Source organism: Neobacillus drentensis NBRC 102427, assembly GCF_001591445.1.
In the GTDB taxonomy this organism is placed as follows: Bacteria; Bacillota; Bacilli; order Bacillales; family Cytobacillaceae; genus Neobacillus; species Neobacillus drentensis.
Genome location: NZ_BCUX01000040.1, coordinates 1 through 45,392, shown reverse-complemented (window position 1 = coordinate 45,392; position 45,392 = coordinate 1). Strand labels below are relative to the sequence as shown.

General features: G+C 34.5%; 29 protein-coding genes. 27 read left to right on the top strand and 2 right to left on the bottom strand.

The window, feature by feature from the left end; genetic code table 11:
• The 5 genes from BDR01S_RS17930 to BDR01S_RS17910 form a co-directional block, all read left to right on the top strand.
• The coding region (locus tag BDR01S_RS17930) for a DnaB-like helicase C-terminal domain-containing protein (protein WP_218007884.1) at positions 1-224 on the top strand (224 nt) is incomplete at its 5' end.
• 242 nt (positions 225-466) lie between these two features.
• Positions 467-712: a hypothetical protein gene (locus tag BDR01S_RS26305; protein ID WP_235846604.1), complete on the top strand. Its 246-nt coding sequence runs from the start codon at positions 467-469 to the stop codon at positions 710-712.
• A 30-nt stretch (positions 713-742) separates the two neighbouring features.
• Complete coding sequence (locus tag BDR01S_RS17920; RefSeq protein WP_218007883.1) at positions 743-1,006, top strand: hypothetical protein; 264 nt, start codon at positions 743-745, stop codon at positions 1,004-1,006.
• A 289-nt stretch (positions 1,007-1,295) separates the two neighbouring features.
• Positions 1,296-1,610, top strand: coding sequence for a nucleotide pyrophosphohydrolase (locus tag BDR01S_RS17915; protein ID WP_066255662.1), 315 nt, complete (start codon positions 1,296-1,298; stop codon positions 1,608-1,610).
• A gap of 89 nt (positions 1,611-1,699) precedes the next feature.
• Positions 1,700-3,454, top strand: coding sequence for a DUF2075 domain-containing protein (locus BDR01S_RS17910; protein ID WP_235846603.1), 1,755 nt, complete (start codon positions 1,700-1,702; stop codon positions 3,452-3,454).
• A 224-nt stretch (positions 3,455-3,678) separates the two neighbouring features.
• Here the strand turns inward: BDR01S_RS17910 and BDR01S_RS17905 are convergent, their stop codons facing one another.
• The gene (locus BDR01S_RS17905; RefSeq protein WP_066255657.1) at positions 3,679-4,254 is read right to left on the bottom strand and encodes a cysteine dioxygenase; all 576 of its coding nucleotides are present in this window, start codon (positions 4,252-4,254) and stop codon (positions 3,679-3,681) included.
• A 12-nt stretch (positions 4,255-4,266) separates the two neighbouring features.
• Positions 4,267-5,193, bottom strand: a complete 927-nt coding sequence (locus BDR01S_RS17900) for a DMT family transporter (protein WP_066255654.1) — start codon at positions 5,191-5,193, stop codon at positions 4,267-4,269.
• A gap of 354 nt (positions 5,194-5,547) precedes the next feature.
• Here BDR01S_RS17900 and BDR01S_RS17895 point away from each other — a divergent pair, with 354 nt between their 5' ends.
• From BDR01S_RS17895 to BDR01S_RS17805, 22 genes are all read left to right on the top strand, one after another.
• Positions 5,548-6,036 carry a DUF1643 domain-containing protein gene (locus tag BDR01S_RS17895; RefSeq protein ID WP_066255651.1) on the top strand — a complete coding sequence of 163 codons (489 nt, stop codon included), beginning with the start codon at positions 5,548-5,550 and terminating at the stop codon, positions 6,034-6,036.
• 35 nt (positions 6,037-6,071) lie between these two features.
• Positions 6,072-6,683: a hypothetical protein gene (locus BDR01S_RS17890; protein WP_066255649.1), complete on the top strand. Its 612-nt coding sequence runs from the start codon at positions 6,072-6,074 to the stop codon at positions 6,681-6,683.
• 102 nt (positions 6,684-6,785) lie between these two features.
• Positions 6,786-6,935, top strand: coding sequence for a hypothetical protein (locus BDR01S_RS25460; protein WP_157413001.1), 150 nt, complete (start codon positions 6,786-6,788; stop codon positions 6,933-6,935).
• A gap of 79 nt (positions 6,936-7,014) precedes the next feature.
• A complete protein-coding gene (locus BDR01S_RS17885) occupies positions 7,015-7,812 on the top strand; it encodes an MPN domain-containing protein (RefSeq protein WP_066255646.1) in 798 nt (265 codons plus the stop codon).
• Between the two features lie 524 nt (positions 7,813-8,336).
• The gene (locus tag BDR01S_RS17880; RefSeq protein ID WP_066255643.1) at positions 8,337-10,166 is read left to right on the top strand and encodes an LA2681 family HEPN domain-containing protein; all 1,830 of its coding nucleotides are present in this window, start codon (positions 8,337-8,339) and stop codon (positions 10,164-10,166) included.
• Between the two features lie 195 nt (positions 10,167-10,361).
• A complete protein-coding gene (locus BDR01S_RS17875; RefSeq protein WP_066255640.1) occupies positions 10,362-12,326 on the top strand; it encodes an McrB family protein in 1,965 nt (654 codons plus the stop codon).
• 5 nt (positions 12,327-12,331) lie between these two features.
• Positions 12,332-15,175: a nuclease domain-containing protein gene (locus BDR01S_RS17870; RefSeq protein ID WP_066255637.1), complete on the top strand. Its 2,844-nt coding sequence runs from the start codon at positions 12,332-12,334 to the stop codon at positions 15,173-15,175.
• Positions 15,176-15,204: 29 nt separating this feature from the next.
• On the top strand, positions 15,205-17,241 hold the full coding sequence (locus BDR01S_RS17865) for a hypothetical protein (RefSeq protein WP_066255635.1): 2,037 nt from the start codon (positions 15,205-15,207) through the stop codon (positions 17,239-17,241).
• Between the two features lie 579 nt (positions 17,242-17,820).
• Positions 17,821-22,572: a P-loop domain-containing protein gene (locus BDR01S_RS17860; RefSeq protein ID WP_066255630.1), complete on the top strand. Its 4,752-nt coding sequence runs from the start codon at positions 17,821-17,823 to the stop codon at positions 22,570-22,572.
• A gap of 833 nt (positions 22,573-23,405) precedes the next feature.
• Complete coding sequence (locus tag BDR01S_RS17855) at positions 23,406-24,911, top strand: hypothetical protein (RefSeq protein ID WP_066255626.1); 1,506 nt, start codon at positions 23,406-23,408, stop codon at positions 24,909-24,911.
• 3 nt (positions 24,912-24,914) lie between these two features.
• Positions 24,915-25,304, top strand: a complete 390-nt coding sequence (locus BDR01S_RS17850) for a hypothetical protein (RefSeq protein WP_066255623.1) — start codon at positions 24,915-24,917, stop codon at positions 25,302-25,304.
• A 509-nt stretch (positions 25,305-25,813) separates the two neighbouring features.
• A complete protein-coding gene (locus tag BDR01S_RS25855; RefSeq protein WP_066255621.1) occupies positions 25,814-26,062 on the top strand; it encodes a hypothetical protein in 249 nt (82 codons plus the stop codon).
• Positions 26,063-26,167: 105 nt separating this feature from the next.
• Positions 26,168-29,275: a CorA family divalent cation transporter gene (locus BDR01S_RS17840; protein ID WP_066255619.1), complete on the top strand. Its 3,108-nt coding sequence runs from the start codon at positions 26,168-26,170 to the stop codon at positions 29,273-29,275.
• Between the two features lie 480 nt (positions 29,276-29,755).
• A complete protein-coding gene (locus BDR01S_RS17835; protein ID WP_066255616.1) occupies positions 29,756-33,505 on the top strand; it encodes a P-loop domain-containing protein in 3,750 nt (1,249 codons plus the stop codon).
• Between the two features lie 972 nt (positions 33,506-34,477).
• A complete protein-coding gene (locus tag BDR01S_RS17830) occupies positions 34,478-35,038 on the top strand; it encodes a DUF4011 domain-containing protein (RefSeq protein ID WP_066255611.1) in 561 nt (186 codons plus the stop codon).
• Positions 35,039-35,177: 139 nt separating this feature from the next.
• Positions 35,178-37,067: an AAA domain-containing protein gene (locus tag BDR01S_RS17825; RefSeq protein WP_218007882.1), complete on the top strand. Its 1,890-nt coding sequence runs from the start codon at positions 35,178-35,180 to the stop codon at positions 37,065-37,067.
• Positions 37,068-37,094: 27 nt separating this feature from the next.
• A complete protein-coding gene (locus BDR01S_RS26085; protein ID WP_218007881.1) occupies positions 37,095-37,778 on the top strand; it encodes a DUF2726 domain-containing protein in 684 nt (227 codons plus the stop codon).
• 346 nt (positions 37,779-38,124) lie between these two features.
• Complete coding sequence (locus BDR01S_RS17820; RefSeq protein ID WP_066255607.1) at positions 38,125-40,440, top strand: HelD family protein; 2,316 nt, start codon at positions 38,125-38,127, stop codon at positions 40,438-40,440.
• Positions 40,441-40,884: 444 nt separating this feature from the next.
• Positions 40,885-41,091, top strand: a complete 207-nt coding sequence (locus tag BDR01S_RS24995) for a 4-hydroxyphenylacetate 3-hydroxylase C-terminal domain-containing protein (RefSeq protein WP_082797482.1) — start codon at positions 40,885-40,887, stop codon at positions 41,089-41,091.
• A gap of 301 nt (positions 41,092-41,392) precedes the next feature.
• Entirely contained in the window at positions 41,393-42,538 is a 1,146-nt protein-coding gene (locus BDR01S_RS17815; RefSeq protein WP_066255604.1) for a DUF4145 domain-containing protein, read from the top strand.
• Positions 42,539-42,764: 226 nt separating this feature from the next.
• On the top strand, positions 42,765-44,612 hold the full coding sequence (locus tag BDR01S_RS17810) for a DUF262 domain-containing protein (protein ID WP_066255600.1): 1,848 nt from the start codon (positions 42,765-42,767) through the stop codon (positions 44,610-44,612).
• A gap of 181 nt (positions 44,613-44,793) precedes the next feature.
• Complete coding sequence (locus BDR01S_RS17805) at positions 44,794-45,075, top strand: hypothetical protein (protein ID WP_066255597.1); 282 nt, start codon at positions 44,794-44,796, stop codon at positions 45,073-45,075.
• The last annotated feature ends 317 nt before the right edge of the window (positions 45,076-45,392 follow it).

The following is a 45,392-nucleotide window of genomic DNA, read 5'->3' as shown; positions in this document are numbered from 1 at the left end:
CCAGAGCCGATAAAAAGCCAATGATGTCGGATATCCGTGAATCGGGCAGCGTGGAACAGGATGCCGATGTCATTCTGTTCCTGTATCGTGAAGCGTATTATAACAAGGAAACTCAGAATAAATCTCTTGAAATCATTGTCTCGAAAAACCGAAATGGTCCAGTTGGTTCAGCGCTTGTGAATTACAACGAACATACAGGAAGGATTGAGGACCAAAAGGAATAGCCATTGTAACCATTGCCTATGAGAAAGTGCCATCGAACATCACTTAAATGGAGGTGTTAGGACATGCTTGTTAATGATCTTTATTTAGAGTCTATCCAGTTAGCAGAATCCTCATTGGCCCACTGCATCTACCATTTGCTACCGAAAAGAAAATTTCATTAGAGGACGACGTTTCACAAATTAACTTCCAACAAATCGACAACCAGAAAGTAAAGGAATTGGTTCATAAAAATGTGCTAGGTATGACGAAAGTGGGCATCTACTCCCTGAAGATGACAAAGAAGGATTTTGTCTTTATCTATGCAGCCGGCAAGAATGAGGCAATCCAGTTCTATCTAAAAACATTTAATCAATCCCCATTGAACTGTCATGAATATTCATTAGATTACCAGCTTTCTAGAGGGTATAGTGCCATTTCGTTTCGCGAAATGAGAAAGGAATTCGAGATTATTCCTGCCATAGCGGGGTATTTTAGGAGGGAAAAATGAAAGGGAGACATCTGCCTTTCTGTATTGGGTGTGGGGATTACCTATCAAATGAAGAATTTAGTGAGAAGTGCCACAGATATCATTTTTGTAAAGTTTGTAATAGGAAAGGTAGGAAGGTATCCTCTGAGTAAACCTCCGAATATGATGGAGAGAATGAAAATTTCTTCTTATTCGAATATCAGAAATCCCGTTATATTTATCAGTGATGAATTTGATTCGGATATTTTTGTTTATCAAGAAAATATGGATCAAAAATTAAAAGTATCAGAAACACTACAAAAAATGAACTATTAATGGAAGTTTTATATAAAAAATACTACGAAACATTGGAAAACGGTCATGTTCTTGACAGTGAAGAAGTGATGGAAGAGGAGAATTTAGAAATATCAAATTTGTGAGCAAATTGACTTAATGAAAAGTTAAGTAACTAAGAACAACTATTAGTACCTGTTCTTTCGCTTGATGACTTAATTTGATTTAATTAAAATGTTTATTTTTCTCTGTAGTGTTAAAATAAGGTATTAATATTAAATATTTTAAAAAAGTAATGATCCCCTTACTTGCAACATAGGAGAGAGTGAAAATGAAAGAATTAACCCAAAAAATTTTAACCTTCCGTGATGAACGAGACTGGAAAAAGTACCACAACGAAAAAGATCTGGCCATTTCAATTTCCCTTGAGTCTAATGAATTACTTGAGAATTTCCAGTGGCGAACTAGTGAAGAAGCAATCGCTGAATCAAGACAGAATATAAAAGAAGAAATGGCTGATATTCTAATATATCTTGTGCAACTTGCAGATAAGATGGAGATTAATTTTGAAGAGGAAGTCTCACACAAGCTGATTAAAAACGCTATTAAATACCCAGTGAACAAAAGTGAGGAAAAAGTTAAATGATTATTTATAATGAGACCTCTTCAAATTTTTTAAACCATATTTACGAAAATAAAATTGGGTATGTTCTCCAGAAAAACGTTCTTTCCAAAATGAACAAAGTAGTTTCTGGAAGTGAATTGAGGTCTTGGGAGAACTCACTTCCGCAAATGGCTAAGGTTTTAAGGGATGCGGATTTAAAAGAAGATACACATGTCCTATTAGAATATAAGCTGCCCTCATCCGAAAAGAGGATCGACTTTCTCGTTACTGGCCAAGATGAACAGGGTACTAAGAATGCTGTCATTATAGAGTTGAAACAATGGCAGAAAGCAAAGATTTCCGAGGGAGATGGCATTGTTCGGACCTTTTTAGGAGGAAGGGAACGGGAAACTGTTCATCCAGCCTATCAAGCATCTTCTTATAAAAGATATTTACAGAACTTTAACGAGTCCTTATATAGTGACTCAACATCCATTCAACTTCACTCTTGTGCTTATTTACATAATTATATTATGGCTAGTATCGGGGAGCCGCTGCTAGATAAGCGTTACAGCAGTTATCTGCAGGAATCTCCTGTGTACTTCCAATTCAATGATCGGGACTTGGCAAGGAATATCCGGAAATTGGTTTCAAAAGGGAATGGGAAGGAAATTGCTGACACCATTGAAAATGGTAAAATTAGACCTTCTAAAAAATTGGTTGAAACAGTCGGCTCATTAATTGAAGGCAATGAAGAGTTTGTGTTACTAGATGAACAAAAGGTTGCATATGAAAAAGTAATGAGTAAGTATAACGATTTCAAGGCACAGACGGACCAAAAGCATGTCATTATTATAAAAGGTGGCCCAGGTACCGGGAAATCGGTAATTGGATTAAATTTAATGAGCTATATGCTTAAATCGAGAGCTTATGTAGAGTATATAACTCCGAATCAGGCATTTAGGGAAGTACTCCGAAAAAAGTTAATTGGTTCTTCAAGTCATGTGGAAGTAAGAGATTTATTTAAAGGGTCGGCTTCTTACGTACATGCACCTGAAAATTACTTTGATGTACTAATATGTGACGAAGCTCATCGACTAAAAGAGCAAGGACATATGAAAAAGAAAATTGAAGGTGAAAATCAAGTAACGCAAATTATTAGATCTTCACGAATAAGCGTGTTTTTTATTGATGATTTCCAGAAAATCTCTAAAAAAGATATAGGAAGTGTGAAAGAAGTAGAGAAGGAAGCGGCTAGATTTGGAGCAGATATACATACTGTCGAACTTGAATCCCAATACCGATGCTCAGGTTCTGGAAATTATATTACATGGCTAGATAGTATCCTGAACGATGATAAAGAGATTTTAAAGCTGAAAGGGGAATTTGACTTTAAACTGGTTTCGAGTCCTCAAGAATTGAAAGAGGAAATTGTGAATAAACGTGGTGGCAGATTGTTAGCCGGCTACGCATGGGAATGGAACAAAGCTATTGTGGATGGAAAACTTGCTGATGATGTTTTCATCGAGGAGCATAACTTTGCATTGCCATGGAATGACCCCAATAGAATTGACTGGGCCATTCATCCGGAATGTGCAAATCAAATAGGATGTATTCATACAGTCCAAGGTTTGGAAATGGATTATGTCGGTGTGATTATTGGAAAAGATCTGGGCTATGACGAAGAAACTGAGCAGATCATTGTAAGAAGAGATGAGTTTAAGGACAAAGGTGCAAAACCTGCTAAACCGAAAAAAGGACAGGTGGATCCATTAGTAGAACTTGTTAGGAACACGTACAAAACATTAATGACCAGGGGGATGAAGGGGTGTTATGTTTATTGTTGTGATAAGGGGTTGGAAAGATATATCAGAGCTCAATTGTAGATAAATAAAGAATGGTACGGTGTTGCATCACTCAATCTTCAAAACTGCTTGAGACCTGCGTGCCAGGTCTGGTGGGTTCTATTTCCACGCAGTCCTGCCAAATTTTCCTTTGTTATAAATACAAACTTACCAGCACGGTGGATTTTTCACCGTGCTTTTTTGGTGTGAAATAATATATTTCGGGTTGAGACAGGCACCGAATTTTAAGAACTTTTCTTTGGTGATCATTCTTCAGGAGCAGCATTTTTCATAAGTTGTATCTCTTTTACCTTCTGGGATTGCTCTTTTGGCCACCATGCACCACAATCGTCTGATACGACACAGGCTGCACATTTTTGAAAGTCGTAAACAATCATCCCGGTAATGGGAGGGGAATAAAGGTGGAGAGTTACCATATCTGTATGGTTAGAAGCTTTCATCATTTTATGGACCGCCTTTTTCGGTGCATAATAAAATTTACCTTTATGGTGGTATTCATGAAATAATTCTGCAGGTAAGCCATTTCCTCTTATCTCGTACACCGTATTAAGGGAAGTTCCAGAGAGAACTTGAATCCAGCCGTGGGAATTACCATGATCATGTGGAGCACACTCCAACTGGGACCAATTCATCACGAGCAACTCGACTTCTTTGTTTTTATAAAGAAGTTTTCGATTATACGGCAATCCCTTTAACGGCTCTGGAAGGTGAGCAAGATCATCAAGTGTTATACCAAGTTGTAGTAGAGCATCTTTCAACTCGGCTTTTGACGGACTTATTAAGGAATCTAAGACAGTCTTCACCTTACTTGTCAAAGTCATAAAGCTCTCCTCCTATAGTCGCATATTCTTTAAATAGCTGACCAACATAGGCACAGGCTGGCCGTTAACAATAATCACTCCAATTATAATTATGAGTCCCCCGGTAGCACTTATGAGAAAAACTTTTTCGTGTAAAAGCAATACCGCAGCAATTAATGTTGTGATTGGCTCCAAATAAAGAAACATTGAGACCTTTGAAGCCTCTAAAACTTGAAGTGCTTTCCCCCAAAACCAATAAGCCATTCCCGAAACAAAAACACCAAGAAACACCAAATGTGCCCATTCTGTATAGCTCAAAAGGGAAAGGGATTCCCAGGCTCTATTTCTGATGATAAATGGTGTGGTAAGAATTAAACCTATTAAACTCATATAATACGTTATCAAAAGAGGAGAATAAGGAATCTTTAAGCTTTTTAAGAGCACCGAATAAACTGCCCAGTTCAATGTGCTCAAAAGCATTAGGAGGAAGCCTATATTAATAGCAAACTGAAAGGATTGTCCACTTCTTGTCGTTGTGACAATTAGAGCACCTGTGATTGCCAGCAACATTCCTACGGCCTTAATTATACTTAATCTTTCATCCAAAAAGAAAATGGATAGGATTACGGTAAAGATGGGAGAAAACGAGATGAGCCATCCCGCTGCGGAAGCATTAATCGTTAATAATGCTGTCGCTTGGAGTACCTGATGAACAAAAACCCCTAGAATACCTAGTACCATTAAATGTGGGACGTATTTTATGGAAATAAGCAGCCGATTTCGCTGAATTAGTAACAGCAACAGCAAAAATATGGTCCCAATTCCAAAGCGAAGAACGAGTAATGAAAAGGGGTCAAGCTTAACTAGCACAGCCTTCGTCGATACAAATGAAACTCCCCAAAAACTAATCGACATCGTCGCATAAAATGCAGCAGTTAACTTGGATCTATAATCAGTCATAGGCTGAACAATCCTCTCAGCAATAGGTAATTATTTAATCATATGCTTGTCTTGCTTGAAGATGATTGTTCCTTAAGGGGCTAAAGGGTGTTCTTGCCACTTCCTCAAACGGGAGGTATCGTAACTGGAGCAGCTCATCAATTGGTATTTCAAACACATTACAGTAGATCTTTAGTTTGGGATTAATCATAGGGTTAATGAATTAGAGGAAAAAGTGGACTTATAGAATGAAAAAGAATTTTAGGGTCAGTCCCAAGGTGCGTTAAGGCTTTACTTCACCGGGGGACTGACCCCATCTCTTCAAAGAGTAATTAAATGAAACTTATATAAAGCCTTTATGTGGGGGAGAGTTTGATGATTAAAGAGGCCATTTTTGATGAACAGAGAGAATATCGTTATTCAATAAAAAGAGCATGGGATAAAAATAAAAAGAGAGTGGTATTTATTTGCTTAAACCCAAGTACAGCCGATGAATACGAAGACGACCAAACATTAAGTCGTTGTATTGATTTCTCAAAAAGATGGGAAAATGGCTCATTTGGCTCACTTGAAGTAGTAAATTTTTTCGCAATAAGGACAACAGACCCGCAAGTGATGATAGCTGCCAAGAATCCTGTGGGAAAAGACAATGACGAGTATAATCTGAATGCTGTAAAAAATGCTGACTTAATCATTGCTGCTTGGGGAAAGCATGGTTCATTCAGACGAAGGGTTCGTGAAGTTCTAACCTTGATTAAGAATTTATTGAGGGAGATTCATTGTTTAGAAGTTTTGAAATGTAAACAACCGAAACATCCCAGCCGTGCAAAAAAAGCTTTAGAACCGACTTCATATATTTATTAGTAAACAATGAGGTTTTCTTGATAGGAGGTAATATCATGGTAGATATCGAAAGAATATTGTCTTTGCTTTCGGAGAAAAGACCTGTTTTTCGGTCTGAGAGGGATTTCCAAGAGGCTTTACATAATATATTAAGGGCAGAGGGTCTAAGACCAGAAAAAAACAAGACTATCAACGGAATACGTGTTGACCTTTGGATTGAACAGGACGGAAAAGAAATTGTAATACAATTGCGCCACAAGACTAAAAAACTTTCTGTTGAGGTAAATGGTGAGAAATATGATCTTAAAAATCATGGTGCACAGGACATAAATCGGTATGATTTTTTAAAGGATGTTAAATCGATAGAGAGATTATGTTTAGAAAATCCTTATAGAATGGGATATGCTATTCTATTAACCAATGACCATTTGTATTGGCAGCAACCTGTAAAAAGCAGATCAGTAGACGAGGATTTTCTTCTTTTTGAGGGAAATTGCCTTTCAGGGGAATGCGGCTGGAAAGAAGAAGCAGGGTATGGAACCACAAACGGGCGGGAAAATCCTGTTTATTTGAAAAGTGTACATAAGATGAAATGGAAAACTTACTCAACTTTCCCTGCCAGCAATTCTGAGTTCCGATATTTATGTGTGGATATGTTAGGAAATTAATAATACCATTTAAGTACCAAATCAACAGATTACCTAATACATATAAGCGACTTATAAGGAATTGGTTTGACAGATAAATTGGCCGTTGCAAATAAATGGTCTTTGAGTAGCCCTGAATATCCGACGCTAGAGAGAATGGTTATAATAAGAAATTTGACAGGCGGAGAAGCCGTTGCCAAAGGAGGAGTTGCCCAATGTCTTGCAAGTACGGATCGATGCTCAGACCAAGGACTCTTATTTGGCCAAACATAATCAATATAAAACCTTGTGTGTTTAAGTATTTGTAAATTGATAGAGTGTGAAAATATTAAGATATAAAGGAGAAATGATGATGGCTCAGCAAAAGAACTACTTGGAATTGGTTCAAAACACCTTTTCTACTATTATTTTAGATGCAATTCAATATTTTCCGGAGAATGTCAAAAAGGTACATTCCGAAACAAGTGGGCTGTTATTTGGTTTAGATAAAGGGGAATATGCAGAATGTGATTATATATTTCCAGTTGGAAGTGTGGCAAAGAGAACAAAAAATTCGGTCCAAACCAATCCAAAAGTGGAAGCAGCCTTAAAAGCCTCCAGACAATTATTTTCAACATCCAATTTTATTGGAACTTATCACAGTCACCCATATGAAGAGTATTTCTCAGATTGGGCATGTCCGAGTAATGGTGACATTTTATATTCATTAACGAACAAGTACCCATTTGAAATCATCATCGCCATAACCAGAGATGGAAAAGAAAACAAACCGCTAACGATCAACATTTATGAAAATGAAGGACTAGAATTTTTTAATAATGAATTATACGATTCCCACAGCGGACCTAAAACGAAAAAACTTGGGTACAAGACCTCTTATATTGTGGGAGAGTTTCAAAAATATAAATTTGAAATCAGGGCTTACCAATTTACAGGAAACTCTTTGAAGGATATAGATCTAGAATCGTCAGAAGTAGCATTATTTTCATTATTAAATGAAGAAAATATTAATCTAGCCAATTTATCAGAAGAGGATACGTACAGTCTACGGAAAATGGAATTCAACTTGCGGACGGAACAGGATCATCCTAAAAGTGATGAGAATATAAAATACCATCTAAATAAATTGAATAGATTTCAGACAAATTAGTTTCCAGTTCGACCCTCACTCGGAATTTTTTGAAGAAAACGAGTTAAATTTTATTACGATAAAACACACACAAATATTGATATATCAATGTCTGTGAGTGTTTTTTATTTTAGGGAAAACTGATGAAAAAGGTTTTTGACTAGCAATATTAAAAAATAATCCATACATATTTGGTGATAATGTCTAAAAAAGTCTTTTAAATGCGTTCATTGTTTTTATTCCTATTTTTATTGTACGGTGGATGCTTCGTTTTTTGTCGGTCTAAAACCCTCAGAATGCTTTTTGGCATAACCCCAAGTTTTGTTAAGGGTTTTTGTATTATTTTTAAAGTCGAAATCCTTCATTGTTAGTCCTACTATACTCGCGCATTTTTGCCATTTACTCGCAGGGTCTTAAAAAATGGGACCAACAAAATAGTGGTTTTATAATCTTAACCACTATTCTTGTTATTTTACTGAAAATAGTGTTAATAATGATTATAAAGAATATAGACAATAGAATGATTTTTCTTTAGGAGTGATAAAATGAAGGGAAGAAACCGGGTACCAAAAATAAGCCCTCTAACTGAGGAACAGCGTTGGGACAATATTTGTGAAATTGCAGCAAACTTAAGTAACTACAATGGATATCAACTTAATACGTTTTTTGATAAGTTACAGTCATTTTTAAAAAACTATCCTTATAATGAAGATTATTATAAAGAATCCATACGGTTTATGAAGAAAGTAAAAAATAAATTCATCTCTCATAGCCGTTATGCTTATGACAAAGCACAGCTGGCATTTAAAGAATATAAGTTTCTTGATCCACAGCTACAAGAGGACCGAATCAAATACAAGGAATCCTTCTATACTATATTACTTGAAACCCGAAAATTAATAGGATACTTAAAGAGTGAAGAAGCAAGAGAAGATATCTTATTTGACCTTAATCGACATGAACAGAGTGCTGAGTTGCCATTCTTAATAGAACCAACAAATAGAAGGTCATCGCGCCGTGTATCATCGATTAGGGTAGGGATTAATGTTAATGATATTGAGGATTCTGAGGAAGACGATAAGGATTTAGTGTCGGTCCTTATTGAATATGAAATTGAAAGCTTAATACCAAAGTTAAGAGATTTATATGCTCTTGATGCAAGAATCTGGGACACGATCCGAGCCGATAAGGAAGAATATTACGAATGGATGGATGATCCAGAAGTGGACATTCAATATAAAGCCGGCTATGTTAAAAGCTTGATGCACTGGCTACCGTTTCTGAAATTACAACATGATCGAAAACCATATCATATACTTCTAGAGTGGATGGCAGGTGTATTGGCGGATTCCAAGGATATTGCTGAACGGTATTTAGTAGGGTCTAATCATTTATCCTTTGAGCAAGAATATGGTTCGATTAGGGAAGAGGCACTAGTAGGAAAGTATATTCCTGAACAATTATGGATTTATTTAGATGCTGAAGCAGAATTAATGAGCAAAATGTATGACCGTCAGGGCAATCATTTATTCCAACCATTAATTGAAGCCATTAAGGAAGAAGGGCTTGAAGATCAGCTGTTAAATTCTTATACATCACCACCGCCGGTTTCTCTTGCAGAAATAGAAGACGGTCCTTACCCTTCAGAGGAAGAAACGTATGAGGAGTGGTGTTCTAAAAAGGAAATATACCTTTCCCTTGTGCCGTCATTTCATTCTCTTTATCCTAGCAGTGACCATATTGACGTATCATTCTTATCTGGGGAGCGAAATGAATATTTTAGCTTCTTATATAAATTAATGAAGCATGAATTTATGATTATCAGACAGTTCTTTTTCGAGTCCTCTAAAGGCTTCGAAACGAGTCCAGATGATAAGAAGGGTCTTTTTGTGGAAAGAATGAAACAATGCTACCTGCAGTCCTATGGGCTTTTTGACCGAGTGGCCACGTTTATTAAAGAATACTATGAATTGGAAGTTACGCGGAATGATGAAATTACCTATAAAAAGATATGGTATGAACAACATGGAATCGGTTATGAAAACATTAGAGAGCCGATTAAACAATCAATGAAAAATAATCCGTTCCTACAGACTCTTTATAGTTTGTCACGAGATCTTTTTTATGAAAAAGATAATTGGAAAAAAGTGGTGGAGGGTGAATCGAATTTTGATTTTATTCGTAATAAAATTGCACACTCCTTCATTCATATCAAGGTACATGAAAATGAGCCGTCCTCCCCGAATGGCAAGGTCGTTTCGATTACGATTAAAGAATTGATTGATAAAACAGAAGCCTTACTGATTCGGGTCAGGGACGTGTTGGTTTACTTAGTCTTATTTTTACTGGCGGAAGAGAAAGAGGCAGCGAACTAATGATAGAGTCCCCATCCTTTTAGGTGGGGACTTTCTTAATCGTAATAATAACAAAAGTAGGAGAAAAGAGATGCGGAGAATTTCATATTATTGCATAATAAAAGAAGTTACATTTTACGAAAAAATAAGACCGCCGTTAATTAAGCTAGGTATTAGTTTATCTAAAATAATATATAGGAAATTTGGAGGTACAACATGGTAGAACAACTACAAAATACATCAATGGACCTACTAGAATATTTGGATGAGTCTTATGAAGAGAGAATTAAATTTTGGGAGCAGTTTGTAGGAAATAATGACCTGCGCTTATTCGGCAAAGTCCACTCTATAAAAGAAAACAATTGTGAGATTATTAATCCTATGGTTATAGACAATAACAAGCATCTGATTCCATTGAAGTTTCCGTTTGGGTTAGATTACAAAACGATACTTGGAACTCTCCCTGTAACCAAAGAATTAATGGATAAAAAGATTGTCCAGGGGGATTACGTCTTTTTTAATCTTGACCTATACGGTGGGAAAAAGGAAACTGAACCACACTTAATTAAAATAAAAAGAGACACAGTTACGAAAGCAGAATTGTTTGACGGTTATCTTGATGCTTTACTGGATGCTTATCCCGGAGAACAACCCAAACTCAATGATTTTGCTGTTGATACTAAAAAGAAAATTGTATATTTAACAGAAAACAATAAACCCTTTTTTAACAAACTAATAGAATATGATATTGAGAAAAAACGGAAGGAATTAGCATATACAGAGGATTTAATAACTGTAAATCAAGGTAAAATCTCAGATTTAAAAGTAGACTATGAAAGGAAAGAAGAAGATCTAAAGCAGCAATTACAGTCAGAACAGCAAATAATAAAAGCAACATTACAGAAAGAAATTGAAGAGCTGGAAGAGGTAAAAAATAAGTTAGAGACTTTTAAGTTATTTACGGCAAAAGGTAAATCCCAACCCATGATTTCACAAGAACAGCCAAAAAGAAAGTTTGATCATCCATTAGAAATGCTCGAGCATGTAAAGAATTATTTGTTAACCGATGATGAAAAGCCATTGTATTATGATGCCCATACATTACTGCAATTTTATACAGGATTACGAACCGACCAGCTTGTTGTGTTAGCGGGGAGCCCAGGCACAGGTAAAACTAGTTTAGTTGAAGGGTTCGCAAAGGCAGTGAATGCCGAACTGCGTATTATCCCAGTTCAGCCGAATTGGATGGATAAAAGCGACCTGTTAGGTTTCTTGAATCCAATCGAAAAGACTTACGTATCAACTCCTTTCCTAGATGCGATTTTAGAAGCAAAAAACAATCCATCGAAACTCTATCTTATCTGCTTGGATGAGATGAACCTGGCTCATATTGAGTACTATTTCGCAGAATTCTTAAGTAAACTACAGACAGACCGGAAGATTCAGCTTTACAGTGAAAATTTTAAATTCGAAATAGAAGAAGAATTAAGTGAACGTTATTTTTATTTTCAAGAGAAAGTAGCCGATATGTCATTAGACGCTTATTTAGCCTCACAAGGGCAAAATGACATAAATAACTATTTTCAAATGAAAAAACAACTTTATTTTATCCAAACTTATCAACCCTTACTTGAAATCCCTGAGAATATTCGTTTCATTGGTACGATCAATAAAGATGAAACAACTAAGGACTTAAGTCCAAAGGTTGTAGACCGGAGCTTCTTAATGAAGATTGACCCTGTTAACGAAATCGAAATGGAAGAGGCACGTAAAAGTGTTCTTATACTAAATATCCCTCGCGAACAAGTTGAGATTTCGGTTGAGGATTTTCATGTTGAAAACGGTGAGAAGAGTGAAAGAGAAAAAAAGAAATTTCATACAATGAAAGAGCAGCTGCGTCGGTATAACTTGCACTTAACCAACCGGTTTGACCGTGCTGTTAACCAAATGATTGGTATAGGGCTGCTTGAGCCTAATGATTTACTTGATATTGTGGGTGCAAGTTTAATTTTGCCAAAAATTAATACAGACAGCTATGATACCGATTTGGACCAACTCATGTCCATACTGCAATCCTTTTTTAATGATGGAACAAAACGTTCCTATTCAGTATTAAACGAAATGAAAATCTATGATTCTGGCAGCAGCAATAAATTGTCAGCCTTAACCTATTGGAGGTAAGGCAAATGAAAGTCAAAGCTTTGATGGCCAAATTTATTCTTGATGAGGAACAAGTTCAGATTCAAAATGGAAAATTTGTATATAAAGACGTGATTTTTCTTGAAAATCCCGAACAATACCCAGAATTGGTAGTAGGAATTGAAAATCGCCATAAAACATTTGTCGCGCAGAGCCATTTCCGAGGAAAGGAAAGAGGAAGTTACTTTTATGTCCTTGTGTTTCAATTAACAGACCTTGAAGTTGATGAGGACTCTCGTGATTTTCAAATCAAGTATTCTCCAAAGAAAGAAGAGTTGGAGAAAGAGTTATATTATGATGAAAAACGGCAAATTTTCTTCGATCAACCGAAGTTGAAGAAGGGCAGAGATAAAAAATGGTTATATTCCAATAGTTTAGATAAGGCTGTTTTTGGTTCAGTGAATGCCGGTGTGTTTTACTTTAATGTTTACAAAAAAAGGTCAACAGCGCCGGTAACTCCTAATTTCTATAAAGCATGTATCCTGCCATCTTCTCTTTCTTTTGAAAAATATCAGGAAATGCTTAATGATATTCTCAATATCAGAAGAGAGCTGGTCATGGAACAAAACTCTTCTAAACAGTCGATACAGCTCATGTGGAAGCATACATTAGAGGATATAGAAAAAGCCGTTGAACTGATAAAGAGCCCATTACAAAGGATTAATCAACTTCCAAAAACGAAAATTGAAGAGACTCTTATGAAGGTACCGATTCGCAATATTAAAAAGTTCAATTCGAAAACGGTAATGAACCTTTTGCTAAATGAAGGAAATGTAAAATCAATTTCTTCACAGCCAACGGAATCTACCGATATCTATGAAAACCAAATGATTTATTTTGCGTTATCAGAACTAAAAAGGTATCTGGAAGATTCAGAGACGTATATTTTTAAGGAAAGCCTCAATAAGAAATTAGAAATTGATGACCAAGTGGAGCAATTAGTTGAGCAGTATGGGGTCAATAACTTAACAGACTTAGAGGAATTGATTGCTGATTCTAGCACGAATCCTTTTTTTAAAGTGAATTATTGTCGAAATATGTTTAAGAAGCTTCGTCAGCGAAACAGCGAGGACGAAACAATTGAAGTGATTTTTCAAGTTGCCAAGTACAGTAAGAATTTCACACCTAAGATGAGTTTTATCCATAATCAATTAATGACAACGATTAATGGTTCACAGTTTGATATTGTGAATCGTGTTTTTCCGCTTGACTTTATGTTTCATAATCAGAAATTAGAATATCGTATTATGGAGGAAAATCGAAGAGTTGTTCACATTAAAGGGCGAAAAGTAGACCTAAAACTTATTACAGCAGATTATCGGCAGCATGTTTTTCTTTTATACAAGTTATTTGAACTTAATAACCAAAGTGTAATGAACATCCATGCAGTTGTGAAGAAAAACTCCATCCAAGATGATGACCCCCTAAGGGGAAATCAGGCTAAAAACCGGAATGGTGAGTATTATCCAGATACCTACGAATATCCGATCAGCATTGTAGAATTGAAGAGTATTAATGGTTTGGAAGTACCGAAAGCGATTACTCAATCAGAACTTGAGTCTTGGTTTAATCAATATGGAGTCTGGGAATTCAAAGAAGAAATTCGTAAGCAGATTAACAGTTTAAACACAAAGCAGATTCAAACTAATAACCAAGTAGAAGAAATTAAAGCCTGCAATGAAAAGGTAAGAAAACTAATAGATAAATTAGATGGATATTTACAACTTCCTGTTCTAGGTGGTGTGACAAAGAAAAAAAATCGTTGGAAGCTCACTCAAATTTTTACAAATGATAAGAATTATTCCGTGGTATGGAAAAGCTTAAGAGAACTCAATAAGAAATATGAATTCACTTCCGATTTTAAGGAAACTGATTTTATCGTAAAAAAGACAGACGAATTATATGAATATTGGATTTTGATTCAAATCTTAAAGATCTTCCATGATACTGGCTGGAAAACAACAACTGGACGTTCTTTTAAAGACGTAATTGACCAATTTCTAGATGGTAGAAGGATGGAAAAAGCAAAGGCAGGGAACTTAGAAGGTTTCCGTATTAAAATGGAGCATAACGGAAAGAAACAGACGAATCACCTATACAAGGATGGATTCGTCGATATTGAGAAACTTGAAGTAATCATTCATTTTAATGAATACATTGCTGGGAAAAAACCCGATTATGCCTTTGAGTTGACTGTATTTGCAGGAGAAGGGTATCATCAAAGACGGATCACCAAATGGTTTTACCTGGATGCCAAATATCGAAATTATCAGGAACAAAGTTCACATTATGGATGGTTTCACGATATTAACACTGTGGCCATTGATCATTATTTAAATTATTTCCATGCCCATGATCATCCATCACATGCATCTTTTCTCATCCACCCGGATGTCGACAATCGCTACCAGTTTTTTGGCGGCTATTTAAATCATACGATGGCACAAAACTTTCATAGAGTTGATCAGCTTTTTGATCGCAATCCACGGCAAAGCTTTGGTTCAATATCCTGTATTCCGGGACAAATTAGAAATCTGAAAGCATATGTAAAAATGATGATTGAATATCATTTTGTTGAACAAAAGACTCCGTTTATATGTTGGGAGTGCGGCAGTACCGACACTGACATTCAGCATAGAGTGATTCCTGGGAGTCAAAACATTAAATTCCATATTTCATGTCATAGCTGTGGTGAGTTTTGGGTACGAACGCATTGTGATAGAAATGGCCATAAACTGGTTAAACACCTTCGTGACAACTATCATAAAGAAGAATTTGAACATTATCCGTGGTACGTAAAGTGCCCGGTTTGTGATTTTCCAGATTCGTAGATTCATATAAAATTTTTGGAGGAAAGAACATGCGTCTCGAACTTTGGCTGGATGAAAGCGGTGATTTCGTCAGCGATCACAAAACCTATCTGAACCCCTCTCTAGTAGGGGGCGTATTGATTGAAAAAGGAAAAATAACCGAAGAAAGCGCCAGACAGATTATTGGAAAAGAGTACATCCATTTTAATGAGGAAAGCGGCAATGAAAATCTAGCAATGCTTGAAGAAGTTCGAAGGAAAAATGGGGAATTTGTTATTTTTCAAAATAAAGAGCGGGTTAAGATCATTGACAGTGATACTACTTATTTAAATGTCCTCGCAGAAGGCATCATTCAGCTTTTACTACGCTTGTCGGCGATTTATGGTGATTTTCAGCTTGATATAATAGTAGCTACAAGAAAGAATATTGTAAAAGGATACGGAATTCTAGTGAAAGAAGAATATGAAAACAGATTAAGAGAGAGAATTATTGTCGGACTAGCGCGGAAATTCCTAACACGTAAAAACAAATGGAATTATCATATTCATTTTGATGATGCCAGAACCAGTTCAAGGTTGATGCTGTCAGACGGGGTTTGTAATACCTTCTTAACCAAAACCTCATCTAAATTCGATAACAATCAAAAAAAGCGAATTGATGAACTGTATAATCAATTATACATTTTCTCTTTTTTCGAGAATTCCGTGAAGAACGAAATGGAACGCTGGTTGGCAGAAGGCAATATAAGTGACGTTATTTTTGAATGTTATCTTGATTCAAATAAGGACTTTAAGGAAACCTATCTTCCGATTGCCATTAAGCACCTATGTGACTTAGACGAGTATGGACAGAAAATCCAATTGCGGTTCATCTCGGCTAAAGTCGATACGTTTATAAAAATTGACCGAAACTATGAGTTTATTCGACCTGTGTTAATTGACATGCAGGAAGAACTCCTGCCGTTGTTAAGTGAAAGTGGGATAAATATACCAGAGTTTAATCTTGATATCATTCTCTATCTTTACTCCTTGTACACTCATGAAGGCAGTATGAAAGCAAAGGATCAGGACGCCCTTTTTATGAAGCAGCTTGCATATGTAAAAGATGTGATGACTAAATTTGAGTATTTTAATCTATACAAAATTCGCAGGGCGGTTAACCAAAAAAACTTAATGGAAATTACCGGGTCTATTCAAGATTCTACCAAGGCGATTACCATCCTTGAGGAAATGATGCAGCTCCTTGAAATTGTTGATGAAGAATCGCCAAGTGCCTTAGAAGCATCACAAATGTTTGAGATGCTAGGAAAAGCATATGGGACAAGAGGACAAGGATATTCAATGCTGATTCATGAGGACCCAGCAAATTTGGAGAAGGCAATCTATGACTTTGATCATGCATTAAATCATTTTACACTCGATATTGATAAGGAAAGGCAATTTCTTTACAAAAGTCAGGCCTACTGTGAGGGGGACAAATTTCACCAAGCCATCCATTTCCTTTATCAGGCATGCAAACTAACACCAGAAACAGATGGGTTTCGCTGCCTATTGGCAACATTGAAAGAGGACGAAGTGTATAAGGTGATTTTTAAATATCATTCGTATTTTAAAATCATGGCTGCTGCTAAATGGAATGGTGCAGACGCATTAGCAGACCAAATGTATGAATCGTTAATCAAGGAAAATATAACGGTTGAAGCCTTGCAAGCGAGCTATCGTTTCACTCATCCGTTGCAATTTATCTTTTGGAATATGGCTACTTATCTCTACTGTAAAGGGAAGGACAAACAAGCTGTTAAATATATAAATACGGCGATTGAAATATGCGATTCTCACCTAAGCGGGGTAACCATGAAAGTCATCCAGCTCGGTATGTATGCAGAAAAATTGCTTATGGCACATAAAAAAGGTAATAAACTGCAAGCCGAGCAAATTAAACAAGAACTAGGTCAACGGATTGATGCCTTAAAAAAAGTTCCTAATGCTGAAATCATTTTTGATTACTTACTGGGGATTCAAATCGTGGATTTGGCTGATGAACAGAAGATAATTCAGTTAATTAAGCTGACTCGGTGTATTAACTAATGGTTTATAAAAACACTTCAGAATGACAGAGATTATCCTATTAATATGAGACAATAGAAAAAATACCAAAGCTACCTGTTCCCTATTAAATTGGGACAGGTAGTTTAATTTTGTCTGAAATGAAAACTTCAGAAAGAGAAACAATATGTATTTTTTAAATATTCAACGGAAGAATGGCATAAAAATTCATAGTCTTTTACATAATATCCTCAAGTTAATATGAATAAAAGGCTTCTATATTATCTAGTATTCAGAGACAAATGGTCTTTATTGTTTAATTGGATCATTTTGTCAAATCAAGTAAAATGAGTTACACAGTGAGTTTACAGACTATGTGCACTGGTTTAACTTAACTGCTAACACACCCATGGTACCTTAGATTATTTAAGTCAATACAAACTTTCGCACTTTAAGAAAAATATCTAGGTTAGTGTTAAAATCCAAAGAGTGTTGTCAAATAGGTAGTTAAATAAAAATGGTAGTATGATTTCAATAGATTTATACTTTATAATTAGTACTATAATACTAGGAAACAGGAGAATATTCCTCATGGTTTCCTTGAAAGTAGGAGGCAGCATTATGGAACCCATACATACCCAACATCCCCAAATCCAAAGAATGATTAACGAGTATAAAAGCGAATTAAATAGCCAATTTCGTAAAATTCATCGATTGATAGATTTATTTGAAGTGGTCGTCAAAACCTATGCTGTTTCGTTGATGGGATATTATTTTAAAGAACGTGAGGTTAGTGATGCGGTTAAGGCCATTATCGCAAGGTCCATTGAGCGTCCTGCTCTTGGCCATTGGCAATTATTTAGCAGAACCATATTTTATGATTTGATTTTCCCTCGTACCCTAACACAACCCAAATACACGCAATTATACAAACTGGTTAAAGATATTGAGAGACTTTATCAATATGATTCACAATATAGACAATATCATTTAATGTACGAAAAATTATTTAATGATAACTTTGGTTTGGTTAAAGGTGCTGTGAAGTTACGAGATGTGTTAATTGAAAATGAAAAGGACTATTTAATGGAGATATTTTATCCTCATTTTTATGGTGATTTTCATTCTTTTAATATAGCAATCGACCAACCTGAAAAAGATTATTTATCAATGATTAAACTGAGAAATAAATATGCACATGGGGCTGTACCATCAGAAGAAGATTGTAAAGCAGATATTGAAAAATATTGGCCAGTGTTATGTGGAATGTTAAATTCTCCATTTTTTCAACAAACAGCAATTGTTGTATTCGAAAAAGGCAAATGTTTGTCACATATAGATGGCCAAGAATGTAGAGTGGCCCCGTATAAAAAAGAACTATCAAATGACCGCCCTTATTTAATTGATTCGTACGGGGAATATATCGATTTGTTTCCATTGCTGTTTTATTCAGACAAAATTAAAGATCAATCCTCTTTATTATTCTTTAATGATTTACAACTAAAGAAGCGTAATTCCATCATATCGCAATTGCATTATCCAACAGCTTCCCAAGTAAAAGATGACCAATCCTATGCAGATTTTGAGCGCATTATTAATATTGCGAATTGGAAGAAGACTGCAAGCCCTTGGATGGATAAGTTTATCTATTTGATTGATTATTTATTAGCAGATTTTGTTGGACGTAAAGATGAGTTAAAAAAAATGACAGATTTTCTGAATAGGGAAAGCGGATTTTATATCATGCAAGGAGAACCGGGTTCAGGAAAATCTGCTCTTGCTACACGCTTTGCTGAGCAATTAAAAGGTCAGCACCAACATGTTTGCATTGAATATTATTTTAAAAGAGGGAATGAATATAATCATATTCAGCATTTTTACAAGCAATTGAAGTCGGCACTCGAACCATACAGCCAGGTGACATTTGATTACCATCAACCGCTGGAAGAACAGCATACAAGTGTGCTGCTGCTGATAAAAGAAGCGAGTGAAAAGTTAGCAAAGAAGCAAATAAAACTTGTGTTCATTATTGATGGGCTTGATGAAGTAAGTTTATCCAATTATTTATTACTGCCATACCAAGAACTACATAATCTATTTGTTTATTATTCATCTAGAACGACCAAAGACGTTATCAATTTTGTACGGCACATTGAAGGTCATAAACTTGAGCGCCCGTTGGAAGGGCTCCAAGAGGATGATATTCGCGCGCTGTTATGGAAAATGGTTAGTAAATATGAACTTGATAATGATTTTTATGTAAAACAAATTAAAGAAACAGCAAAAGGGAATGCATTATATGTAAATCTGCTTGCTAAGGCAATTGCCAATGGGGAAGTTCCTCAAAATGATATTAAGAAGTTGCCGCAGCGTATTGAAGATTTTTATAATAAGATGTGGAATCGCCTGGCTAAGACGCAACAACCGAAAAACTTTTTGATGTTTATCGCAACAAGTGGGCGAGCTTTAACAGAACGAGAATTAAAAGAGTTACTTCAAGATGATGTTCAAGAAACAGCGGATGAAATATTAGAAGTTCTGACAATCAATAATGGTTCCTATTATTTATTTCACGAGAGTTTCCGAGAATTTTTAGTTGATACCCCCAAATTAAAAGAACTTGTCATTCAAGCGCATGTTCGGCTGCTGAAATACTGTGAAAACTTTGAGTCAATCGTATTAAACTATGAAACGAAATCGCATTATCCATTACAGTATTATAGCTATCATTTAGCAGAATTATATAAAGTTGCTGAATATCGAGCAGATATGCGTCGGCAATTCATCCAACTTGTTCAAAATCAAGCATATTTGAATGCGCAACTAGAACATACGCAGACGCTGGAATATACCATCCAATTATTCAGTTTAGCTATAGAACGGTGCGACGACATCACATTGGTAAAATCATTAGTAACACAAATGAAAAAAATGTTAGCGAATATTGACGAGATTGTATTGGAATTATTGCAAGATCAACCAATTTCAGATGAGGACTCCAAAAGGTTATTTGCTTATATTCCACTTCTTACACCTGAAAAACAACAGGTTGTCTACATGTATATCCTGTATTTATTTGTTTATGAAAAACAATATGATTTGGTCCTTCGAGTCGTTGAGCAGTTATCTAGACCAACTGCAGTTGTTGATTTGACAGATTATCTCTCTAATATTCAGTTGTTTCGCTTAGAAAAAGAAACAAATTTGAATTTAGTCGAATTAAAACAGCGAACAAATTGCCTGGACTACGAGGAATTGCTTCTTAGTATTAATTTTGAAAGTTTGAGTGAAGTCATTTTAGTCGAGCGATATTTCCATGATATAGAGCATGAAAAAGTAACGTTACCGGTTCGGATTGATTGGATTTTAACTTGTATTGAGTATGGTTATGTTGATTTAGCTGAAAAAGATTTACTAAACGTCGAATCAATCATTTTAGAGCATGCTGAATATGAAAAACTACTATGTGATGTCATTTATGCACATTATGTACTTGGACATAACGAACAAGTAAACTTCTTACTTGCAAATAATATTGATACAATCGTCCGAAATCGGGTTGGTCAAATGCGTTACCCATGGCCGAAGCCTTTATATGAGAAATGTGTCATGCTGATTGAAGATGAGGATAGTAAACGAATAATGGAAAAACTTTTCGAACGGCGAATAAAATTAAGGGAAGGTCGTTCATTTGATGGATTCTTCTATTCAGAGGAAGACACCACAGAGGATGTTGAATATAGTGAGCGAAAGTATGATCGTGAGTATCATCAAGAAAAGGGTTGGTATACGGTAAGACGACTTATTGAAGAAGAATCTCCAAGTACATCGTTTAACTATATCTCTGAATGGTTGCCACAGATTCGTAGAAAGCCACGCAATGATTTTGCATACGTCATTCGTCTGTTCTTTTCTCAAATGTATATAGAACAAGGTTTGCAGCTTCTAGAAGAGGAGTTAGTTCATCTCTTGGAGGAACAAAGAGTTGCTTCTATGACAGTGAGATATAACAAGGAAACGAAACTGGATTATTATTTACACACACGCAACAGCATGCAGGTTAACACACTTATTGGTGAGCCAAAATGTCTTCCACACTTTTTTACGGTGGATTATATACGCTATTTAGATAATCAACAGTTATCTATCGAGCCTTGGTTAAAATTACTCCAAGAAAAAAACATATTAAGCACTTTGTATGGGTTTGGTGTAAAGGATCCATTAAAGAGAGTTAAATTTACATTAAGAAACCATATCGAGGATCTCATCGTTTATTTTGCTTCTACAGACCGTATAGAAATAGCATTTCAATTACTATCGGCTATTACGTATAGACGTTATGATGATTTTCTGCCATATCCAGGTTGGTTACAGAGTCCTTTATTTGTATATGAGTTAAAGAACCATGCTTTAACAATGGGGTATGAAGACTATTTAAAATCCTCTGAGAATGAGAATGAAGTCGTCTTAGGGTGTAGCTATTTAGCTATCCTTACAAAAAATGAGGAGCTGTTACAACCTATTTTTGCTTTAGTCCATTCTTATGAACGATTAGTTGAGAACAGGAAAATCAGCAGTAGATATTCACTTCAGAAACTGCATAGACTGAACCAATGTTACAATGCGCTCGCTGGTTACTTTATTCATGAGAATCAGTGGGATAATGTAGAGTTCACCTTGACTTCTATTAATCAACTTAATCAGCAGGCTTGCAAACAAATAAATCCAATAGATGTACAGGAATGGCAACAACAATATGTAGAAGTTGAATGGAAGCAAAAAAAGTGGATGGTTCATCTGGAGTTATTATATATGCACAGATTCTTGCCGCTTGTATCTTCTAAAGAGGAACAAAGTATTGTGCAAAATCAAGGCATCATCGACCACCACTTCAAAAGCATGTTAGCTTATTACAAGAAAAAGCAAGATAAAGCAATGATCAAAGTGCTATTACAGACGGCCATGCAGTCGATTAATGAAGAGGTCTCTTATAGTTTAATAGTGATGAACAGAAATACAGAAATCACACAATTGATGAAAGAGATTGTTCAATTGGAAGATTTCCCGCTCATAGAGGAATTGTTTCAAAAACTTAAAAACGAACGCCTTAGAGAACAATGTTTACAAGTTATTGCCAGCCACCATTTCAAAGCAAGTAGATTTAAAGATGCAGGTCCACAATTAGGATTATTGTTGAAGTCACTTCCGCTATCCTATAAGGAAAAAACGTATTATGCACAGCAATTAATTACCGTCTTATTTAAATATAGAAAATCTGGGAAAAGAATAATTTATACTTGCGTGCCTTACTTGCTGCGAAATATCGAATCCTTAAAATTGGTTAGTAAAGTATTAGATGAAGTTGAATTATAAATGTGGTCATGCAGAGGACTGACTTTGATGGTAAGGAGAGAAGACTCTAAGCCCAGGTGAATCCACTAGGAGAAATCTAGATCAATGGTGGCGTAATCTACACACAGTATATTAAGGAAGGGAACGTAGGCTTATGAGCTTTTGTTTATTATGGAAAAAAAGCTTTGAACCCAAATTTTCTTTTTAACGCTGAACTTCCATCGACAAGATTATTTCTAGATAACAGGTAAAAGTCTATTTGTTGCACTTTTAATCGAACGATTAAAGGGCATTTCAACGGTAAGCGTAAATTAGCCCTCCCCTTTTAAGAGGTCGGGGCTTAAAGTATTATTTAGGAAACTTGTTAAAGGTAACGCAGTTAACAGGGAAACGACGGTGACCAAGGAAGTAACTTATCTAACTAAATGTGTTTAATAAGTAGAGACTAAAGCTGAAAAATGGGGAGTTGCCAATGGATATACCAAGGAAAAAGTTTGGATACGGCAATGAATCTTTGTACAAGAAGCAAAGGAAATATTCTTAAAAGAGTAATATAAAGAATCTTATGTAATGCCTTTATGTGGGGGAAAGTATAATGATAATTTTCTTAATCTAGATATCAATAATGGTGATATTTTTTTATCTAATTATGGATAATTTTTATTATACTATTAAATATTGTCAGTATAGAAATGAAACAAATTAAATTATATAGCGGGGTTTTTATGAGTAAGAAAAAAAGCAAGCGTAAGCCAAAATTTGTAGGGCAATTAAAGAGTAGAAAAACAATACATTAAGAGTATGAAAATGAACCTTTAAAACAAATTTTTGATAGTTATGTTGGAATTTCCCCATTGGTAAAAGATTTAACATTTAACGAACGCATTGAATTGTATCTCGACTTATATTTAATTGACAATTCAGCTCCAGTGCCAAAAGGAAATCAGCAACCACCAAATTATTATATGTTTAGTCGTGCTATTGTACAGGATTTTCCTAAAGACTTAACTGAAGATAAGTTGATAAAGAAAAATTTTGTGTTATTTATTAAGATGCTTACTTATAAGAAGGAAATGAATGAAGCGTTACCTAAAGAAATAACAAATAAGAAATTTCTATCAAGCTTTCATAAGTATAAATTACTATTAGGATATTTTATACATTACTCGCAATACATCCTAAAATATCGTACTAATAAAGATGAGATCACAACACAACCAGTGCCGGAAGGTTTAAGGGACCAAATATTTTATTACCTTAAACGGAAAGAAGAGTATGATGCATTCAAATCTCTAGGTAAAATGCAAGCTTCTAGTTCCACAGATGAAATACTATTTCTAGAAGGATATGCATATTATGAAGTAAAAGAATATGATAGATCATTAACATGTTTCCAGGAAATAAACCCTAAAAGTAGATACAACGAAAAGGTAAAACAAATAGAACTTGAGATATTTGCTTTCAAAGGTGATTCAAAGCAGATGATGGATCAACTTGAATTAATATCTAATAATTCAATTAGAATATCTAAGACTTATTATAAATACCTAATGCAAAAGCTGATTCTTTCAATTGATGCAGTAGTAGAAATTGACCAAAAAATGTTAAGGTATGAGGATTATCAATGTATAGATATAGAAGATCGGACCCAAGATCATGAGCAATTTTTAATTAGTTCTTGTTATTTAATTGCAGATTACATTGAACGAGATAAGGAAAAAAGTATTCAATTATCTGCAGCGGCGCAATTTAAATATGATCAGCAAACGATTTCTCAAGAATTATATGAAGAAGTAGATGACCGTCTAAAAATCGCCATAGAAAACTACACGGACTTCTCATCAAAAGAGATACAATCTGAGGGATATGAACTGCCCTTACTTAAATATTTGTGGCAGCCATCTATTTCGTTAACACCCGCACTAATTTTAGAGGGATTTCGCTTGTGCTATCGCCTCAATCCTGAACTCTATGTGGATTTGGTTGTTGCTTTTATGAATTTAATCGTGGTACAGCCAAGAATCATTCAATATGAAATCATCTTACTTGCTTATACAGAATGTCCTGAATCAAATATTACCTTAAAAAAAGGTTTGGAAATGTTTTTAAATACATTTCCAGAATTTAAAGAAAAGAAATTAGAGATTCAAAAGAAAATGGATCACATTCAATGGCTGTCGTTTTTATCCCCGATGGGTAAACAAGCATGGCGTTCAAGTGAGAATTTGTATCTATACATGACAACACTTAATCATAAGTGGCATGATGCGGGTATGCTCTGCTTAGGCTACTTTAGAATAATTGAGCTAGAATTCAATGAAAAGCTTATTAAGCCAACTGTACAAAAATTAGAGTTTTAAAAATTGAACAAGGAAATTGAAAAATTAGAAAAGGAGAAGATAAAAAAGATTTGGAAATCTACGGTAAACAATTTATTATCCGTTAAGAATGGTGTAAAAAGCGGTGTAGAATTAGGGACACTTGGTTTCATGTTTGGCAAATTAGCTAGTTCGAGATTTGAAGGGGATGATTTTCAAATCAAGACTACGTTGTTTGAAGCGATGAAACCCTTCATTAATGAAAAAGGACTAGTTGCACTTGAGACAGGGGAGTTTTCAAATGTAACAAATACTGAGTTATTAAAAAAATATCGTAATCCCCCAGCACATGGACAATTTGTCACTTTAAAAAGAGCAAAAGAATCAAGGGAGTTTGTCATGAATGTATGTAAAAATTTGAGTGAATGGTTTTAGAAGTGCTCATAAAATAATGTTTGTCATTCTTTTTTAAGATTACAATTTTATATCATAACATTTAGGGACCATTCCAAAGTCAATTTTCAATTTACTTTGGAATGGTCCCATATTTGGAAAAGGAAATAGGTTAAGAAGGAGTAATTGAATATAAACGTTTTATTTATAAAATGGATAAAGTTTTAAATAGACAGGAGTGCAAATGGATATGGAAAAGAACTATATTACTTGCAACAGGGCTCTTTCTCATTTTCCTAGAATAATCTCTTTTGTTTTAATAATATTATTTCCTAAGAGATTAAACTAATAAACTACTATATTACGAATTAAAATGTTAAGAATTCACAGTTATACTATTGAATTAAGATAATCTGGATACACAAAGACAACTTGTTATTATCCCCATCATTGACTGGAAAGAAAAAAAGAGATTCTATTTGATTATCAATTTTACGATCCTGGCTCAGTGGTAAAGGTAGAGGATAATCCAAATGAATTGGTCCTAACGCATGAAGAAAACGATTTTTATGATTATTATGAAAGATTTTCGGGATTATTTTCTACATGCTCACGATAAAGAGTTATCACCAATGCCAGTTAATTTTAGAGTTAGAACTATGAGGGCACTTAATAGATACTTTTATACAAAAGGTTACTTAAATACACCAATCCATGAAAACTTTAAACCAGTTAAAGCACCTGAAGATACATTGGAATCATTTACGCAACTGAAACAAAGAACCTTTAACGGTGATTGATACGCTGAATATAGCTTGAAAAAACTATCATTCCTTTCTACATATCACTATTGATATAATAAATAGTATTCTATGAATTCAAATTATCTTTAAAGGAGTGAGAATGTGGAACAAAAGGTCCAAGATATAGCAACTGTACTCCCATCATTGACGTATCGCATTGAACCATTTACATATACGACACCTTACGAACAACTGGATCAGATCGAAGAGTGGCCGGGGTTCGAAGTGCACCAAGGGTTAGAGAAGGATTATTTTCATCCAAATGCCAATGATGTATTTTTTTCAAAAGAAGAAAACTACCGAACAATAGCCAAAGTATTTCGTGCTAAAAGTCCGCTATCAATTCGTATGATGCATGAATATTTCAGAGAACCTGATACCATAGCTGAAAAAGACAAGGAAAAACCAATCCGACAGACGATAGAATTGGATACGGATATAAATCTTAATAAAGTGAAAATGGCGTTAGAACTTAAATATAAGGTAGGCAATGAAAAAAAAGAAGCTTTGCTGACATTTCAAATAGCAGGGCTTGATGTAATTTTAACAAAGTATCAAGTAGGGTACCTAGTGTATCATTTTGAAAAGGTTGAATTAGAGGCGATTCCCGAACGGATTATCACCTATGGTACATATAATCCGGATGTGAAAATGGAGGAGAAAAAACAGAATCAAAACCAAAATAGATCCATCCCGTTTGATTTAACAGACTATGAATTTGCGATGTATTATATGCGCAAAATGAGTCAATCAAAACTGACAGGTCCCGTTCATGTTCGCATGATTCTTCCACAGGATCAAACGCTTTATACAAATAAAGTAAAGTCTTTACCGAAAGACCAAAAAGCAGCGATTCAAAAACCACCAATCAAACCGTTATCATTTAAATGGCTGGAATTTACACAAAGTATGATTCGTAGATTGCCTATCGAAGCGGTTTTTATGCAAGAAAAAGAAAAGCATAATGAGGATAAGATTGGTAATCAACGTGTGCAGCTCCTAACATATGCTACTGTTGAAACGAGTACAGATCAAGTTGATGATATTGTCGAGAACACATTGTACCGTGTAGCGAATGGCTATAATGCTAAATACCGAACCATTGTGAGACCAGGGGATATTTTGCACACTTTTGAGGATACGTGGTGGAGTGGAATGATTCGTGGAATGGCGGGTTTTAATGTCTTTAAACCATCATTGCAATCCAATCGTAATTTTTTAACAGGTGATTTTGGTACCAAAATAAAAATCAATTACTATTACTTATATATGCTTGTTTTAACACAAGTGGATGCTCTTCGTTATGTTACGGATAAGAAACTTGAATTATTGGCCGAAGCAAATCATGCCTATTATGGTGAAAATCTCGAAGGTTTACAAAATGAAATAATCCGTATGAAGGAAGAAAATCGGAATATTGAAAAGTATATTCCAAAATTGATTGAGGCACCGATTGCCCAAATTTTGCATTATAACTTAATTTATAAATCATTGTTTGAAAAAAATGATATTACGTTTCAACAAAACTATCTAAAAGAAGTTTCAGCAGATGTTGATGCAAAGCTACGAGACTGTGAAAAAAAGTTTGAGAAACAAACCGATGAATTAGAACCAAATGTTACAATTCAATCCATGAGTTTGTACCGAATTGAACCATTTTACTATAAATGTTTATTTAATGAACTTGACCTATTTGATGGTACAAAATATCACTCCGGACTTAATAAATATGAGGTTTATCCCCATATCAAGAAAATGCTTTTTACTGATCATGAAGCAACGAATGTTCATGCAAAGGCGTACCAAATAACAGATTTCCAAGCCTTCGGACTATCGCATTTTCAGCAACCACAGAAGAAATTGCTGAAAGCTCAAGGTTATGAAGCAGAATTATTATTTACGATCAAAGCCATCGATCTAGTCTTGACGAAAATGAATGTTGGCTTCCTAGTGTATCATTTTGAAAATGTGTCCTTAGTAGAAAGTGGTGAAATTCAGCCAATAACACCGGAAGTATATGAATGGTTAACGTATTACGTTAGTAAAATAGACGAAGACAAACTAGAGGTACGTAACTCAAGAGAAAATGTTGGGACAACGTTTGAAGGAAATGTTACATGGCCAGTACATGATAACATACTAGGTCATCTAAAAAAGAATGGAACACCACCTGTTCTGAAACTTGTTGATCAACCGGTGTTGTCACGCTGTTATATATTCACGACTACAGAAGCAACCATGGATAATCAATTTCCTTGCCAAAAACAGAAAGCAACGTATCAACTTAAAGAAATGATCTATCATATTACGCATGATTTAGAAAAAGAGAATCGAGTAGCATTTAATGAGGATGGGGTTAAAGAGCTGTTTCAACAAGTGTATTGGTGTGTTTCAGAAAAAGGATGTGCGAATGTATCTTTATTGATAAACAGTAAAGAAAATGAAAGCTATTACTTTATGTATATGTTTATCTTAATGGAAACGGAGGCATTGCGTTATCAATTGATGGTCGTTAATCGTGAAATTGAAAATGCTGCTGAAGTGCTGTCATCGGATTCACTAGATCAAGAGAAGTTACGCGTTTATATCGATTTACGCAATAATATCATCGTATCCCAACTACAAGGCATTCATGAAACGATTTCATTAAACCCGTATTTTAATAAATTGTACAACTACATTCTGCAAGAAAAGGGGCTACTTCAATTACAAACGGAGCTAAACAAAAAGTTACAAACCTTTTATGAGATTATTCATACAGCAGAACAAAAATTGGTGTTGAAAAAAGCAGAGGATCAACGTAAAGAAACAGAAGGCCAAAACCGCATTATTCAAACGGTAACTTATTTATTATTACCGGCTACATTAACGACTGGTTTCTTAGGGATGAACATCCCTTTTATTGCGGATAGTAATAACTTCCTTTTTGCTTATGCATTAGGTATGGTGATTATAATCACGGCCTCTTTATCACTTAAAGAAAACCGTAAAAAGGAAAACAAAACAGGCAAAGCGTATTTCTCCGTCCAAGCATGGATTATCTTTTTTACTCTTCTTGTGCTAGGATGCATTGGCTTCTGGCATTACAACGTAGCTAAAAATAATACAAAACAAGTAGATGTAACCTCCGAAAAGTGTACGGTACAATTACTGACAAAAGATGACTCTTCACCTGTGGAATATATAATAGTTTGTGAGAAGGAAGAGTAAGGATAGTAAGTTTTTATTATTATTCGATCGCTAAATCAATTTCAAAACTATCAATTAATAAGGGTAGGAAAAATTCAGATCATTAGGCAACCGTTCAATTTTTACATGAGGAGAATAATCAAGGGTATAAATCGAAAAAAATACCATGGTGTGTTCCAGCTACAGCAAGGCAAACTATTTTTAATCCACCTCAACTGGAGAGCAAATTTGTGTTAGTCCATTCATTGAATGTATTTTTATGGAAATGAATTACCAATGTTTACTTGTTCGAAAGTAGTAAGAGAGATGCGGACGAAAGTCAAATGCTTAATAAGTTGATTTTATAGGAACTAGAAAAGAAAAAATACCTGGCAACGTACTACTCTCACAGAAACAATGTTCCAAACTACTACCATCGGCGCTGAGAAACTTAAATTCCGTGTAGTCTGATGGAGAAAATGGACATATGGAGGGGATAGGAAAAGGAGGTTTACGCTTTTTATGATTAAACAATTAAATAAATTTCAAATAGTGCTTGATGTACTTACGGAAAAAGTGACGCAAGAGGAAGTTTACCTTCAATATAGTATTACGAAAGCAGAGTTTGATTTGTGGGAGCAGCAGTTTTTACATGCTGCCAAAGAAGCACTGTATGACAGCAGAGAAGTATGTCAAAGGATGGCATTAGATGAGTCATTATGGTTCACAGACGGATTTGATACGAGCATGTTTCCTGATATCTATGCCCATGAATATAGCCGAATCCATAAACTGCTTTCAGCCAAAGAGCCATATGGTGCTTTATTACAAATAAAAGATTTTTATGAAGTTCTTTTGAAATTTCCAATCTTATCAACCGTTAGTTTCTGGGTATCTCAACAACCATTTGATCAATTAACACAATCATACAAAGAAGTAATTTTTAAAATAGTCAAGGAAAAACTAACTCTCGGCAAGTGGCTAGAGATAGCGAGAACGATTATTAATATTCAACAAAAAGAAAAAGTACTGCTTTTCCCGGAGAAACATCTCCACACCATTTTACAAGCCGTCTATAAACTCTACGATGACCATAAAATAGTTAATTGGCGAAATAAATATATTGGACATGGTTCACTCGGAACCTTTGAGGATGAAACGTTCCAACAAAATTTGGAAAACCAGCTTAGGAATATTAGAGATCACCTTAGCGAAATTACCATTACCACTCTATATAATCAAGTAAAGGTTTTTCAAGAAGAAAAGGATTGGATGATTCAAATAAAGGATACTCGTTTTTATATTGATCCATTTATGTACATAGATAATGAAGATGTCTTACTTTTTGAAGGGTATGATGCTGCGAGCAGTTTCGTAGAATATTTAAATTATAAGCGTGGAAAGAAAACAAAGAAACATCAGGAGAAGATTGATAGTATTGTTCATTATTTTTTGGAAACGAAGAAGCTGCAATCCTCTTCCTTACAAGAGCTGGACTCAGACTATAAAGAAGATATACAGAATTTTGAAGAGCGAATTTCCTATCTGGACTTTTTGGAACCCTCATATTTAACTTCTTGGATTACAACAATCACGAAAGAAAAACCCAACGGCTACCTGTATTTAGTTATGGAAGAGGGAATGGGAAAAACAACGCTGGTTCAGGCAATAGATGAATTGAAATTAAACAAATGGGATTCTCCCAAGCTGATTCGTCGTGCCGTTTACTTCAATAACTATAAGGAGAGCCAATTACAAACCTTAAAAGAAGATATGATTTCAAGTTTACGAACGGTCGTAGTGAGCAAGAAGGAAACAAAAACATTGAACACCTACCTTTCCTTTGATCCAAAGGACCAGCTCGACCCACAACAGTTTTACAACGTATTAACAGCCTATTTTAAACTATTAAAATCAGAAATTGGGAAGGAAAAGCTGATTTTTACTTTAGATGGGCTTGATGAATTAACGAGTGTGAACCGGGAACGGTTACTTCAGACCCTTTTAGAGATGCCGCCTCTTCCTGAGGGATTATATGTATTATTAACAGCAAAATATCAATATGGGGAAACAATTAAGTTGCCTGAGGAATTGAAGGCTGCACCAAGAACTGTAAGGCAAGATGACCTGTTCAATATCAAACTATTAGTGAATTATGCTAAAGATAAGCTTAAGTATAAGGATGAGGCCGCACAGCAATTTGTTACTAACCTCGATGATAAACGGATGTTAATCATTCAGCCCTACTCTATGTTAAGGAAACAAATGCCTGATGCAAGAGTAGAGGCGATGGAAGATGTGATGTCTTACTATATGCGATATTTACGTCAGCTTTACGGGCAGAAATATTTTGGACAAATATCCCAAGTTGCAGCATTATTAGCATTTTCGCCAAAACCACTGACGCTTGAAGAAATAAGTTATTTACTTAACGGCATAAACCCGGGTTTTGAATTGCTTGGACAATTAAATGATTTAAGGTATTGGTTAAAGGTTCGGAAAAAGCAGTCTGTAAACACCTATAGTTTGGTGAATACATCGATACGTGACACATTACAGAAACAGGACTTTTATCAAGATGAATTGCGTACATTAGCTTCAAACTGGCTTCAGTTAATTGAACAAGATTACTCAAAAATAGACTCACTTCCTTCTTATGTGGGTCTGTTGTTTGAATACTTATCCCAAATGAAATTTTTAAAGTTACCGAAAAACTATAAGGAAACGTTACCTCTTGTCGCAAGATATTACTATGAGACAGCTGACTCATTTGAAAGGTTAGAGCAGGCAATTACTTTATTAAAAATTGAACGTGACCGATTAAAAAGTAGAGAAGCGGCTTATCTGGTATCAGAAGCTTATATGAAAATGTTAGACGATGACCAAGCACTACTGGAAATGGATTTTCTCTTTCCCTTGCTTATTGGACAAGAGAGAACAGCGTTGTTTTTTAAATCCTTACAGCTTCAATGGCTTTTACTTAAAAAAACCGATAACGGCGACGAAGTATTAATAAAGGGCAATAATCAATTGTACGCCTATTTAAAAACCAATAAAAAGAATGCACTTTCATTGCTTCGTCATTCTATTTACCCAAAGAAAAAGTTACCATTGAAAAGTTTCATTGAAGCAATTGAAAACAATCATTCACACTTGGTGTTTTATTATGAATATGCTCTGTTACATATTAGAGTATTTGCTAAAAACAGGAAAGGTCATGATGTTATTTTATGGGGAACAGAGTTAACGAGTGCAATCCGACAAAAGGTTGGCCTTACCCTATATGATCGAATTTTTTTATGCTATTTGGATGGTCTATTACTTTACGGTTATACCATGCTCTTAACGGAGGAGACAAAAATTCTTAATTGCATAGAATTTGAATATCCGACTTCTTTCTTTGTCGATAAAGTGTTTAGTTTAGGTAGCAGTTTTATCGACACGTATTACGAATATTTTGCTAGTTTACAACGTGTTGTCGCAGGGATAGAAAGTTTAAAAAAAGAATTTCCATTACTAAATGAGCAAGCATTTATTATCATGCCTGAATTTCATTTGGGCCTGTTTAAATTTGAGGAAATATCCAAATTAACTATGTATCATCGAATGGAAGCAGAACGATTTTTTAGGGGAATGATGAGAACCACCTATTCTTCCCAAGCACTCATTCAATTACAAACTGAACTTGACCAAATTGAGGAAAGCCGGTTACTTAATAAAGAAAATGCTATTGCTATTCTTAAGGAGAACCTACCCACACATTCGCATCGTCAAAGGATGAGTGAATATATCGAATTACTGATAGAACTTCCGTTATCTGAAGAGAAGTATATTCTTGCTAACGAATTGCTAACAATGTATAACTTAATTCTTTATGAAAGGTTGGAAACAATTCCTGTACAATTGTCCAAAGAAGTACATTATTTGTATGCTGTCATAGGAACGACATCACTACAGCCTTTAGTAAAAGGGTCATTTTTATTTGAATATGGTCGTATGATCTACTATGAGATCTTCAAGGTACAGAGAGAGCCGTCGATTATTGCACCTGCGCTAAAGAATGTACTAGATGTATTTTATCAAGGTTATTCCGTTTTAAAAGAATCAATTATCAATGGCAAAGGTATGCAGAGGGTGTATATTGACAAACTGCTTCCTTATATTTATCGAATTACATTGGAGATAAAATATAGCGGCGTCATCGAACATGAATTTATTAAATTAGTTGAGAAAAATGAAGTATTATTTTTGAGAAAGAATCCTGCAGTGTAATCTCTGTGGCGAATCGAGGGGAGAAAAATTTCCAGGCACCATCCAAAAAAGTTGGATGGTGCTTATTTAAATAAATATTATACTAAAGCGTAAATGGATTTCTATTTTTTAAGTGTCAAATGCTATTTTAAGTCCATAATGTTAATAAATGGAAAAGTAGCGGTATAATAGCAATAGTTTTTGAGTGTAAAATATCTATTGAATAGATGATTAATTGCTATAAAAGATAGTAAGGTTAGCTGAGTGAGTGATTACATATAAAAAATACTCCATCGTGTTATAAAAAAGCAGATTCTCTATAAAAGGATTTGCAGATATTGTCGGTAACTATAGGTAAGCTCTAAATATTAAATAGTAGATTGGTCACATTTTGGTAACATACCACAAATCATAGATTAAAATTAAAGATTACTTAATTGTAATAAGATGCTCGAAATACCCTTTAAATCAAGTACTCTCAACAACATAAGTTTTCAAAGAATAACAAAAAATAATACCTTCTCTCAAACTTCAAAACTGCTTGAGACCTGCATGCCATTTCTGGTGGGTTCGTTGTCATGCATACCTTGAAAGGGTAGAGGTACACTTCAGTTTCTTAAGTTTATTATTAAGTTGTTGTAGCAAAAAATAATCCTAATAAATCTTATATATTTAAATTATTTACTACAGTCGAATGCCAGGACATATCCTTTTTGGGGTGTTCTGGCATTTTTATTTTATTGGACTATTTTGTCAACCTTGTGAAATAGTAGAATGGGTACGAAACAAGCACCCTTGAAAATGTCCTAACACTGCCGGAATTTAGCAAACTTGATGTCAGTTAGGATCGAATCTTTATAATAGTTAAAAGATATCTCAATGTATTTCCAATTTATTGATATAATATTTTCTTTTCGAAACAAGAATAACCATCATATTTAACATGTATAATGGGTATTAATGTATATTTGGACAATGGAAAGAGGTCCTGTAATGAAAGACAAGTTAATACATATGAGGGACAAGCTCAATGACATTAGTCGGCGGAATCGTTCGATTCGATTAATGAAGCTTTATAATAAGTGGAGCTTTGATTTAACTGATCTGGATAACCTCTCTAGGTTATCTAAAGAAAAGGCAAGTACCGCTATAGTAGAACAAATCATTAATCAAACCAAGAATGAAGTCATCTTACTAAAGCCAACGATTAATAATGAACTTTCAATGAGCCTTTCAAGAAAACTCACAGATTTATACCGGAATATTAAGGGAATTGAAGAGGAAACAGGAATCCATGATTTCTATCTTGGTTTTCCATTTTTGTCCGGAAAATTGTCGGATGGGACGTTCTTTCAAGCTCCACTATTCTTATATCCGGTAAGACTAGAAAAAAACAATGTGAATGCTCAAAAATGGGTGATTAAACTAGATGAAGGTGGCCCTCAAATCAATCGGACCTTGTTTTTAGCATTTAGTAGAAGTGCCTGTCACCGCCCGAGTTTAGTAGATTTTTGTCGAAATAAAAAAGTGCAGTCACCATTCAATTGTTGGTGACTGCGCTTTTTTTAATCAGGAATAATTTATAAATAAAATTGCTAATCCCCTTGCAGATATAATTATGGTATTATTTAGTAATAAATTAATTTTTTAAAATAATATTATTAAGAATTAGGTTTAGAGGTGACACCTACCGTTGAATGGAGATATAAATCTTATTCTTATCAAAAGCGAGGATAAAACTGAAGAAATAGATTTCTGTAAAAAAGAAAATGGCAAATGGTTAATTAGGTTTCAAAATAACAGTAAAGTCTATAAGTATAATTATGAAAACGTAATTTGGCATAGAGATCCCAAAATCATCGACCATGAAACAAGTATGATTTATGAAAATAATCTACCAATAACAGGCATGATTAAAATACTTGATTTTGGCGACTATATTAAATTGATCTTTAAAACTGGATATAAAAAATTGTACGAGCGGTCGAGAATTATCATTGAAGAAACCTCCTTAACCAATAATACGGCACACTGTACCTTTGAATATCTTAAAACAATAGCCAATCATGCGAGTATAAAACTTGAAGGTGAAAATGACATTAGCTTTTTAAGAAAGCAGTACAATAATCTAACTATGATTAGTCCTCGAAGTGTAATGTCTGCTTATTTGGAAGGAAAACCATTAAATGAACAAGACAGACAAGCACAAGCAATTTTCCCGTTTGGGTTTAACCTTAGCCAAAAATCTGCAACAGAAAAAGCATTAATGAACCAGCTTAGTGTAATTGAGGGTCCACCAGGAACCGGTAAAACTCAAACCATTTTAAATATCATAGCAAATGCGGTTGTTAATGGTAAAACAGTTGCGGTAGTTTCTAATAATAACTCCGCAACGGCCAATGTCCTTGAAAAATTACAGAAATATGAGATGCTTAGATTCCAAAATAGACAAGCTATATTAAAGCAAGAGTTATCTAAGTTTCAAACGGAACAGAAATATTTTAATACATACTATACCGAATCCAACTTCAAACCACTTAAAATACGTTCTTTTCTTCGATTTAGTGCTGATCGGATTTTAACCATACTCCATGAATATAAGCACAATGTTAAAGATGGAAAAGTTCCATTAAAAAGCAAATTATATAATCTATTTGTTTATGGATTATATAACTTTAATCTCTATAAACATGAGCCCGATGCCGTTATTTCCTTTTTGCAAAAGATCTATTATGAAACAAAAATAAAAGAGATTACGTCTCAAATTGAAGAATATGAGAAAAAGCTGGATCACTTCGATTTTGATAATGCCATGAAAGAATACAGCAAAAATTCTATGGACTTGCTAAAGGCCAAATTGGCTGATAAATATGGTGCAGGTGGAAAAAGGACTATTTTTACTGGGGATGCTCTTTGGAAGAATTTCGATACTTTTATCAAGGAGTATCCTGTGATCTTAAGTACTACTCATTCCTTACGACAAAGTGCAAAAACAAATTATTTGTTTGATTTCGTTATTATTGATGAGGCTTCACAGGTTGATTTGGTTACAGGTGCTCTCGCTCTATCCTGTGCGAAAAATGCTGTCATTGTTGGGGATGTTAAACAACTTCCCAATGTTGTGATTTCTGAAGTTGCAAAAACAACGGGGCGAATATTTGAATCATTTAAGTTAGTAGACGCCTATAATTATTCGAACCAAAATATCTTGTCATCTATACTAAACTTATATAAAACTATTCCTAAAACACTTTTGAAAGAGCATTATCGCTGCCATCCCAAGATTATCGACTTCTGTAATCAAAAGTTTTATAATAACGAACTTATTGTCCTAACAGATGATCAAGATGAAGAGAAACCTCTAATCCTATATAAGACGGTCAAAGGGAACCATGCAAGGGGAAAGTTTAATCAACGGCAGATTGACGTTATATTTAATGAAATCCTACCAGGACAAGAAATAAATGATAGTGAACAAACGGTTGGAATTATTTCACCCTTTCGACTACAGGCGAATGAACTTCAGAGAACAATAGGGGACAGAAATATAGAGGCTGATACAGTACATAAATACCAGGGGTGAGAAAGAGATGTTATTATTCTCACAACTGTGGCAAATCAAATTGCAGTCAATGATTTTGCTGATAATCCAAATCTTATCAATGTAGCTGTTTCTCGTGCTGTAAAAAAATTAATTGTGGTGGTTTCAGAGGGAAGTGAGGACTGGAAAGGGACAAATATTGGAGATTTAGCAAGATATATTCAATATAATAATTTTGAAATCATTGAAAGCCAAATCTACTCTGTCTTTGATCTCCTATATAACAGTTATTCTGATAAATTATTAGAAGTGATGAAAAGAAGTAAAAAGGTGTCAGAGTACAAATCCGAAAATTTAATGAATACGGTGATTGAAAAGGTATTAAGTTTACCAGAATTCCAAAGCCTGGACTGGGTCCTGCATCAGCCTTTACGGATGCTGATTAAAGATCCGGTCAAACTGACGGACGATGAGCGGAAGTACGCCTTGAATATATTAACCCATACCGATTTTGTTATTTTTAACAAGCTGGATAAAATGCCAGTTTTGGTTGTTGAGGTGGATGGTCATGCCTACCATGCAAATAACCCGGTGCAGCTGAAGAATGACAAAATGAAGGATGAGATTTTGCGTAAGTACTGCATTCCAATCATAAGAATGAAAACCACAGAGAGTGGAGAAGAAGATAGACTACGACAAAAGCTCGCGGATACTTTAAAACTGGATACTAACATTTCAGAGGTAATTTTATGAAAATCTAAGGGGGGCTATTTCGCTGAGATGGAATAATAATATTTTATGAAGGGGTGCAAGCAAGAAGATGAAAATTTACCAGTATTTGTTTCTTGAACCTATTAAAAATCGGTAGTGTTAATAAGACTAAACAGAACCAAAAATTTATACACAACTCTTAATCAGTGATTTGCCATTAGGTAATAAAGACCCTCTTACAAGTAAAAGGTTTACAAAATATTAAGTTACTGTAATAAAATACCAAATCAAATCTGAAATAATATTTATTTCTCAAGTGTCAAGACTTCCAATAAACTGTTAAAATAGTAATATAATATAAATAGATTTTTTAAGGGAGTCATTCAAATTGAAATCTGAGGATTTAAAGAATGAACAAATAGTACTTGAAAATACAATAAACAAGATTAAAGACCAAACCTATTATGTATGGGAATTACTCGAAAAGAAAAAGGGTAATTTTAATAAAGGAATTAATGATACTGGTGATGATGTTGCATATCGTAGAGGAATGCTCGATAAGGAATTGCTTAGAAAGGCCGAAAAAGAACCCTTCTTTGGTAGTTTTGATATTAATTCCGAGGAAGAAGGAAATGAAACGTTTTATATCGGGAAACAAGGGGTAAGGGATCAAAATGAAAATGTAATTGTGGTGGATTGGCGCATGCCGATTGCCTCAGTATTCTATAACTTTACCCCCAGTCAACCAAGACAATCCTATATGGTACATGATGAAAGAGCACGAAGGAATTTAAGTTATTCAGTCGATGTTCTAAAAAAGAAAGAATTCACTATCAAAGATAAAAAAATAATTAAAATTATTCAACAAGTTTCGGATGAATTAAATGATAAGCTAAATGTGACGATAACAGAAAATGGGGAAGAGTTAACCATTACAGATGATTTCTTAAGGGAAATAATAGAGCATAGTGAAACGACAGGCTACTTAAAAGAGATCATTGCATCTATTCAAAAAGAGCAAGATATAGCAATTCGCCAACCGATTGATCGAAATGTAATTATACAAGGAGTCGCAGGTTCGGGAAAGTCATCAATTGCATTACACCGTTTGTCTTACCTACTTTATAATAATAAAAATATAAAACCATCAGAAGTATTAATTCTTGGTCCATCAAATTTATTTATCAGCTCAGTTAAGGAATTATTACCAAATCTAAATTTAGAAGGAATTAAACAGTCAACTGTTCAACAGCTACTCTATCACTATATAAAATCTGCATTACAAGAGAAGATTGATTTATCATACAATCAATATTTCGAAAAAGTATTATTTTCAAAAAATCAGGATCAAACCCGTCAAATCATAGAGTTTAAAGGTTCAGAGTCTTTTACAGTATTGCTTGATATATTCGTTAGCGAATTAAAGGACCAGTACGAAAATAAAATTCAGCCAATTACAATCCTTACCGAGCATTTATCAAAAGAGGCATTACTAGAAATCTATAATGGCTATAAATATTTACCATTCTCCAATAAAGTTGAACGGTTTCGCCAACACGTTGAAAATCACTTCCGTCGAATCACGGAAGGGAAGGTAAAAGAAATTAAAGAACATTATGATTTTGTTGTTCAAACATATTTGAAAAATGGCGGATTAAATCAAAGTGACTATGATAATTTGGTAAAAAAAATGCAAGGGATTATGGACTATAAAACAAAAAAAGTTCGAAATGAGTTTATAACGGAGATCACTACTTGGAAAAATAGTATGAAGGAACCCGATTTACTTTCTATTTATAAACAAGTATTGTCCTTTGAGGTATTAAGCGCCTTTGAACATGAACTGGGCCCAGATATTCCTAAATTATTTAAGAACTTTAAAATACAAAACCTAACGTATTTTGACTTAGCCCCATTATTTTATATATATTTACTATTATTTGATAAGCCAGAGCAATTTTCACATATTGTCATTGATGAGGGTCAGGATTTAAGTTATGTTCATTATGCAGCTTTAAAGAAAATAACAAAAACGATGACCATTCTCGGGGACAAAGATCAATCAATATTTATGAATTTTGGACAATATGATTGGACTAAACTTAGCAAATCATTGTTTCATTCCAAACAAGAAATGATTTTAACATTGGATACAAGCTATCGCTCAACAACAGAAATAATAGATGTAGCCAATAAAGTATTAATTAACCAGAATGGGATTCTTCATACCCCCATTATCCCTCTTAACCGGAGCGGTGAGAAAGTAAGCTTTGATATGGTGCAATCAGGAAAGGACTTATTGGAAAGTATTGTCCAAACATTGAAGGTTTGGAGGAAAAAATATAAAAGAATTGCCATTATTCATAAGGACGAACAAAGAGCCAAGAAATTAGCTCAATATCTTAGCCAAGAGTATTACCGCGATATCGTTTATATGAGTCCTGAAGATGACATGGTCAATAAATCTATAACTGTATTAACATCTTATTATTCAAAGGGTATGGAATTTGATGCGGTTATTCTTTGTAATATTAATAAAGAAAGCTTCCCAAAAGATGATTTACATGCAAGGATATTATATGTACTTTTAACTAGAGCTCAACAAGAGGTAAAAGTCTTTTACCAAGACACTCCTTCAGCTTTATTAGAAGGTTTAATCGAGGAAGTCCCTAAGAGAACTTCTGTTTTTGATGATATTTTGTAGGTTTCTGCTAAATTAACGATTTGTATAGTATATGTCGACCAGTTTATTAATGGTCGGCATTTTTTTTAATACAACAATCATACTTCCTCAAAAACCACTTGTTGATTAAATTGTAGAAGGGAACATTTTAAGTGCAGTCGCCATTGTAGTATGTACGAGTCCCTAGAATAAAACAAGACTGGAATAATGTTGCTAGCAAAGCATCTACTTAATAATAATATTCTTATTGTATTATCTGGCTGTTCGGCGCACTCATTAGCTAAATTTGGCTTAATGAATCTGGATGTGAGAGTGCATTACGGTCCAGAATAAAGAGCTGTTCGTGAAACAGTTGATCAGGAAACAATCTACAATCACTCCCACCTACACGGCATATTGGAATTTGCGTGGATAACTCAAGAATTGATGAGCTTTTGATAGCTTTAGCAAGAAGAATGATGATGTATTTTAATAAAAGGGGGTTTTTATTATCCAGATTATAAACCACTTAATGCAATCAGAAATTCCGGTAATAGATGGTATTCGAGAGTAAGAGAAATCTTACAGTTGATTTTAGCTGGCGGGCTAATGTATCAGCCTGCATCTATGAATATTTTGGAAAGTCCTATTGAAGGAATAATTTTGGTGCCTGTCACCTCTCGATATATGTAAAAATTTGTTGAAAAGTACTTATGTAATATCTTGGGGAGTTAATGATATAAATGATTTCATGATAAAGATATTTTCTAAAAAACGTCTTTATTAATGAAATAATTGATTCCTAAATATTAACAATCAAATAAGTTGAGGAAAGTCCAAGATTAACTTTTTATATGGGTTACTCTGGGGCTTTTATTGCATCTGAAATTAAATTTGTATCAATATATTGTATGATTAACCTGAAACGAAATCTTCAATCGTATGGTAAAATAATACTATACTTAGATAAATACATAACCGGGGGAACGATCAAATGGAGAAATCATCCTATTTTTATCAATTTCTTGAACCGATGTCAAAAGAGCTAGCCTTAGTTGCAAATGAACTTGAAAATAGTATTTTCACTAGCCCGCGGACAATGCTCACACATGCAAGAATATTTGTAGAAAATATTTTAAAACAGGTCATTCGAGCAGAAAAATTGCCTGATGAGCAATGGTCAAATATAAAAGATCGAATCGATTTACTAAATGTAAACGGTTATATAAAACCTGAAATTCGAGATGCACTTCATCATATTCGACAAATCGGTAACCAAGCAGCACACGATACTCGGACGTTTCGTTTCTCAGAAGCGTTATTATCTTGGGAATCTATTTATAAAATTGTTAAATGGTATGTAGAGGTATACGGACCCTTAGATTTTACGGTTCCTAGTTATCAAGACCCATCACCACAGGTGAAACAAACGTTTGACATAGTTGAAATACAAGAGCGGCTCAAATCGTTGGAAAAACTTCTTACTTCAAAAACTGAAAAACAGAAAGATAAGCAAGGAGAAGAGGATTCAGGAAAGTCTACTGAAGGTCTTTCACCTAAACCAGAACTGCCGGGGTTTACACCGATTCGAACACTTATCTATAAAGGAAAAGAACTTGAAGTTCCATACTTCTTACGTGATGCATTTCTATTGCCTCAACGATTTGCCATTTCTGAGACCTTTCTCATTAGACTTGGGGCTGAGCAGCAAGCGCGAATTATGAGTGAATTACCAAACAATCTAGAAGGATTGCATAAACAGGTAAAACGATATAATGAAAAAAATGATGATACTTTCTTTCAAGAACTAACAGTATTTATTGAGGAAGAGAAATTACGCAGACAACTTTCACTTGAACGGACTGGGGAACTATTCTACTTCTATAAAGCTGATTACATTATCGTCACGGAAGAATTATCACAAATACCTCTTACTGCAGATGAGTTCACAGGAATACCAAGCCTTTTGAGGCAACTAAATGAAGATCAAATTGAAACCGTAGGACAGCTGCCTAAGGAGCTTGTAATTTTGGCCAAATATTCAAATGTAGGAATTGGGACTGTGCAGAAGTTATTTGATCAATTAAAGGAAAAACAACAAAGGAGTATTGTTCATGAGCCTGTAACATCGGAATTATAATGAACATGATATATTAATGAACTCCATCAAAACACCCGAAAATGCCGCTTTCTACTTTTTTAACGACACATAATTCTGAGTTTAGATATTTTGGTATTGATGTGTAAAAGTTGGGGGTATTTAAGGGAACGGCACATTAGTATAATTCATCTTAATGTTGAATGATAATGCTTTAAAACCAGTTGTTTCTAGTATTTAAACGCCCAATTTAGAGGAGGATAACACTGTGGATGTAACACCTGACAAACAAAATATTAATACAGTTTTTTCAAATACAACTTACTATATAGATTTCTACCAACGACAGTACAAATGGACTTCTGATCCTGTCAATAGATTACTGGAGGACATTTTTTACAAATTTAACACTGAGTATGAAAAGTTCAAGGATAACGAAATGAACATCAATCAGTTGATTGACCATTACTCTTGGTATTACCTAAATACATATGTTACCAATAAAGTAGATGGGAAGATTTATATCGTAGATGGTCAGCAAAGACTGACAACAATCACATTAATCTTAATGAAGTTAATGCATCAAGCAAAAGCATTTCAATCAGGGTTAGGTAATTGGATTTCTCAAAAGATTGTCGGTTTTACAGGATATGATGAAGAATTTTGGATGATGCACGAGCAACATCTTAAAACAATGAAAGAACTATTTGATGGAAATGAAATTGATCAAATAGATCAATCTAGTGGGATCACCGCTGAAAATATGGTGGGAAATTACAAAGTCATTTCTGACTATCTGAATCGGGAATTAGGTGATACGCACAAATTTGAAAGTTTCACTTTCTACTTTCTAAGAAGACTTGTGCTCATTAATTTAAATGTGGAACAAACTGATGTTCCAATGGTTTTTGAGGTAATTAATGACCGAGGAGTGAAATTAAAACCCTATGAAATATTGAAAGGTAAGTTACTAGGTCAAATTAATAAAATGGAGTTAGACTATCTTAACCTTAATGAAATTTGGGAATCACAAGTCAATTCCATAAACGACTTTTATGATGATGAAATTGATGAGTTCTTTGTTTATCTCATGCGTGCTAAATTTGCTGCTAATGTTGGTGACGGTCGGAAATTCGATAAGAAGAACTATCACAGAACAATGTTTGAAAAAGAGGTTAATAGTAAATGGATGCTCGATCATAATGAAAAGGCCGTAAAGAAATTCCTTTTAAATGAATTTACATATTTTACATCTATATACAGTAAAATGCTAGATTTCTATAATAGTGAAAATGTTGATTATATAGAGGTTTACTACAATTCTTTAACTGAAATGGATAGTCAATTTTTATTGACACTATCCGTTTGTAAATTAAATGACCCTTTAGAAAATGTAAAAATTAAAAAGATTGCTTATGAAGTCGACCGTTTTTACACTCTTCTTCAGATTCAGAGAAGCTATGACAGTAACGCTTTCAATGAATCTATTTACAAAATAAGTAACCAAATCAGGGAAATTGATGATTTTGTGGAAATCCGTAGAGTTTTCGATAAAGAATTATTAAGTTTATTAACTGAAAACCGTGGTGTTAATACTGTTTCAGTTATAAATTACAATCTTTTCAAGGATACAGGTATTGAATTAAACAAACGCTTTAAACGTTACTTCTTTGCCAGAGTTGAAAAATTCATATCGGAGAATACAAATCTGAACATGAAGCATTCCTTAAATGACCTTGTGAATCATACTGGTCCAGTAAATGGCTTTCATATCGAGCATATCCTTTCTATGAACAAGGATAATTTAAGCAAATTTGGAAACGACGAGGAGTTATTTGAGAGAGAACGGAACCGTCTTGGAGGTCTATTGCTACTTAAAGGAAAGGACAATATTTCAAGTAGTAATGAAAGCTATAAGAAGAAACTAGCAACTTACGCTAACACCTTGTACTGGAACGAAACATTGAGGCAAGATACGTATAAATCCAAACTTGATTTCACAAAAATGATAAATATGTATAAATTGAATTTCAAACCTATCGATGACTTTGGGCCTGATGAATTGGAAGAGCGGCACCAATTGCTTTATGACATCGTAAATATTATTTGGGAATAAAATACCTAAAAAAGAACGGTTCACTTGTTTTTTCTAAGATTAGTTCTGACTACAAGAACCGCTATCTCCATGGTTTACAAATGATAGTGTTGTTTTATTGACAAACCGATACACGAAGATTCGGGGGATTAACAGTTATATATAGTTTTACAAATTACAGTAATAAAGGGGAGTGGGACACGTGATATCCAGAGTTAAGGAGTTCAAAGATAAAGAGCTCGAATATGAAGAATGGTGTGAAAAACATCAAAACGGTTATGTGTTTAATAGAGCGGGAGGTAAAACGGGCAACGTTCTTCATACAGTCGGTTGTTGGCATTTAAACGTTCCTTCTCGTAAAGGCACTTACACTACACGTTATCCAAAATACTGTTCGGAAAATCTAGCCGATCTATTATCTGTAGTTGATGGTTTAAGTAAACCAAATAGTTGGCGGGAATGTTCAATTTGCTTTAATAAATAGATAGACTGCATTGTGTGCTTGCCCGATTTTAACCAAGTCAGTTTCATTAAAATGGAAAATGTAGTAGCCAGTGGTTTAGAGCAATCCATGCAAAAACGGCATAGGGATTTTTATGGTGGGTTAGTGTTCAAACCTATGTTTTCCGATACATAAACAAACTGGGAAGTCTTTTGCTTAAATCAGATAAGAATATATGGACGAAATTGCAAGGGATTATAGTTAACTATTAAGAATAACTCAAGAATTAATGGACAGTCTCCATAGTACTAAAGCTTTTACTCCAGGGGTATTTTAGGGTCAGTCCCACTGGCCTTGCG

Excerpts from the sequence above, each read along its gene's own strand:
- BDR01S_RS26305 (WP_235846604.1), top strand. The coding sequence starts at position 467 with ATGACGAAAGTGGGCATCTACTCCCTGAAGATGACAAAGAAGGATTTT.
- BDR01S_RS17915 (WP_066255662.1), top strand. The coding sequence starts at position 1,296 with ATGAAAGAATTAACCCAAAAAATTTTAACCTTCCGTGATGAACGAGAC.
- BDR01S_RS17910 (WP_235846603.1), top strand. The coding sequence starts at position 1,700 with ATGAACAAAGTAGTTTCTGGAAGTGAATTGAGGTCTTGGGAGAACTCA.
- BDR01S_RS17905 (WP_066255657.1), bottom strand. The coding sequence starts at position 4,254 with ATGACTTTGACAAGTAAGGTGAAGACTGTCTTAGATTCCTTAATAAGT.
- BDR01S_RS17900 (WP_066255654.1), bottom strand. The coding sequence starts at position 5,193 with ATGACTGATTATAGATCCAAGTTAACTGCTGCATTTTATGCGACGATG.
- BDR01S_RS17895 (WP_066255651.1), top strand. The coding sequence starts at position 5,548 with ATGATTAAAGAGGCCATTTTTGATGAACAGAGAGAATATCGTTATTCA.
- BDR01S_RS17890 (WP_066255649.1), top strand. The coding sequence starts at position 6,072 with ATGGTAGATATCGAAAGAATATTGTCTTTGCTTTCGGAGAAAAGACCT.
- BDR01S_RS17885 (WP_066255646.1), top strand. The coding sequence starts at position 7,015 with ATGGCTCAGCAAAAGAACTACTTGGAATTGGTTCAAAACACCTTTTCT.
- BDR01S_RS17880 (WP_066255643.1), top strand. The coding sequence starts at position 8,337 with ATGAAGGGAAGAAACCGGGTACCAAAAATAAGCCCTCTAACTGAGGAA.
- BDR01S_RS17875 (WP_066255640.1), top strand. The coding sequence starts at position 10,362 with ATGGTAGAACAACTACAAAATACATCAATGGACCTACTAGAATATTTG.
- BDR01S_RS17870 (WP_066255637.1), top strand. The coding sequence starts at position 12,332 with ATGAAAGTCAAAGCTTTGATGGCCAAATTTATTCTTGATGAGGAACAA.
- BDR01S_RS17865 (WP_066255635.1), top strand. The coding sequence starts at position 15,205 with ATGCGTCTCGAACTTTGGCTGGATGAAAGCGGTGATTTCGTCAGCGAT.
- BDR01S_RS17860 (WP_066255630.1), top strand. The coding sequence starts at position 17,821 with ATGGAACCCATACATACCCAACATCCCCAAATCCAAAGAATGATTAAC.
- BDR01S_RS25855 (WP_066255621.1), top strand. The coding sequence starts at position 25,814 with ATGAAGAAAACGATTTTTATGATTATTATGAAAGATTTTCGGGATTAT.
- BDR01S_RS17835 (WP_066255616.1), top strand. The coding sequence starts at position 29,756 with ATGATTAAACAATTAAATAAATTTCAAATAGTGCTTGATGTACTTACG.
- BDR01S_RS17830 (WP_066255611.1), top strand. The coding sequence starts at position 34,478 with ATGAAAGACAAGTTAATACATATGAGGGACAAGCTCAATGACATTAGT.
- BDR01S_RS17815 (WP_066255604.1), top strand. The coding sequence starts at position 41,393 with ATGGAGAAATCATCCTATTTTTATCAATTTCTTGAACCGATGTCAAAA.